47 protein-coding genes and 2 tRNA genes are annotated in these 50,062 nt (G+C 71.6%); 32 read left to right on the plus strand and 17 right to left on the minus strand.

Going from position 1 to position 50,062, the window contains the following annotated elements:
• On the plus strand, positions 1-747 hold a 747-nt coding region (gene cobA / locus EAD89_RS06145; RefSeq protein ID WP_121675067.1), incomplete at its 5' end, for a uroporphyrinogen-III C-methyltransferase.
• 183 nt (positions 748-930) lie between these two features.
• Here the strand turns inward: cobA and otsB are convergent.
• Positions 931-3,492 (minus strand): trehalose-phosphatase, encoded by a 2,562-nt coding sequence (gene otsB, locus EAD89_RS06150; RefSeq protein WP_121656099.1) that lies wholly within the window; start codon positions 3,490-3,492, stop codon positions 931-933.
• Positions 3,493-3,533: 41 nt separating this feature from the next.
• Complete coding sequence (locus EAD89_RS06155; RefSeq protein WP_074313851.1) at positions 3,534-4,934, minus strand: trehalose-6-phosphate synthase; 1,401 nt, start codon at positions 4,932-4,934, stop codon at positions 3,534-3,536.
• 318 nt (positions 4,935-5,252) lie between these two features.
• On the opposite strand from EAD89_RS06155, the gene ettA reads away from it, so the two are divergent.
• The 4 genes from ettA (at position 5,253) to EAD89_RS06175 (ending at position 8,838) form a co-directional block, all read left to right on the plus strand.
• The gene (gene ettA, locus EAD89_RS06160; RefSeq protein ID WP_121656100.1) at positions 5,253-6,929 is read left to right on the plus strand and encodes an energy-dependent translational throttle protein EttA; all 1,677 of its coding nucleotides are present in this window, start codon (positions 5,253-5,255) and stop codon (positions 6,927-6,929) included.
• Between the two features lie 12 nt (positions 6,930-6,941).
• Positions 6,942-7,388 (plus strand): thioesterase family protein, encoded by a 447-nt coding sequence (locus tag EAD89_RS06165; protein WP_121675044.1) that lies wholly within the window; start codon positions 6,942-6,944, stop codon positions 7,386-7,388.
• A complete protein-coding gene (locus EAD89_RS06170; RefSeq protein ID WP_121675045.1) occupies positions 7,385-8,122 on the plus strand; it encodes a hypothetical protein in 738 nt (245 codons plus the stop codon). The genes EAD89_RS06165 and EAD89_RS06170 overlap by 4 nt, the downstream gene beginning before the upstream one ends.
• A 131-nt stretch (positions 8,123-8,253) precedes the next feature.
• Complete coding sequence (locus EAD89_RS06175) at positions 8,254-8,838, plus strand: YbjN domain-containing protein (RefSeq protein WP_121652960.1); 585 nt, start codon at positions 8,254-8,256, stop codon at positions 8,836-8,838.
• 33 nt (positions 8,839-8,871) lie between these two features.
• Here the strand turns inward: EAD89_RS06175 and EAD89_RS06180 are convergent, their stop codons facing one another.
• The 6 genes from EAD89_RS06180 to EAD89_RS06205 all read right to left on the minus strand — a co-directional run bounded on the left by EAD89_RS06180 (position 8,872) and on the right by EAD89_RS06205 (position 15,810).
• On the minus strand, positions 8,872-9,300 hold the full coding sequence (locus EAD89_RS06180) for a globin (RefSeq protein ID WP_121652961.1): 429 nt from the start codon (positions 9,298-9,300) through the stop codon (positions 8,872-8,874).
• Positions 9,301-9,396: 96 nt separating this feature from the next.
• Positions 9,397-10,785: an MFS transporter gene (locus EAD89_RS06185; protein ID WP_121675046.1), complete on the minus strand. Its 1,389-nt coding sequence runs from the start codon at positions 10,783-10,785 to the stop codon at positions 9,397-9,399.
• A 234-nt stretch (positions 10,786-11,019) separates the two neighbouring features.
• Positions 11,020-12,030: a mechanosensitive ion channel family protein gene (locus tag EAD89_RS06190; protein ID WP_233578230.1), complete on the minus strand. Its 1,011-nt coding sequence runs from the start codon at positions 12,028-12,030 to the stop codon at positions 11,020-11,022.
• 86 nt (positions 12,031-12,116) lie between these two features.
• Positions 12,117-13,304, minus strand: a complete 1,188-nt coding sequence (locus EAD89_RS06195; RefSeq protein ID WP_121652964.1) for an MFS transporter — start codon at positions 13,302-13,304, stop codon at positions 12,117-12,119.
• The gene (locus EAD89_RS06200; protein ID WP_147458765.1) at positions 13,304-14,734 is read right to left on the minus strand and encodes a hypothetical protein; all 1,431 of its coding nucleotides are present in this window, start codon (positions 14,732-14,734) and stop codon (positions 13,304-13,306) included. Before EAD89_RS06200 ends, EAD89_RS06195 begins: the two co-directional genes overlap by 1 nt.
• Positions 14,731-15,810 (minus strand): ABC transporter substrate-binding protein, encoded by a 1,080-nt coding sequence (locus EAD89_RS06205; protein WP_158610718.1) that lies wholly within the window; start codon positions 15,808-15,810, stop codon positions 14,731-14,733. Before EAD89_RS06205 ends, EAD89_RS06200 begins: the two co-directional genes overlap by 4 nt.
• Positions 15,811-16,149: 339 nt before the next feature.
• Between EAD89_RS06205 and EAD89_RS06210 the strand changes: the two genes are divergently transcribed.
• On the plus strand, positions 16,150-16,686 hold the full coding sequence (locus EAD89_RS06210; RefSeq protein WP_074313833.1) for an HNH endonuclease: 537 nt from the start codon (positions 16,150-16,152) through the stop codon (positions 16,684-16,686).
• Positions 16,687-16,700: 14 nt separating this feature from the next.
• Here the strand turns inward: EAD89_RS06210 and EAD89_RS06215 are convergent, their stop codons facing one another.
• The 3 genes from EAD89_RS06215 to EAD89_RS06225 form a co-directional block, all read right to left on the minus strand.
• Positions 16,701-17,474, minus strand: coding sequence for a class F sortase (locus EAD89_RS06215; protein ID WP_233578232.1), 774 nt, complete (start codon positions 17,472-17,474; stop codon positions 16,701-16,703).
• A gap of 75 nt (positions 17,475-17,549) precedes the next feature.
• Positions 17,550-18,023, minus strand: a complete 474-nt coding sequence (locus tag EAD89_RS06220; RefSeq protein WP_121675068.1) for a hypothetical protein — start codon at positions 18,021-18,023, stop codon at positions 17,550-17,552.
• A gap of 150 nt (positions 18,024-18,173) precedes the next feature.
• Positions 18,174-18,638: an Lrp/AsnC family transcriptional regulator gene (locus tag EAD89_RS06225; protein ID WP_121652968.1), complete on the minus strand. Its 465-nt coding sequence runs from the start codon at positions 18,636-18,638 to the stop codon at positions 18,174-18,176.
• Between the two features lie 147 nt (positions 18,639-18,785).
• Here EAD89_RS06225 and EAD89_RS06230 point away from each other — a divergent pair, with 147 nt between their 5' ends.
• The 14 genes from EAD89_RS06230 (at position 18,786) to EAD89_RS06295 (ending at position 31,843) form a co-directional block, all read left to right on the plus strand.
• The gene (locus tag EAD89_RS06230) at positions 18,786-19,688 is read left to right on the plus strand and encodes a tryptophan 2,3-dioxygenase (RefSeq protein WP_121675050.1); all 903 of its coding nucleotides are present in this window, start codon (positions 18,786-18,788) and stop codon (positions 19,686-19,688) included.
• 104 nt (positions 19,689-19,792) lie between these two features.
• The gene (gene kynU / locus EAD89_RS06235) at positions 19,793-21,079 is read left to right on the plus strand and encodes a kynureninase (protein WP_121675069.1); all 1,287 of its coding nucleotides are present in this window, start codon (positions 19,793-19,795) and stop codon (positions 21,077-21,079) included.
• Positions 21,076-22,413, plus strand: coding sequence for an NAD(P)/FAD-dependent oxidoreductase (locus EAD89_RS06240; protein ID WP_121675051.1), 1,338 nt, complete (start codon positions 21,076-21,078; stop codon positions 22,411-22,413). Before kynU ends, EAD89_RS06240 begins: the two co-directional genes overlap by 4 nt.
• 23 nt (positions 22,414-22,436) lie before the next feature.
• A complete protein-coding gene (locus EAD89_RS06245) occupies positions 22,437-23,918 on the plus strand; it encodes a 2-hydroxymuconic semialdehyde dehydrogenase (RefSeq protein ID WP_121675070.1) in 1,482 nt (493 codons plus the stop codon).
• 22 nt (positions 23,919-23,940) lie between these two features.
• Positions 23,941-24,738, plus strand: coding sequence for a 2-keto-4-pentenoate hydratase (locus EAD89_RS06250; protein WP_121675052.1), 798 nt, complete (start codon positions 23,941-23,943; stop codon positions 24,736-24,738).
• A complete protein-coding gene (locus tag EAD89_RS06255; RefSeq protein ID WP_121675053.1) occupies positions 24,735-25,670 on the plus strand; it encodes an acetaldehyde dehydrogenase (acetylating) in 936 nt (311 codons plus the stop codon). The genes EAD89_RS06250 and EAD89_RS06255 overlap by 4 nt, the downstream gene beginning before the upstream one ends.
• Positions 25,667-26,728, plus strand: a complete 1,062-nt coding sequence (gene dmpG, locus EAD89_RS06260) for a 4-hydroxy-2-oxovalerate aldolase (RefSeq protein ID WP_121675054.1) — start codon at positions 25,667-25,669, stop codon at positions 26,726-26,728. Before EAD89_RS06255 ends, dmpG begins: the two co-directional genes overlap by 4 nt.
• The gene (locus tag EAD89_RS06265; protein WP_121675055.1) at positions 26,725-27,498 is read left to right on the plus strand and encodes a 2-keto-4-pentenoate hydratase; all 774 of its coding nucleotides are present in this window, start codon (positions 26,725-26,727) and stop codon (positions 27,496-27,498) included. The genes dmpG and EAD89_RS06265 overlap by 4 nt, the downstream gene beginning before the upstream one ends.
• Positions 27,495-27,917 carry a RidA family protein gene (locus tag EAD89_RS06270; RefSeq protein WP_121652975.1) on the plus strand — a complete coding sequence of 141 codons (423 nt, stop codon included), beginning with the start codon at positions 27,495-27,497 and terminating at the stop codon, positions 27,915-27,917. The genes EAD89_RS06265 and EAD89_RS06270 overlap by 4 nt, the downstream gene beginning before the upstream one ends.
• Positions 27,914-28,438, plus strand: a complete 525-nt coding sequence (locus EAD89_RS06275) for a 3-hydroxyanthranilate 3,4-dioxygenase (protein WP_121675056.1) — start codon at positions 27,914-27,916, stop codon at positions 28,436-28,438. Before EAD89_RS06270 ends, EAD89_RS06275 begins: the two co-directional genes overlap by 4 nt.
• The gene (locus tag EAD89_RS06280) at positions 28,438-29,439 is read left to right on the plus strand and encodes an amidohydrolase family protein (protein ID WP_121675057.1); all 1,002 of its coding nucleotides are present in this window, start codon (positions 28,438-28,440) and stop codon (positions 29,437-29,439) included. The genes EAD89_RS06275 and EAD89_RS06280 overlap by 1 nt, the downstream gene beginning before the upstream one ends.
• Before the next feature lie 171 nt (positions 29,440-29,610).
• A complete protein-coding gene (locus EAD89_RS06285; RefSeq protein WP_121675058.1) occupies positions 29,611-31,074 on the plus strand; it encodes an amidase in 1,464 nt (487 codons plus the stop codon).
• Between the two features lie 72 nt (positions 31,075-31,146).
• On the plus strand, positions 31,147-31,449 hold the full coding sequence (locus tag EAD89_RS06290; protein ID WP_121675059.1) for a hypothetical protein: 303 nt from the start codon (positions 31,147-31,149) through the stop codon (positions 31,447-31,449).
• Positions 31,436-31,843, plus strand: coding sequence for a DUF5130 family protein (locus tag EAD89_RS06295; protein ID WP_121652979.1), 408 nt, complete (start codon positions 31,436-31,438; stop codon positions 31,841-31,843). The genes EAD89_RS06290 and EAD89_RS06295 overlap by 14 nt, the downstream gene beginning before the upstream one ends.
• A 118-nt stretch (positions 31,844-31,961) precedes the next feature.
• On the opposite strand, the gene pepN is transcribed toward EAD89_RS06295, so the two are convergent.
• Positions 31,962-34,511, minus strand: a complete 2,550-nt coding sequence (gene pepN / locus EAD89_RS06300) for an aminopeptidase N (RefSeq protein WP_121675060.1) — start codon at positions 34,509-34,511, stop codon at positions 31,962-31,964.
• Positions 34,512-34,732: 221 nt separating this feature from the next.
• Here pepN and EAD89_RS06305 point away from each other — a divergent pair, with 221 nt between their 5' ends.
• The 4 genes from EAD89_RS06305 to EAD89_RS06320 all read left to right on the plus strand — a co-directional run bounded on the left by EAD89_RS06305 (position 34,733) and on the right by EAD89_RS06320 (position 37,992).
• Complete coding sequence (locus EAD89_RS06305; RefSeq protein WP_121675061.1) at positions 34,733-35,359, plus strand: DsbA family protein; 627 nt, start codon at positions 34,733-34,735, stop codon at positions 35,357-35,359.
• Between the two features lie 195 nt (positions 35,360-35,554).
• Positions 35,555-36,151 carry a hypothetical protein gene (locus EAD89_RS06310; RefSeq protein WP_121675062.1) on the plus strand — a complete coding sequence of 199 codons (597 nt, stop codon included), beginning with the start codon at positions 35,555-35,557 and terminating at the stop codon, positions 36,149-36,151.
• A gap of 85 nt (positions 36,152-36,236) precedes the next feature.
• Complete coding sequence (locus EAD89_RS06315; RefSeq protein ID WP_121657354.1) at positions 36,237-37,436, plus strand: DUF1015 family protein; 1,200 nt, start codon at positions 36,237-36,239, stop codon at positions 37,434-37,436.
• Between the two features lie 88 nt (positions 37,437-37,524).
• Entirely contained in the window at positions 37,525-37,992 is a 468-nt protein-coding gene (locus tag EAD89_RS06320) for a ribose-5-phosphate isomerase (protein WP_121657353.1), read from the plus strand.
• Between the two features lie 13 nt (positions 37,993-38,005).
• Here EAD89_RS06320 and EAD89_RS06325 read toward each other — a convergent pair whose 3' ends face one another.
• Positions 38,006-38,347, minus strand: coding sequence for a hypothetical protein (locus EAD89_RS06325; RefSeq protein WP_121657352.1), 342 nt, complete (start codon positions 38,345-38,347; stop codon positions 38,006-38,008).
• 138 nt (positions 38,348-38,485) lie between these two features.
• On the opposite strand from EAD89_RS06325, the gene EAD89_RS06330 reads away from it, so the two are divergent.
• The gene (locus tag EAD89_RS06330) at positions 38,486-39,031 is read left to right on the plus strand and encodes a hypothetical protein (RefSeq protein WP_121657351.1); all 546 of its coding nucleotides are present in this window, start codon (positions 38,486-38,488) and stop codon (positions 39,029-39,031) included.
• Between the two features lie 186 nt (positions 39,032-39,217).
• Here the strand turns inward: EAD89_RS06330 and EAD89_RS06335 are convergent, their stop codons facing one another.
• Together EAD89_RS06335 and EAD89_RS06340 are read right to left on the minus strand one after the other, a co-directional pair.
• On the minus strand, positions 39,218-39,484 hold the full coding sequence (locus EAD89_RS06335) for a hypothetical protein (RefSeq protein WP_121657350.1): 267 nt from the start codon (positions 39,482-39,484) through the stop codon (positions 39,218-39,220).
• A gap of 215 nt (positions 39,485-39,699) precedes the next feature.
• Positions 39,700-41,850, minus strand: a complete 2,151-nt coding sequence (locus tag EAD89_RS06340; RefSeq protein WP_121675063.1) for a M14 family zinc carboxypeptidase — start codon at positions 41,848-41,850, stop codon at positions 39,700-39,702.
• Between the two features lie 326 nt (positions 41,851-42,176).
• Here EAD89_RS06340 and EAD89_RS06345 point away from each other — a divergent pair, with 326 nt between their 5' ends.
• Positions 42,177-43,109 carry a hypothetical protein gene (locus tag EAD89_RS06345; RefSeq protein ID WP_147458766.1) on the plus strand — a complete coding sequence of 311 codons (933 nt, stop codon included), beginning with the start codon at positions 42,177-42,179 and terminating at the stop codon, positions 43,107-43,109.
• A gap of 126 nt (positions 43,110-43,235) precedes the next feature.
• On the opposite strand, the gene EAD89_RS06350 is transcribed toward EAD89_RS06345, so the two are convergent.
• Positions 43,236-43,309 (minus strand) — tRNA-Gly (locus EAD89_RS06350).
• Between the two features lie 373 nt (positions 43,310-43,682).
• Here EAD89_RS06350 and EAD89_RS06355 point away from each other — a divergent pair.
• From EAD89_RS06355 to EAD89_RS06380, 6 genes are all read left to right on the plus strand, one after another.
• Positions 43,683-43,756, plus strand: a tRNA-Pro gene (locus tag EAD89_RS06355).
• 145 nt (positions 43,757-43,901) lie between these two features.
• On the plus strand, positions 43,902-45,248 hold the full coding sequence (gene tig, locus EAD89_RS06360) for a trigger factor (RefSeq protein ID WP_121652299.1): 1,347 nt from the start codon (positions 43,902-43,904) through the stop codon (positions 45,246-45,248).
• 221 nt (positions 45,249-45,469) lie between these two features.
• Positions 45,470-46,111, plus strand: coding sequence for an ATP-dependent Clp protease proteolytic subunit (locus tag EAD89_RS06365; protein ID WP_007464111.1), 642 nt, complete (start codon positions 45,470-45,472; stop codon positions 46,109-46,111).
• 10 nt (positions 46,112-46,121) lie between these two features.
• A complete protein-coding gene (locus EAD89_RS06370; protein WP_121652300.1) occupies positions 46,122-46,784 on the plus strand; it encodes an ATP-dependent Clp protease proteolytic subunit in 663 nt (220 codons plus the stop codon).
• Between the two features lie 210 nt (positions 46,785-46,994).
• Positions 46,995-48,290, plus strand: a complete 1,296-nt coding sequence (gene clpX, locus EAD89_RS06375; protein WP_121652301.1) for an ATP-dependent Clp protease ATP-binding subunit ClpX — start codon at positions 46,995-46,997, stop codon at positions 48,288-48,290.
• Positions 48,291-48,443: 153 nt separating this feature from the next.
• A complete protein-coding gene (locus EAD89_RS06380; RefSeq protein ID WP_121675065.1) occupies positions 48,444-49,241 on the plus strand; it encodes a carbon-nitrogen hydrolase family protein in 798 nt (265 codons plus the stop codon).
• 4 nt (positions 49,242-49,245) lie between these two features.
• Here EAD89_RS06380 and EAD89_RS06385 read toward each other — a convergent pair whose 3' ends face one another.
• Positions 49,246-49,470, minus strand: a complete 225-nt coding sequence (locus EAD89_RS06385) for a hypothetical protein (protein ID WP_121675066.1) — start codon at positions 49,468-49,470, stop codon at positions 49,246-49,248.
• Positions 49,471-50,062: the final 592 nt, after the last annotated feature.

Consider the following 50,062-nt stretch of genomic DNA (forward strand, 5'->3'; position numbering starts at 1 on the left):
ACCCGGTCCCGCCCCCACCAGCGCGGGCGGGTGGCGCTGGTGGGGGCGGGACCGGGTGACCCGGAGCTGATCACGGTGAAGGGCTGGCGGCTGCTCACCGAGGCGGACGTGGTGGTCGCCGACCGGCTGGTGCCCGGGCTGCTCCTGGACGAGCTACGCCCCGACGTCGAGTTGGTGGACGCCTCGAAGATCCCCTACGGCCCGTCCCGTGCGCAGGAGGAGATCAACCGGATCCTGGTGGATCGGGCCCGGTCCGGCGCTCTGGTGGTTCGGCTCAAGGGCGGTGACCCGTACGTCTTCGGCCGGGGCGGCGAGGAGCTTTTGGCGTGCGCGGCGGCCGGTGTGCCGGTGACCGTCGTCCCCGGGGTGACCAGCTCGATCGCCGCGCCGGCCGCGGCCGGAATCCCGGTCACCCACCGCGCGGTGGCGCACGAGTTCACCGTGGTCTCCGGGCACGTCGCCCCCGACTCGCCGGTCTCGCTGGTGCGCTGGGACGCGCTCGCCGGCCTGCGCGGCACGCTGGTGATCCTGATGGGGCTGAAGAACCTCGCCGCGATCACGGCCACCCTGATCGCGCACGGGCGCTCGCCGCAGACACCGGCTGCCGTGGTGCAGGAGGGCACGACGGGCGCCCAGCGGACGCTGCGGTCCACCCTCGGCGCGGTGGCCGCCGACGTGCTCGCGGCCGACGTGCGCCCGCCCGCCGTCGTGGTGGTGGGCGACGTGGTGGGCGCCCTCGACGGCTGAGGAACTGGGCGCACTCCTGCCGATTCGCGGAGTTGAGAGTTGACCGACTCGAGTGATCGTTGGCAGTTCAGGAGGGCATTTGCCGCCGTGTCGAGTCGCTGACCTGCCAACGATCACTGAGAAACGCAAGATGGCGGGACCGGAGCGCACGCGCTCCGGCCCCTTCGACGTACCAGCGATCGACTACTGCTTGAGCATGTTGTCCAGCAGCAGGGCGCACCGGATCAGGCCGAGGTGGCTGTACGCCTGCGGGTGGTTGCCCAGCCCGCGCTCGGCGAGCGGGTCGTACTGCTCGGGGAGCAGCCCGGTCGGGCCGGCGGTGAGCACCATCTGCGCGAACAGCTCCTCGGCGTCGGTGCGGCGGCCGGTGCGCAGGTACGCCTCGATCAGCCACGCCGTGCAGATGTGGAAGCCGCCCTCGCGGCCGGGCAGGCCGTCGTCCCAGTGGTACCGGTAGACGACCGGGCCGCTGCGCAGGTCCGCCTCGATCCGCAGCACCGTGGACAGGAAGCGCGGGTCGTCGCCCGGAAGCAGGCCGGAGAGGCCGATCCAGAGCGACGAGGCGTCCATGTCCTCGTCGCCGTACGCGACGCTGTACGCCTCGACGTCCTCGTGCCAGCCGTGCTCCAGCACGTTGTCGGCGATCCGGTCGCGCAGCTCCTTCCAGTCGGCCCGGTCCTCGCCGCCGTGCTGGCGCATCACGTGCAGCGCCCGGTCGACGGTCATCCAGCACATCACCTTGGAGAAGACGTGGTGCCGGGGTGGGAGCCGGGCTTCCCAGATGCCGTGGTCGGGCTCGTGCCAGCGGCGGCGGACCGCCTCGACCATGTTGTCCAGGACCCGCCACTCGTCGTCGCGGACCGAGCCGCGAGCGTCGGCGACGGCCGCGATCAGGTCGGCGATCGGGCCGAAGACGTCCAGCTGGAGCTGGTGGTTGGCGAGGTTGCCGACCCGGACCGGACGGGAGCCGGCGTACCCGGGCAGGGTGTCGATGACCGCCTCGGCGCCGAGCTCGTAGCCGTCGATGGTGTAGAGCGGGTGCAGCCGCTCCGGGTGCCCGCCGGTGCGCTCGATACAGCCGTCCACCCAGCGCAGCAGCGCCTCGGCCTCCTCGATGGAACCGAGGTCGACCAGGGCGCGGGCGGTCAGCGCCGCGTCGCGGAGCCAGCAGTAGCGGTAGTCCCAGTTGCGGACGCCGCCCAGCTCCTCCGGGAGCGAGGTGGTCGCCGCGGCCAGGATCGAACCGGTGGCCTCGTGGCACAAGCCGCGCAGGGTGAGCGCGCTGCGGGCGACCAGGTCGCGGGCGGTGGACGGCAGCCGCAGCGAGGCGACCCAGTCCTTCCACGGCTGCTCGGCCGCGGCCTGCCGGTCGTGGATCGGCACCCGGTGGTGCTCCAGGCTGTGCGTGCCGAAGCGCAACTCCAGCACGACCTGCCCGCCGGCGGCGGAGAGGTCGACGACCGCCTTGGCGGTCTCGTAGCCCCCGTCGTTGCTGACCTGCCACTCCACCCCGGGGGAGTAGAGCGCGAACGGTTCGTTGGAGCCGAGCACCAGCAGGCCGTCGCCGAGCGGCTGCAACTGCACGGCGACCTGACCGAACTCGGGCCGCGGCGCGAACTCCAGCCGGACGCGGCCGCTGCCGGTGAGCACCCGGACGAGGGTCGAGTCGCCGGTCACCACCGCCGGGCCGTCCGGGGTGGTCTCCCGGGCCGGCTTGTCCAGCCAGTCGGTGACGGTGAGCCCGGACCACCGGGTCTCCACCGTCATGGTGCCGGAGCGGTAGCGCTGGCCCAGGGGGATGCCGCCGCGCTCCGGGACGATGCTGAAGTGGCCGGCCGGGCTGCCACCGACCAGGTCGGCGAAGATCGCCGCCGAGTCCGGCTTGGGGTGGCACAGCCAGCTGACCTTGGCGTCGGGCGTGAGCAGCGCGACGGTGCGGCCGTTGGCGAGCATGGAGTGCCGCTCGATCGGCACCGCCCGCTCGCCGAACAGCCAGTGGCGGCGGGTCTCCAGCAGCAGCCCGAGCGCGCGGGCCGCCTCCAACGGCTCGGCCACCCGGTAGCCGGCCTGGGTGTCCCCGGGACCGATCTTGATGCCGAGGTCCGGACCGTGCAGGTTGCCGAACGCGTTCTCGTCGGTCACGTCGTCGCCGATGAAGAGCACCGCGCTGGCCGCGAGCTGGGTGCGCAACTGGTCGACGGCGGTGCCCTTGTGGGTGGCCACCACGGAGAGCTCGATGACCTCCTTGCCCTGGGTGACCGTCACGTCGTCGAACCTGGCCGGACCGTTGCGGACCGCCTCGATGGCCGCCGCGGCGACCTGCGGGTCGACCCCCCGGGTGTGCACCGCGACGCTGGCCGGCTTGCGTTCCAGCCGGATGCCCGGGTGTTCGGCGGCGATCTCGCGCAGCGCGTCCCGGACCCGGTTACGGACCGCGACCAGCTCGGGGGAGAGCCGCTCGACGAAGCCGATGTCGAACTCGGAGCCGTGGCTGCCGACGAGGTGCACCTCGCTGGGCAGCCGGGAGAGCGCGGCCAGGTCGCGCAGCGCCCGGCCGGAGACCACCGCCACGGTGGTCTGCGGCAGCGCGGCGAGCGCGCGGATCGCGGCCACCGACTCGGGCAGCGGTACGGCCGTGCTCGGGTCCTCCACGATCGGCGCCAGTGTGCCGTCGTAGTCGCAGGCGATCAGAAGCTGGGGGACCCGGGCGATCCGGCCGATGGCGGCGCGCAGCTCGGGGTCCATCACCTCGGTGGAGATCACCGCTCCGTCGTTGACGGACGTGTTCACGCGGCCTCCGCCTCGGAGACTCCAAGCTCGGAGAGGAAAGACTTGGCCCAGTGCCCCACGTCGTGGGTACGCAGGTGGCGTTGCATTGTCCGCATTCGGCGGCGTGCCTCGGTTTTCTCCACGTGCACGGCCCGGAGGAGGGCGTCCTTGACCGCGTCCGGGTCGTGCGGGTTACACAAAAAGGCCTGGCGCAGCTCGGTGGCAGCGCCGGCGAATTCACTGAGCACGAGCGCGCCACCCTGGTCGGCGCGCGATGCGACGTACTCCTTGGCCACCAGATTCATTCCGTCTCGCAGCGGGGTCACCATCATCACGTCGGCAGCAACGTACATCGCGGCCAGTTCACTGCGACTGTACGACTGATGCAGATAGTGCACCGCCGGCACGCCGACCCTGCCGAATTCGCCATTGATCCGACCAACCTCGCGCTCCACCTTGACCCGAAGCGCCTGGTAGTGCTCGACGCGTTCCCGGCTCGGCGTGGCCACCTGCACCATGACCGCGTCCGGGACTGTCAACTTTCCGTCAGCCAGCAGCTCGCGGAAGGCCTTCAGGCGCAACTCGATGCCCTTGGTGTAATCCAGCCGGTCCACGCCCAGGATTATCGTCTTCGGGTCGCCCAGCTCGGCGCGAATCTGCTTGGCCCGGGCCTGCACCGCCGGGTCGGCGGCCATCCGTTCCATCTCCTGGGTGTCGATCGAGATGGGGAAGGCGCCCGCCTTCACCTGCCGACCGTCGACCTGGATCATCTGCCCCTCGTAGCGGAGCCCCAGCAGGTGCCGGGCCAGCCGGACGAAGTTCTGCGCCGCCAGCCGCTGCTGGAAGCCGACCAGGTCGGCGCCGAGCAGGCCGCGCAGGATCTCGGTGCGGAACGGCATCTGCATGAACAGCTCGATCGGCGGGAACGGGATGTGCAGGAAGAAGCCGATCCGCAGGTCCGGCCGCAGCTCGCGGAGCATCGCCGGGACGAGCTGGAGCTGGTAGTCCTGCACCCACACCGTCGCGCCCTCGGCCGCGACGTCCGCCGCGGCCTCCGCGAAGCGCGCGTTGACCAGGCGGTACGCCTCGCGCCAACGGCGCTTGTAGGCCGGCGTCTCCACCGCGTCGTGATAGAGCGGCCAGATCGTCGCGTTGGACTGGCCCTCGTAGTAGCGCTCCAACTCCTCGGCGCTCAACGGGACCGGGTGCAGCCTGATGCCCTCCAGGTCGAACGGCTCGGGGGCGGCGCCGGTGCCGCCGGCCCAGCCGACCCAGGTGCCCTGGTGCTCGGCGAGGACGGGATGCAGCGCGGTGACCAGCCCGCCCGGGCTGCGTCGCCACTGCCGTCCCTCGGGTGTGCTCACCTCGTCGACCGGCAGGCGGTTCGCCACTACGACAAAGGAGCTACGGACGGTCACGATCGGCCACCTCCGGGTGCTGACGGGTCCACCGCGATGAGCGTACTGAGCGTAGCTGCGGCCTCTGTTCCCCCGTGCCGGAGTTCCGTACCCACCCCGCAGGGGCTGAATCGGAACCGTGATCTTGTTGACAGGGTGGTGCGGTGAGCGGCACGACGTACTCCTGGGGCGGGGTGATGTGGGCGAAGCGGGCCGTACCTGTCAGGATTGACGATGGCGTGCGCGCGGCCGGCTCCCGGTCGGCGGCGGCGGGCGGAGGTCGCAGCCCGCGCCGCGCCGCCCATCATGCGACAGCAACCGACGGAGGTAGCCCGCACCGTGGCCCAGTACATCTACGTCCTGGAAAAGGCGCGCAAGGCGCACGGCGACAAGGTCGTGCTCGACAACGTGACGTTGAGCTTCCTGCCGGGGGCCAAGATCGGTGTGCTCGGCCCGAACGGCGCCGGTAAGTCCAGCCTCCTCAAGATCATGGCAGGCTTGGACAAGCCGAGCAACGGCGAGGCCCGGCTCATGCCCGGCTACACCGTCGGGATGCTCGCGCAGGAGCCCCCGCTCAACGACGCCAAGACCGTGCTCGGCAACGTCGAGGAGGCGGTCGCCGAGACCAAGGCCAAGCTGGAGCGGTTCAACAAGATCGCCGAGCAGATGGCGACCGACTACTCCGACGAGCTGATGGAGGAGATGGGCAAGCTCCAGGAGGAGCTGGACCACCTCGACGCCTGGGACGTCGACTCCAAGCTCGAACTGGCCATGGACGCCCTGCGCTGCCCGCCGCCGGACGCCGACGTGACCCAGCTCTCCGGTGGTGAGCGCCGCCGCGTCGCGCTCTGCAAGCTGCTGCTGGAGGCGCCCGACCTGCTGCTGCTCGACGAGCCCACGAACCACCTGGACGCGGAGAGCGTCTCCTGGCTGGAGCAGCACCTGGCCAAGTACGCCGGCACCGTCATGGCGATCACGCACGACCGGTACTTCCTCGACAACGTGGCCAACTGGATCCTGGAGCTGGACCGCGGTCGCACCTACCCGTACGAGGGCAACTACTCCACGTACCTGGAGAAGAAGGCCGCCCGGCTGGCCGTCGAGGGTCGCCGCGACGCCAAGATGAAGAAGCGCCTCACCGAGGAGCTGGAGTGGGTCCGCTCCAACGCCAAGGCCCGGCAGACCAAGTCCAAGGCACGCCTGGACCGGTACGACGAGATGGCCACCGAGGCGGAGAAGACCCGGAAACTCGACTTCGAGGAGATCCAGATCCCGCCGGGCCCGCGCCTGGGCAGCACGGTCATCGAGGCGCACAGTCTCAGCAAGGGCTTCGGCGACCGGCTGCTGATCGACAACCTGTCGTTCTCGCTGCCCCGCAACGGCATCGTCGGCATCATCGGCCCGAACGGTGTCGGCAAGACCACGCTCTTCAAGACCATCGTCGGGTTGGAGGAGCCGACCAGCGGCGACGTCCGGGTCGGTCCCACCGTCTCGCTGTCGTACGTCGACCAGAACCGGCAGGGCCTCGACGGCGACAAGACCGTCTGGGAGGTCGTCTCCGACGGGCTGGACTACCTGATGGTCGGCAAGGTCGAGATGCCGTCGCGGGCGTACATCGCCGCATTCGGTTTCAAGGGACCGGACCAGCAGAAGCCGACCAAGGTGCTCTCCGGTGGTGAGCGCAACCGGCTCAACCTGGCGCTGACGCTCAAGATCGGCGGCAACGTCATCCTGCTCGACGAGCCGACGAACGACCTGGACGTGGAGACGCTCTCCAGCCTGGAGAACGCGCTGCTGGAGTTCCCCGGCTGCGCCGTGGTCATCTCCCACGACCGGATGTTCCTGGACCGGGTCGCCACGCACATCCTGGCCTGGGAGGGCGACGACCAGAACCCGGCGAACTGGTTCTGGTTCGAGGGCAACTTCGAGGCGTACGAGAAGAACAAGATCGACCGCCTCGGCGCGGAGGCCGCCCGGCCGCACCGGGTGACCTACCGCAAGCTGACCCGCGACTGACCGGCCGCGACGGTGTCTGACCGGTTCGTCTATCACTGCACACTGCGCTGGTCCGACCTGGACGCGTACGGCCACGTCAACAACTCGCGCTTCCTCACCCTGTACGAGGAGGCGCGGGTGGCGTTGATGTTCGCCGGTGGCCGGGCCTGGGGGGTCGGCTCGTTCGCCGACGGGGTGGTGATCCGTCGGCACGAGGTCGACTACCTGCGCCCGGTCGACTACGCGCTGGGTCGGGCCACCGCGGAGGCCGCGCCCACCGTCCGGATCGAGCTGTGGGTGGAGGAAATCCGGGCCTCCCGGTTCACCGTCGCCTACGAGCTGTACGACGGTGAGGTGCTGGCCAGCCGGGCCCGCTCGGTGCTGGTGCCGTTCGACCTGACCCGCCAGGTGCCCCGCCGGATCACGGCCGAGGAGCGCGAGTTCCTGCTCACCTACGCCCCGCAGGTTGGCACGGCGTGACGCGGCCGGGCACGGCGGGACCGGAACACGAGGCGGCGCCCGGGCACGGCCTCACCGGGGTGGCCGACGCGGGCGCCTTCCTGGCCCGGCTGGTCCGGCTGGATCCGGTCGCGCCGGTCCGGCTGCGGCCGGCCGGCGCCGCCGGTCGGGTCGCCCTCTGGGCGCGGCTGCCGTGGCAGGTGCTGGTGGTCCGGACGGTGGACGGTGGTCCGGGCGACGGCGCGTCCACGGACGTCACGGTGGCGGCTCCGGAGCTGCTGGCCGAGCTGGAACGCGGGGGCTCGGCTCTGCCGGCACGCCGGGACGCGCAGTGGCGGTGGCCGCTGCCACCGGCGCGCAGCCGGCCGGTGGAGGCGCTGCCCGCCGCCGAGCTGCGGCGGATCGCGGGCGCGGCGGCCGGCACCCTGCGGTCCGCGAGCGAGCACGGCGTGGCCGGCCGCGCGGTCGGCCAGCGGGCGCTCCGCGACGCGCTGCTCGACCACGTGGCCGTGCTGGTCACGCCGGACGACCCGCCCGGCCCGCCGGTCGAGGTGCCGCAGCGACTGGTGCAGGGGCTGATCCGGATGGGCTTCCTGGGCCCCGCTGACGGCCCGGCGGGCGCTCCTGCGGAGGCCGCCGTCCAGGTGCGGGTGGCCGGCCGTTGGGTCGGCCTGGTGGGACCATACGGAGCGGCCTGGTTGCAGAAGGCCACGGATCTCGCCGTGACGCCCCTGGCGACTCGTCCGAACGGATGACCCCTGGTCATTCTTCTGGGCCCAGGCGGTCGTTGGGGGGGTGCTTCAACCCGGCTGTCCGGGTACCGTCCATCCTCGGATCCAACGCACCGTAGGCGGCTGGATCCGCTGGGGAGTGAGGTGCGCGAGCGATGCCGTGGTGGTCATGGCGCCCGGGTCCCGCCGAGGGCGGCGAGCCGGAAACCCGAAGCGGGGTCACAGTGGAGAGCGCGGTCCGTGTCGGACCGCCCAGCCCTCGCCAGCCGGGGGACGACTGCCCGGGCAACGAGCGGCCCGTGCTGACCGAGATGCCGGCCACCGTCGAGCCGGTGAGCCTGCGCCGGGTGTGTGACGCACTCGATCTGCTCGACGTGCGATACCTGGCCGACGGCGACGGCAACCTGCTGGCCATGTGGGAGCGGCACGCCGTGCTGGTCACCCTCGAGGGGCCGGAGGACGAGATCCTGGTGATGCGGGCCCGTCCGCACGCCACGGTGCCGCCGGACTGGGCCGACCGGGCCTACCGGGTGGTCAACGAGTGGAACCACACCCGTCGGTTCTGCAAGGCGTACATCGGTGACCCGACCGAGCGCGGGCAGCTGCCGATCTACGCCGAGCTTCAGGTGCCGCTCGCTGCCGGCACCCACGACGCGCTGCTGGTGGAGATGCTCGACTGCGGCGCCGCCGTGGCCACCAGCTTCGTGGACTGGCTGCACGACGAGGGCGCGCTGCTCTGAGGCCGCCGCCGGGCGGGTGCCGGTGCGGGCCCGTCAGGCGCCGTCGGCCGCGTCCTCCATGGCGTTGACCATGAAGTACGCGGCCCGCTCCAGGTAGTCCCAGAGAGCGCCGGCGACCTGCGGCTCCAGGTCGAGCCGGTCCACGGCGCGGCGCATGTGCCGCAGCCAGGCGTCCCGCTCGGCCAGACCGATGCGGAACGGGGCGTGCCGCATCCGCAGCCGTGGGTGCCCCCGCTGGGCGGAGTACGTGTTCGGGCCGCCCCAGTACTGCATCAGGAACAGGGTCAGCCGGTCCGCCGCCGGGCCCAGGTCCTCCTCCGGGTACATGGGCCGCAGCAGGGGATCGGTGGCGACGCCGGCGTAGAACTCGTCCACCAGCTTGCGGAAGGTGGGTTCACCGCCGACCGCCTCGAAGAGGGTTGTCGACGCACCGGGACGGTCGGATTCGCCTGCGGGGTTCACCGTTCCATCCTGCCAGGTGTGGCCGGGGCCAGCCCGACCCGGACGCCGTGCGTCGGGTCACGCCGGCCCGCTCCTGTCGGCGCGGCAGGGGCCGGCTCAGGTGACCGCGTGCCGGCGGCGGCCGTCACCGGTGCGCGGCTCGGGGCCCGCCGCCGTGCCGTCGGCGGTCGGGCCGTCCAGGCTCGGCTCGCTGCCCGGTGACTCGGCGTTGGCGGCGGTCGCCGCCGCGATCGCCCGGTCCACCGTCTGCTTCTCCGGCCAGCGCAGCGCGGCCACCGTCATCAGCAGCACCCCGGCCGCGCTCCACACGCCGACCACCAGCGGGATGTCGAACCGCTCGGCGAGCAACCCGGTGACCAGCACCGCCACACCCTGGATGACCTGCACACCGGTGGCCATCACGCCGAACGCGCGGGCCCGGAAGGCGGCGGGCAGCGCCTGGACGAACAGCCCGTTGGCCATCGGCATCATGCCGGCGACCGCGAAGCCACAGAGCGCCGCGAGCAGCGCCACCACCAGCGGCGGCGGGTCGAACAGCGCCGGCACGAGCACCAGTGGGGCGAACACGGCCAGCGGCCGCATCAGTGCCAGCCGACGGGCCGGGCCGAACAGTCGGCTCACCAGCAACCCGCCGAGGATGAAACCGACCGGATTGGCCACCATGATCACCGCCTGTGCCACGCCGGCGTCCAGGTCGCCGCCGGCATCCTTGTTGGCCCAGGCCGCCGCCAGCCCCTCCGGAACGATCGAGAAGAGCATCGCGCTGAACACCAGCACCGCGATGGCCCGCAGCACCGGTGTGCCGAAGACGATCTGGAATCCCTGAGCGGTCTCGCGGAGCAGGTGGCTACGGTGCGCGGTGGTCATCAGTGGGGCCCGGTCGCGAACGCCCAGGCGGACGATCAGCGCCGAGATGGCGAAGGTCAACGCGTTGATCAGCAGCGCGAGGGCCGGGTCGATCGCGGCGACCGCGGCGCCGATCAGGTAGCCGACGACCTGGGCGGCCTGTCCGACGCTGCTGTTCAGCGACAATCCGAGCACCAGCCGGTCGCCGGCGAGGATCTGCGGTACCAGTGCGGACTTCGCCGCCTGGCTCGGCGGGTTGGCCAGCGTGGCGGCGAAGATCAGCATCAGCACTGCCGGGACCGGCAGGTTCGGGATGGCGATGAGCAGCATCAGCGCCATCCGGATCACGTCACACGTCACCATCACCCGCCGGTACGGGTACCGCTCGGCGAGCGCGGCGAGCAGAGGGCCACCGAGCAGCCAGGGCAGGTAGCTGACCGCGAAGGCGGCGGCGGAGAGCGCGACGGACTCGGTCTGTTGATAGACGAGCAGGGTGACGGCGGCCTTCGCGACGTAGTCACCGACCCAGGAGAGGGCGCCGGCCGTGAAGACGGCCCGGAACTCGCGTTGGTCGAACACCTCGCGGAAAGTGGCTGGGCCTTCCACGGAAGGTCGCTCGTCGGGCACCGTCGCCTCCATCGGCCCCCGGGGTGACCGCTCGTGGCAGCCCGGCCGGGAACACTCGTCAGATCTACGGATCAGCGAGGATGTGATCACGCTCCGGCGGGAACGCGTGCTCCGGATTCTGCCCGATCGTCTGACAACTAGCTAGCGCGAACGGATCGTTCGTCGCATCCCCGACTGAACGAACGGACGATACCTGAGGGGCCGGGTGGCCCGCGACCCCTGGATTCGCGGACAGTGCCCGCCGGGTCAGGTCGCGCCGCCCTGACCAGTCTCGCCGTCGGCCAGCGGCCGGACCGGTAGACCGGGATAAATGCGCGAGGAGGCGATCTGTGCGGTGATCCCCGAGTTCTCCAGCGCCTCCGCCAGCCGTCGGCGCAGCTCCCGTCCGACCGCGAACTGCCCGTCGGCGGTCGTCTTCACCACGGTCCGGATCACCGCGCCGTCCACCGTCATCTGTTCGACGCCCAGCACCTCCGGCGCCTCCACGATCTCCGGCGACAGCTCCGGGTCCACCGCCACCGACGCGGCGGCGGTCCGCAGCACGGCGGTCGCCTCCTCGGTGCCGCTGAAGCCGATCGGAAGGTCCACCACGACCAGGGCCCACCCCTGGCTCTTGTTGCCCACCCGGATGATCTCGCCGTTGCGGATGTACCAGAGGACACCGCGGCCGTCGCGCACGGTGGTGACCCGCAGCCCGACCGACTCGACCACGCCGGTCGCCTCGCCCAGGTCGACGGTGTCACCCACGCCGTACTGGTCCTCGATCAGCATGAACAACCCGGCGATCAGGTCCTTGACGAGGCTCTGCGCGCCGAAGCCCAGCGCGACGCCGGCGATCCCGGCGCTGGCCAGCAGCGGAGCCAGGTCGAAGCTGAACTCGCGCAGGATCATCAGCAGCGCGATGCCGAAGACGAACGCGGTGGTCAGACTGCGCAGCACCGAACCGATCGCCTCGGCCCGCTGTCGACGCCGCTCCGGCACGAACTCGGTGGGATCGGCCGCGGCGGTGGGCACCCGTTCGCGCAGTGGCCGCAGCATCGTCGGCACCGCACCGTCGGTGGTGGTCCGGACCAGCCGGTCGATCGTCCGGTGCAACGCCCAGCGGGCGAACATCGCCAGCGCCACGATCAGCAGCACCCGCAGCGGCTTGAGCAGGATCCAGTAGCTGCCCTCGGCGAACCAGGCCGAGTGGGTCATCCGGTACAGGAATTCGCAGGAGGAACTGCCCTGGCAGTTCACCGACGGTGCGGTGGACAGGGCAAGGGGCGTCACGCTGGCGGCACTCACCCTGTCTTCGTACCGCAAGGGGTCGGCAGGCCCGCCGCCGACCCACCGGCTGCCGCTCAGCGGTCGGGTGACGGGCGGGCAACGAGCCGGATCCGGCGGATCCCCGGCACTGCCAGACTGATCAGCAGCACGCCCATGCCGGCCCAGATCCCGAACGCGAAGGACGTGGAGTGCCGCTCGGCCAGCATCCCGAGACCGGGGCGGGCCACGGCGATACCGACGCCACCGACACAGGCGATAACCCCGAATACCGTGGCGCGTACCGCTCGTGGGGTGACCTCGTTGGTGAAGACCTCCAGCACGGTCAGGCCGAGGGTGTATCCGAATCCCATCATCGGCAGGAAGAGGAACGGGCCGAGCCGGTCCACCTGGTTGGTCGCCACCAGCGCGGCAAGGATGAGGAGGAACGCGGCGCTCAGCGCCTTCGCGCGGTGCGGCGTGCGGACGTATCCGGCGACCAGCCCACCGAGCGCCGAGGCGGCCGCGAACACCCCGTACATCCAGCCGGTGACCTGCGCGGACAGGCCCAGATGCAGCGCGAGTGGCTGGAAGAGGATGCGGGCACTCCAGCCGAACAGCAGCAGCAGCGCCCCCAACTGAACGGCCTGGCGTACCCGGGGGTCGGCTGCCGCGCCCCGGATGTCCGCCAGCACCGAGGCGAGCGTGGCGACCACCCGTGAGCCGGCGATCTCCGGCAGCGTGTACGCGAGCAGCAACGCGACCGCGGCCAGTGCGGCGGTGACGGCGAACGGGAGCCGGTGGTCCACGTCGTACAGGTAGCCCGCGGCCAGCAACGAGACGAGCACGGAAATGTTGCCGGCCGCCCGTACCAGCCCGAACGCCCTGGCCGGGTTGATGTCGAGAGCGTCCTGGGCGCACAGCTCGTACAGGTAGGTGCTGGCGGCGCCGGACGACAGCGCCCACAGCACACCCCAGAGCACCCACGCTCCGAACAGCACCTGCACCGAGCGGATCTGCGTGATGACGGTGAAGGTCAGCACCGTCGTACCGGCCAACGTCAGATAGGTGAGCCGCCGCCCGATCCGGTCGGCGACCAGCCCCACCGGGAACTCGCAGATCACCGAGACGATCCGGAACGCTCCGTCGGCGAGCACCGCCGTTGTCAGCGGGAAGCCCAGGTCGAGCAGGTAGATCAGCCAGATGGGAAACCAGAACTGCACTTCGAGCAGGAACTGGGTGATCGCCAGCGTCCGGATCGGGCGACTGCGCAGGGCTGTTCGCATCAGGTCCGGTCGCGACGGAAGAACAAATACATGATCACCAGCAGCAGCGACACCATGCCGGACGTGATCAGAATGGCGTCCGCCGGCTGCCCGGCGATCCACCCCATGATGGACGAGCGTCCCAGGTCGTAGACCGCCATTCCGGGGTCGCTGGTCATCGAGCGCCCGAACTCGGTCACCGCGAGCGCCGTGCCCAGGATCGACGTCACACCGATACCCAGCAGGATGAGGTCGGTGAACATCGCCGAACGAGTCGTGCGCCGTGCGGCCAGTTCGGCCAGGCGTCGGTCGCAGACCTCGATCTTGAAACGGACCGGCTGCGCCAGGAGGCTCTCGTAGTCCCAGAACTCGAGGATGGCGTCCATCTCCGCCCGTACCGCGCGCTTGAGGTACTTCGACAGGTCCTGCCGCTCCATGATGATCAGCTCGGCGCGCTGGCTCAGCCCCAGCAGGTTCCCCTTGAGCTGCTCCAGTTCCCAGCGGGAACCCGCCGCCGCCGAATCCGCGAGGATCTTCGACAGTCGGCTGTCGATCCGGTCGAGCGCGCCGTAGAACACCTGCGCGTAGCGCAGGGCGTCCCACTGGTCGCGGAACGGGTCACCGGGCAGCATCCGGCCGCCCACCCCGGTGCGGTCCAGGAAGAGGTAGTTCAGCCAGCGGACCAGGTGTTCCAGGTCGCCGTCGAGCAGCCGGTCCGCCGGGCTACGGACGTCGTCGGCGATCACCACGTCTTTGATCCAGTGTCGCGTCACCGCATCGGCTCCCGGCTCGGCCGGGTCGAGTATGAGGCTGCGGGTGACCCAGAGCGGTTCGCCGAACTCCGCCGTCAACGGGTCGTCTTCAGGGGTGGCAGGGACCAGGATCCGGTCGTCCCGGTCGGCCGTGCGCAGCAGACGCAGCAGCGGGTCCAGGTACTGCGCGACGACCTCCCGCGCCACCCGCTCACCCATCGCCACCGCTCGGGCCTGGAGTTCGTCGAGCCGGTTCGCCAGGCCATCGGTGTGCTCGCCGGGCCGTGGATCAACGTCCGTCAGTATCTCCAGCAACATCAGGCCGTGGTCGTAGAGCCGAAAGCTGATCTCGATGACCCCGGCCTGCGGGTCGCTGGTGACGCCGCTGAACTCACCTGGCAGGTGCTCGGGGTACAGCGCGCCGGTGAGGACGTGCATCGTGCGCTCGATGGCATGATCATCGATGGTGCGGTAGAGGTTCAAGGAACGTGTGGCCCGCGTGTGCTCCAGCACGACGGACGGGGGACGCCAGGGTTGACCCGCCACCGGGCCCGGGGCCAGGGCCCTGAGCAGCTCGTCCACCGCCGGCTGCTGTTCGGCCCAGAACCGCGCGTACCCGTGCGGATCGCGTAGCGACGCACCCGGCACGGCGTAGTAGTCCACCGTCACCGGGGCCAGGATCCGTAACTGGATCATCATGCCCCCGGATCGAGCAGCAGGGCTCGGGCATCGACGTGCAGCACCCGGCCCTGCGCGGGACCGTTGGTGATCTTCACCTTGACGAGGACCTGGGCCGGCGGCGGGCCTGCGGTTTCGACGAACGCCTCGGGCCAGGCCAGCACCTGCGCCCTGGTGCCCTTCGGGGCGAGCAGAACCCGCTTGCCTCCCTGGTCGAGGAGTTCCACCAGGCCTGACGCGGCGACCGGCGTCAGGGTCACCTCGCGGGACGCGGACGGTTCGAGTTCGGCGACGATGTCCTCGTACTCCTGGCTCTGACGCATCTTCGTGAGCATCGCGTTGAGCTTCGCCATCACCGAGGCGGCCTCGTCGGTGTCCGCCATCATGAAGTGCAGGCCCTGCACCGAATGCACCAGCGGGCTGTCGCCCTGGAGGTGACCGAAGTCCCCGGCGTCACCGGCGAAGGACGGGTCGGCGAGCACCGCCTGCCCGGAGAGCAGCCCTTCGGCGAGCAGGTCGATCCGGCCGTCGGCGAGCGCCCGGAAGCCCTCCAGGGTCGATCCGAACTCCACGAATTCGGGAACGGCGGACTCCAGTTCGTCCCAGTAGTCGTACCCGGCTATCCCGCCCACCCGTAACGCACCGAGGTCGCCGGCGGACGAGATCTTCGGCTCGCCGCTGCGGCGGTTGTAGAACAGCACGTACTCGAAGTCGATGAGCGGGTCGGACAGGAGGAACTTGTTACGCCGTGGCTCGCTGCCCACCAGCGGGAACGCCCCGATGGAGGCACCGGAGGAGACCTTCTCCTCGGCCAGGGCCCAGGACGTGTACCTGACCTCGGGGGAGTATCCCGACCGGCTGAGCAACTCGACGACCAACTGCGTCACCGGCCCGCCGTCGGGCAGATCGGGACCCACGAACGGCGCCCACGCGCCGCTGGAGACCAGCACGGCCCGGGACGGTGCGGTGGGGGAGTTGCGGAGTCCGACGGCCACGATCCCCGTGGCCGCGACCACCGCCCCCAACAGGACCAGCGCCGGCGCCCAGCTCCGAAGCGGCTTCAGCCGGACGGACAGTCGGCGTGAGTTCGGGGTCACGACCGGCGATCCTATCGGGACCGATCAACTCGGCCGTCGACGAGCGTTATGCCTCAGAGGCATGTTTACGCCTCACAGGTATCGCGCTCACAACACCGACCGGCCCCCATATCGGTGGGGCTGGCGCCGCCCATCGCAGACCGAACGGGCCGCGATTCCACCGGTGGGGGTGATCCGCTTACCAGAAGCAAGATTAGTACGTGCAATCCGGGGTCCGATCAGGGACTATTGGCGCAACGGACGTCGGTGATCGGACCGGCGTCGACCGTGTGGGTCGTCGTGCCCCAACTCCGGTCGGCGGCGGCGCCCAGCAGCCGCTGAACCGGGAGGGTGAGCGCGATGCCTGACATACGACCCACGGTGGGCTCTGGCGCGTTGGTCCTCAACGCCACCTACGAGCCGCTGTGTGTCGTGTCGGTGCGTCGAGCCGCCATTCTCGTCCTCTCCGCCAAGGCGGTCTGCGTGGCCGACGGTGACGGCATTCTGCACAGCGCCCGGGACGCGCTCCCGGTGCCGTCGGTCGTCCGGTTGACCCGCTTCGTCCGGGTCCCCTACCGCACTCACGTCGGGCTGTCCCGCCGAGCGATCTTCGCCCGGGACGGGTGGCGGTGCGCCTACTGCCGAGGCCCGGCGGAGACCATCGACCACGTCTTTCCGCGCAGCCGGGGCGGCCGGCACGCATGGGAGAACGTGGTCGCCGCGTGCGCGCGGTGCAACCACACCAAAGGTGACAAGACCCCGGCGGAGCTGGGCTGGCGGCTGCACGCCCTGCCGGCCGCGCCGAAAGGCACCGCCTGGCGGGTGCTCGGGCACCGCGCTCCCGACCCGCGCTGGGCCGACTGGCTCGACCTGCGTGAGCCCGAAGCCGCCGCCTGACCGAGGCCCCGGCCTCAACCGGAACGAGCCTTGACCAGCGAAGCGAACACCACCACGTTGTCCGAGTAGCCGGTCTCGCCCCCGACCCAGCGACCGCCGCACGTGATCAGCCGCAGGCTCGGACGGCTGAAGTCGCCGTACACCTCGTCGACCGGCAGCCTCCCCTTGTCGAAGCGCTCCACCGAATCGACCTCGAAGACGGCCACGCTGCCGTCGGAGCGGGTGACCTCGACCTGATCGCCGGACCGCAACTCCCGGAGTTGGTGGAAGACCGCGGGTCCGGTGGTGGTGTCCACGTGCCCGACGATCACCGCGGGGCCGTACTGGCCGGGTGTGGGGCCCTGGTCGTACCAGCCGGCCTCCTGGGCGCGGGCCGTGTCCGGGACGGCGATGGTGCCGTCCGGGGCGATGCCCACGTTGTGCACGGGCGCCTGCAGATCGAGCGTGCGGATGGCGAGACCCGTCGGGCGGCTGGCCGGCAGTACCGGAAACTTCTTCGGCGGCGGCCGCAGGCCGGCGCTGAGCCGGTCGGGCAGCATGCTGATTCCGGTCACCTGCTCAACGCCGAGCATCGCCACGATCAGCACCATGAGCGCGGCGACGGCCAGCATCGGCACTCCCGGACCGGTGCCCAGCCGCCGCCGGGCCAGCGGCGACCCGGCCGGGCGGCGTGGTGGCAGCGGACGGGCGGCCGGATCGGTGGTGGCGACGCTGGCCGTTCCCGCGTGCCCCGCGACCCTGCGGAGCCGGCCGGAGGCGCGGGCCAACAGCCGGCCGGAGGCGCGCAGCGTCGCCCTCGCCCGGAAGCGGGCACCACGGTCCGGCCGCGCACGCGCGGTTCTGCGGCTCATGGCTGATCCGGCTCAGGAGCCGGCCCCGGTCCGGCGCCGACCCCCGGCCATGCCGAGTGCGACCGCGGTGGCCACCAGCGCGACCCCGCCGAGCACCAGCAGCGATCCGGTGCCGCGACCGCCGGCCGTGCCGCCGCCCCCGGTCGCCGGTCCCTTGCTGGGTGAGGCCATGTTCAGCACGGTCAGCATGGTCGAGGCCGTCTGGCCGTTCTGGCAGCGCAGGTCGACCGGGTAGTCGCCGGGCTGCTTGTTGCCCGGGACGGTGACCTCGCCGGTCAGGAAGCCCTTGTCCGGTCTGAGCATCACGTGCCCGAACGCGTCGGAGTGCACGTTGGCCTGCTCGTTGTTGTTGTTGTCGCAGCTCGCCCGGATATTGACCCGCTCGCCGGCCTGGACGCTGTTCGGTGTCACCTCGATGAAGGTGTTCTCACCAGCGCGTGCCGGCGTGACCGACATCAGGACGAATGCCCCGATCAGCCCGACCAGTGTCAGGGCTGCCGAGAACGCGCGGTTGATCGTGCGAAGACCCTGCATGATTTCCCCCTCCCGGCGACGACCGCCGGAACCCTCCCCTGGGCACCGCGCTGAATTCCCGCTGGCCCGGGGGCAAACCCGCAGGCGAGCAGGGCGCAGGGGTCAGCGGCGGCGGGAGGTGGTGCCGTCGGACGGGAGCGGGGTGATCGGCTGCCAGTCCAGGGGAGAGGACAGGACCATCGTGCTCGACGGCTGACCGTACGGGGCGAGTCGGTCGATGACCGCCTCGAACTCGCCGATCGAACCGGCCGCCACCTTGAGCATGCTGCACGCGTCCCCGGTGATCCGGTGGATCTCCAGGATCTCCGGCCAGCCGGCCACGGCCGGGTCGTGCAGGATGCATCGCGCGCCGTAGCAGGACATCCGGATGAGGGCGACCACGGTGCGGCCGGCCCGGGTCAGGTCGACGTGGGCGTGGTAGCCGGTGATCACCCCAGCCTCCTCCAGCCGGCGGACCCGCTCGGCGACCGCTGGTGGGGACAGGTGCACCCGCCGGGACAGCTCGCTGAAGGAGAGCCGGGCGTCGGCCTGCAACTCGCGCACCAGCGCCCAGTCCATGTCGTCCACGCTCAGACCTTACTTTCGTGAACCGAATTCGCCTAGCTGCCTTCGTTTCGGTAGCTGCGCAGGGCGAGAGCCGTTGATCCGGCATTCCATCCGCCGATCTGACCGCGGGATCATGACGTCGTCCAGTCCGGGGGAGGGAGACGAACGGTGGATCAGACGGAGCGGCGGGCGCCGAACCGTGTCGCCACGGTGCGACCGGTGACCCCGCGACAGCGGGCCGCCCGCGCCGCACGAAACGGCGGAGAGCCGACGTTGGAGTTCGCCGAGCTGGTGCCGTACGACGCGTACGTGCAGGCGAGCGCCCTGCACCAGTTGCAGCGCCCGCTCAGCGCCGACCCGGGCGAGATGTCCTTCCTGGTGGTCAGCCAGATCATGGAGCTGTACTTCGGCCTGACCTGCCACGAGCTGCGGGAGACCCAGCGACTGCTGCGCGCCGACCGGGTCTGGGACGCGTTGGCCCCGTTGCGCCGCGCCACGCTGCACCTGGAAGGGCTGAACGCCGCCTGGCAGGGCCTGCGTTGGATGACACCGGCCGACTTCAACCGGTTCCGCAACCTGCTGGGCGAGGGCTCCGGCTTCCAGTCGGCCATGTACCGGCAGCTGGAGTTCCTGCTCGGGCTGCGCGACCCGGCGCTGATCCGGCCGTTCCGCCGGCAGACCGAGGTGTACGCCGAGCTCAGCGCCGCCCTGGCCAGCCCGAGCCTCTGGGACGACGTGCTCGCGCTGCTCGCCCGGCGCGGCTTCGACCTCCCCGCCGAGCTGCTCGACCGGGACGTGGCGGTCGAGCACGAGCCGCAGCCGTCGGTCGAGGCGGCCTGGGTACGCATCTACTCCGACGCCGGCCCGGACAACCACCTGCGGCTGCTCGGCGAGGCGTTGAGCGGTGTCGCCGAGGAGTTCGGCGACTGGCGGTGGAACCACGTCAAGGCGGTGCAGCGGACAATGGGCGCCAAGGTCGGCAGCGGCGGATCCGCCGGACTGGCGTGGTTGCAGCGCAGCATGTCCCGGGTGGTCTTCCCGGAGCTGTGGTCGGCCCGTACCGCGATGTGACCGGAGAGCGAGACACCCCTGTGCACACCCCAGAAACCGAGCCACTGGCCTCCGCCGCCGGCGAAGCGGAGCCACTGGGCTCCGCCGCCGGCGAAGCGGAGCCACTGGGCTCCGCCGCCGGCGAAGCGGAGGCGCACCGCCTCGACGAGGCCGACCCGGGCCACCGCCACCTGTTCCACGTGCCGCCGGCGGACGGCGGCAGCCACCCCGAGTCGGCGTACCTCGCCGGTAACTCGCTCGGCCTGCAACCCCGGGCCACCCGCGACGAACTCCTCGCCGACCTGGACGCCTGGCAGCGGCTCGGCGTCGAGGGGCACCTGGAGGCGGAGCGGGCCTGGCTGCCGTACCACGAGCTGTTGACGGCGCCGGCGGCCCGACTGGTCGGCGCCCGACCCGCGGAGGCCGTGGTGATGAACTCGCTCACCGTCAACCTGCACCTGTTGATGGTCAGCTTCTACCGCCCGGCCGGCGCCCGCACCCGCATCGTCATCGAGGACGCCGCGTTTCCCTCGGACAGCTACGCGGTGCGCAGCCAGGCCCGGTTCCACGGCCTGGACCCGGACGACACCGTGGTCCGGCTGCGCCCGCGCCCCGGCGAGGACGCCCTGCGCACCGAGGACGTGACCGGATACCTGGCCGCCGAGGGCGACCGGGTGGCGCTGGTGCTGCTCGGCGGGGTCAACTACCTGACCGGCGAGCTGTTGGACATCCCGGCGATCACGGCCGCCGGCCGGGCGGCCGGCGCGGTGGTCGGGTGGGACCTGGCGCACGCGGTCGGCAACGTGCCGCTGGCCCTGCACGACTGGGACGTCGACTTCGCGGCCTGGTGCTCCTACAAGTACCTGAACTCGGGGCCGGGTGCGCTGGCCGGCGTCTTCGTGCACGAGCGGCACCTCGGCGACCCCGACCTGCCCCGCTTCGAGGGTTGGTGGAGCACCGCGGCGGCCACCCGGTTCGAGATGACCCCGGTGTCCCGGCCACCAGCCACTGTGGAGGCCTGGCAGATCTCCAACCCGCCCATCTTCGCGATGGGCCCGGTACGCACCTCGCTGGAGCTGTTCGACGCCGTCGGCATGCCGGCGTTGCGCGCGCGCAGCCTGCGGCTCACCGGCTGGCTGGAGCGCCTGCTCGACGAGGTCACCGCCGACCGGCCGCTGCGCGTCATCACCCCGCGCGACCCGGCCCGGCGGGGTGCCCAGCTCTCGGTGCGGATCGGCTCCGGCAGCGCCGCCGAGCTGACCAAGCGCCTGCGGCACGAACACGGCGTGATCGCGGACGCCCGGGAGCCGGACGTCGTCCGGTTCGCCCCGGTGCCGCTCTACTCCACGTACCACGACTGTTGGCGGGCCGCCGCCGCGCTCGCCGCGACGGTCGGCCAGGTGTCCTCATGACCTCCCGGCGCGACGAGATCGCGATCATCGGCGCCGGGCTGGCCGGTTGCCTGGCCGCCTGCTTCCTGGCCCGGCGCGGCTACCCGGTGGCGCTCTACGAGCGCCGGCCGGACCCGCGTGCGGGCACGGCGGAGCGGGGTCGCTCCATCAACCTGGCGCTCTCCGAGCGCGGGCTGGACGCGCTGCGCCGGATCGGCCTCGCCGAGCAGGTGATGACCGACGCGCTGCCGATGCGCGGCCGGATGATCCACCCGGTCGAGGGGGAGCCGCAGTTCCAGTCGTACAGCGCGGCCGGTGACCGGGCGATCAACTCGATCAGCCGGGGCGCGCTGAACAACGCCCTGCTGGACGCTGCGGCCGCGCTGCCCGGCGTGCGGATCGTCTTCGACCACCGGCTGGTCGGGCTCGACCCGACCGACGGTGGCCTGACCTTCGACACCCCGCAGGGCCCGGTCACCGCCAAGGCGTCGGTGGTGCTGGGCGCCGACGGCGCGGGCTCCGCGGTACGCGGGCAACTGCTGGCACACGGGCTGCTGAGCGAGAGCGTGGATTTCCTCGACTACGGCTACAAGGAGCTGACCCTGCCGCCGCTGGGCGGGGATTTCGCGTTGGACCCGGACGCGCTGCACATCTGGCCGCGCGGCACCTCGATGATGATCGCGCTGCCCAACCCGGACCGCTCGTTCACCTGCACGCTGTTCTGGCCCAACGAGGGCGCCGGCAGCTTCGCCTCGCTGGACAGCCCGGCGGCCGTCGAACGGCACTTCGCCCAGCACTACCCGGACGTGATTCCGCTGGCGCCGCACCTGGTGGACGACTACCAGCACAACCCGGTGGGCGTGCTCGGCACGGTCCGCTGCACACCCTGGCAGGTGAACGGCACCGTCGGCCTGCTCGGCGACGCGGCGCACGCCATCGTGCCGTTCTACGGCCAGGGCGCCAACTGCGCCTTCGAGGACGTGGTGGAGCTGGACCGCTGTCTCGACGAGTGCGCCGACGAGTGGGCCACGGCGCTGCCACTGTTCCAGCGACGGCGGCAGGAGAACGCCGAGGCCATCGCGAAGATGGCGTTGACCAACTTCGTGGAGATGCGGGACAAGGTCGCCTCCCCGGTCTTCCAGCTCGGCCGCCGGGTGGAGCACGCACTGGAACGGGCGCTGCCCGGCCGGTACGTTTCCCAGTACGAACTGGTGTCCTTCTCCACCACCCCGTACGCCGAGGTCCGCCGCCGGGTCCGCCGGCAGCACCGGGCGCTCGGCGTGCTCGCCGGTGGCGCCGCGCTGCTGCTGGTCGGCGCGATCGGCGCAGCGCTCAGCCGAGGGAGGCGCGCATGACCGGCAACTGGGATCTGCGGCTGATGGCCGGCCGGGCGCCGGCCGGGCCGCCACGGCTGCGCAACTTCGTCGCCGGCGAGTTCGTCGACGGTGGGCCGACGTTCACCAAGGTCAGCCCGGTCACCGGTGAGCCGGTGTTCGAGGTGGCCGAGGCGTCGAGGTCCACGGTGGACGACGCGGTCGCCGCCGCCCGGGCGGCGCTGCGCGGGCCGTGGGGCCGGATGGGCGAGCGGGAACGCGCCGAGGTGCTGCGCCGGGTCGCCGACGAGCTGGAACGCCGCTTCGACGACCTGGTCACCGCCGAGGTCGCCGACACCGGCAAGTCCATCGCGCAGGCCCGCACGCTGGACATCCCCCGGGGCGCGGCCAACTTCCGGGCGTTCGCGGAGATCGTGGCGACCGCGCCGACCGAGTCGTTCACCACGGTCACCCCGACCGGCGGCCGGGCGCTCAACTACGCGGTCCGCAAGCCGGTCGGCGTGGTCGCGGTGATCGTGCCGTGGAACCTGCCGCTGCTGCTGCTCACCTGGAAGGTGGCCCCCGCGCTGGCCTGCGGCAACGCCGTGATCGTGAAGCCCAGCGAGGAGACGCCGGCCTCGGCGACGGTGCTCGCCGAGGTGATGGCCGCCGCCGGCGTGCCGGACGGCGTGTTCAACCTGGTGCACGGGTTCGGGCCCGACTCGGCCGGCGAGTTCCTCACCCGGCACCCCGGGGTGGACGCGATCACCTTCACCGGCGAGTCGGCGACCGGTGGCGCGATCATGCGGGCCGCCGCCGACGGGGTGAAGGCGGTGAGCTTCGAGCTGGGCGGCAAGAACGCCGGGCTGGTCTTCGCCGACGCCGACCTGGACGCCGCGGTGGCCGGCTCGGTGCGTTCCAGCTTCACCAACGGCGGGCAGGTCTGCCTCTGCACCGAGCGCATCTACGTCCAGCGTCCGATCTTCGAGGAGTTCACCGCCCGGCTGGCGAAGCGGGCCGGCGAGCTGGCGTACGGCTGGCCGACCGACGAGGCCACCGCCACCATGCCGCTGATCTCCCACCAGCACCGGGCCAAGGTGCTCGGCCACTACGAGCTGGCCCGCGCCGAGGGCGCCGAGGTGCTCACCGGCGGCGGCACGCCCACCTTCGGCGACGCCCGTGACGGCGGGTCGTACGTGCAGCCGACGGTGCTCACCGGGCTCGGCGCGGACGCCCGCACCAACCGTGAGGAGATCTTCGGCCCGGTGGTGCACGTCGCGCCGTTCGACACCGAGGACGAGGCGTACGCCCTCGCCAACGGCACCGAGTACGGCCTGGCGGCGACGGTGTGGACCCGGGACGTGGGCCGGGCGCACCAGGCGGGTCTCCGGCTGGACGCGGGCATCGTCTGGGTCAACACCTGGTTCCTGCGCGACCTGCGCACCCCGTTCGGCGGGGTGAAGGCGTCCGGCATCGGCCGCGAGGGTGGCGTGCACTCGTTGAACTTCTACTCCGAACTCACCAACGTCTGCGTGGACCTGTCGTGAGCCGTCGCAGCGAGGAGCGGGCATGAAAGCTGACATCGAGGCCGCGAACCGGGAGCTGGCCGAGGCCCGCACCACCGGCAAGCCGTGCCCACCGCTGCGCGGCCGGCTGCTGGCCGAGGGCGACGTCGAGTCGGCGTACCGCGTGCAGCAGCTCCAGTCGCGGGCCTGGCAGGGCCAGGGTGAGCGCCGGGTCGGCGCGAAGATCGGGCTGACCTCCCGGGCGGTGCAGGAGAGCTTCGGGGTCTTCCAGCCGGACTTCGGCATGCTGACCGACGCGATGGCCGTCGCCGACGGTGCCGAGGTGGCCATCGACCGGCTGCTCCAGCCGCGGGTCGAGGCGGAGATCGCGTTCGTGCTCGGCAAGGACCTGCCCGACCCGCGGATCACCACGGCCGACCTGGTCCGCGCCGTCGACCACGTGCTGCCGGCGATCGAGATCGTCGACTCGCGGATCGCCGCCTGGGACATCTCCATCGTGGACACCGTCGCCGACAACGCCTCCAGCGGACTCTTCGTGCTCGGCACCAGCCCGCGCCGGATCGCCGACGTCGACCTGCGGCTCTGCGGAATGGTGCTGGAGCACGCCGGCGAGCCGGTCTCGGTCGGCGCCGGCGCGGCCTGCCTGGGCAACCCGCTGCACGCCCTGCACTGGCTGGCCGGCACCCTCGCGCACGCCGGTGACCCGTTGCGGGCCGGGGACGTGGTGCTCTCCGGGGCGCTCGGCCCGATGGTGCCGGTCACCCCGGGCGCCGCGTACGAGGCACGGATCTCCGGGCTGGGCTCGGTGCGGACCATCTTCAGCGACAGGGGCGGCGAGTGACCACTGACGTGGCGGTGCTGGGATCAGGGAACATCGGCACCGACCTGATGATCAAGGTGTTGCGGCTCAGCACCGAGCTGCGGATGGTGGCGATGGCCGGCATCGACCCGGCCTCCGACGGCCTGGCCCGGGCCCGCCGGCTCGGCGTGGCCACCACCGCCGACGGCGTGGACGGGCTGGTCGCGATGCCGGAGTTCGCCGACGTCGAGCTGGTCTTCGACGCCACGTCGGCCGGCGCGCACCGGCGCCACGACGAGGTGCTGCGCGCGCACGGCCGCACCGTGGTCGACCTGACCCCGGCCGCGCTCGGCCCGTACGTGGTGCCACCGGTCAACCTGGACGAGCACCTGCACGAGCCGAACGTGAACATGGTGACCTGCGGCGGGCAGGCGACCGTGCCGATCGTCGCGGCGGTACGCCGGGTCACCCCGGTGGCGTACGGCGAGATCGTCGCGTCGATCGCGTCGAGGTCGGCGGGGCCGGGCACCCGAGCCAACATCGACGAGTTCACCGAGACCACGGCCCGGGCCATCGAGGTGGTCGGCGGCGCCGAACGGGGCAAGGCGATCATCGTGCTGAACCCGGCGGACCCGCCGCTGCTGATGCGCGACACCGTCTACTGCCTCTGCCCGGACGTCCACGCCGACACCGCCGCCATCGCCGCCTCCGTGGCGGACATGGTGGCGACCGTGCAGGAGTACGTGCCCGGGTACCGCCTCAAGCAGGACGTGCAGTTCGACCGGGTCGAGGCGTACGTGCCGACGCTCGGACGTCAGCTCACCGCCCTGCAGGTGTCGGTCTTCCTGGAGGTCTCCGGGGCCGGGCACTACCTGCCGGCGTACGCCGGAAACCTGGACATCATGACCTCCGCCGCGCTGCGCACCGCGGAGCGGCTGGTCGCGCTGCGCTCGTCGGAGGTGACCGCACGATGACGGACCTGTACATCCAGGACGTGACGCTGCGCGACGGCATGCACGCCATCGCCCACCGGTACACGGTCGAGCAGGTGCGCGCCATCGCCGCCGCGCTGGACGCCGCCGGGGTGGCCGCGATCGAGGTGGCGCACGGCGACGGGCTCGCCGGCTCCAGCGTCAACTACGGCCACGGCGCGGCCAGCGACGCAGAGTGGATCTCGGCGGCCGCCGAGGTGCTGACCACGGCGAAGCTGACGACCCTGCTGCTGCCGGGCATCGGCACCATCGCCGACCTGAAGGCGGCGAAGGCGCTCGGGGTGACGAGCGTCCGCATCGCCACCCACTGCACCGAGGCCGACATCTCCGCCCAGCACATCTCCTGGGCGCGGGAGAACGGTATGGACGTGGCCGGGTTCCTGATGATGTCGCACATGAACGACCCGGCCGGGTTGGCCGGGCAGGCCAAGCTGATGGAGTCGTACGGGGCGCACTGCGTCTACGTCACCGACTCCGGGGGCCGGCTGCTGATGTCCGACGTGGCGCAGCGCGTCGACGCGTACCGGCAGGTGCTGGAGCCGGAGACGCAGATCGGCATCCACGCCCACCACAACCTGTCCCTCGGGGTGGCCAACAGCGTGCTCGCCGTCGAACACGGCCGGGTCACCGGGTCCGCCCCGGCCGATGCCGACGCGGCACACGGCCGGACGGTGCGGGTGGACGCCTCCCTGGCCGGGATGGGCGCCGGCGCCGGCAACGCGCCGATGGAGGTCTTCGTCGCGGTCGCCGAGCTGCACGGCTGGAAGCACGGCTGCGACGTGTTCGCGCTGATGGACGCCGCCGACGACCTGGTCCGCCCGTTGCAGGACCGGCCGGTCCAGGTGGACCGGGAGACGCTCTCCCTGGGGTACGCCGGGGTCTACTCCAGCTTCCTGCGGCACGCCGAACGGGCGTCGGCGAAGTACGGCGTCGACGTCCGGTCGATCCTGGTCGAGCTGGGTCGGCGCCGGATGGTCGGCGGCCAGGAGGACATGATCGTGGACGTGGCGCTGGACCTCGCCGGCAAGGAGCAGTCATGATCGGACCGGACATCGCGGGGATCGCCGAGAAGTTGGGCGCCGCCGCGGACACCGCCACCGCGATTCCGCAGCTCGCCGCCGAGGTGGGGCTGGACGTGCCGACCGCGTACGGGGTGCAGGCCGCGCTGGTGCAGCGCCGGTTGGACCGGGGCGAACGGCTGGTCGGGTTGAAGATGGGCCTGACCAGCCGGGCGAAGATGGCCCAGGTCGGCGTGGACGAGGTGATCTGGGGGCGGCTCACCGACACGATGCGGGTGCCCGACGGCGGCGCCGTCGACCCGACCGCGTACATCCACCCCCGGGTCGAGCCGGAGGTGGCGTTCCTGCTGGACCGGCTGCCCGAGCCGGGCGAGCCGGTCGGCGACTTCGCCTCGGCGGTCCGCGCGGTCGCCCCGGCCATCGAGCTGATCGACTCCCGGTACGCCGACTTCCGCTTCTCCCTCCCGGACGTGATCGCCGACAACACCTCGGCCGCCGCGTTCGTCATCGGGCCGTGGGCGCCGGTGCCGGCCGGGCTGGACAACCTCGGCGTGCTGCTGGAGGTCGACGGCCGGGTCGTCCAGGTCGGCTCGACGGCAGCGATCCTCGGCGATCCGCGCCGGGCGCTCGACGAGGGCATCCGGCTGGCCGGCCGGCACGGCGTACGGCTGGAGTCCGGGTGGGTCTTCCTGGCCGGCGCCGCCACGGCGGCTGTCCCGCTTCGTCCCGGCGCCCACGTCCGTGCGGTCGTGGAGAAGCTCGGCACGGCGTCGCTGCGGGCCTCCGCGTGACCGCGCGGGTCGTGGCCGGCAAGGCCACACCGCGGGGGGCGTTTCCGCACGTCAAGGTCGCGGGCGGCTTCGTCTTCGTCTCCGGTACGTCGTCGCGGCGCCCGGACAACTCGTTCGCCGGTGTCGAGGTGGACGAGTTCGGGACCACGAACCTCGACATCCGGGTGCAGACGCGGGCGGTCATCGAGAACGTCCGGGATCTGCTGCGTTCGGTCGGCGCCGACCTGGCCGACCTCGTCCAGGTGACGTCGTACCTGGTCAACATGAACGACTTCGGTGGTTACAACGAGGTGTGGGCCGAGTTCTTCGACGCGTCGGGGCCGACCCGCACGACGGTGGCGGTGCACCAGTTGCCGCACCCGCACCTGCTCATCGAGATTCAGGCCGTGGCCCTTCTTCCCTCGGGAGGTCAGTCGTGAGTGAGATCGCCGAGCCGTTCAGTTTTCCGGGTTGGATCGCGGAGAACCAGCACCTGTTGAAGCCGCCGGTCGGCAACAAGGAGATGTTCCCCGGCGGGGACGACTTCATCGTGATGGTGGTGGGCGGGCCCAACCAGCGCACCGACTTCCACGTGGACCCGTACGAGGAGTTCTTCTACCAGGTCAAGGGCAACATGCACATCAACCTGATGACCCCGGAGGGACCGCGTACGGTGCACGTGCGCGAGGGTCAGATGTGGATGCTGCCGCGGAACACCCCGCACTCGCCGCAGCGGCCGGAGGCCGGCTCGATCGGTGTCGTGGTCGAGCGGGTCCGCGAGGAGGGCACGCTGGAGACGTTCCAGTGGTACTGCCCGGAGTGCGGGCACAAGGTGCACGAGGTGGAGTTGCAGGTCCGGGACATCGCCGCCGACCTGCCGCCGGTGTTCCAGGCGTTCTACGCCGACGAGGCCGCGCGCACCTGCGCCAACTGCGACACCCTGCACCCGGGCAAGGGCTGATGCCCGCACGCGTGGTCGATGTGCACACGCACGTCGTACCGAAGGGATGGCCGGACCTCGGCGCCGCGTGCGGTGGGTCCGGCTGGCCGTGGCTGCGGGTCGACTCCGAGCGGGCCGCGATGATCATGGTGGGGGATTCGGAGTTCCGGTCGGTCGGCGCCGAGTGTTGGGACGCGGCGAGCCGACTGGCCGACATGGACGCGGACGGCGTGCACGTGCAGGTCGTGTCGCCGACCCCGGTCTTCTTCAGCTACGACCGCCCCGCCGACCAGGCGGTGAAGGTGGCCCGGATCTTCAACGACCTGACCCTGGAGGTCACCGCGGGCGGCGGCGACCGGCTGGTGCCGTTCTGCCAGGTGCCGTTGCAGGACGCGGACGCCGCCTGCGCCGAACTGGACCGCTGCCTGGCCGCCGGGCACGTCGGCGTGGAGATCGGCAACCACGTCGGTGACCGGGACCTCGACGACGCCGGCGTGGTCACCTTCCTCCAGCACTGCGCCGAGGTGGGCGCGCCGGTCTTCGTCCATCCGTGGGACATGCCGGGCGGCCCCCGGCTGGACCGGTGGATGGCCCGCTGGCTCACCGGGATGCCCGCCGAGACGCACCTGTCGGTGCTGGCCATGATCCTGGGCGGCGTCTTCGACCGGGTGCCGGAGACGTTACGGATCTGCTTCGCGCACGGCGGCGGCAGCTTCCCGTTCTGGCTGGGCCGCGCCGACAACGCCTGGCACCGCCGCGGCGACCTGGTCCGTGGCGCGTCGGCGGCTCCGCCCAGCAGCTACGTCGACCGGTTCAGCGTCGACTCGGTGGTCTTCGCGCCGCCCGCGCTGCGCCTGCTGGTCGACACCATGGGGGAGGACCGGGTGCTGGTCGGCAGCGACTACCCGTACCCCCTGGGTGAGCGGCCGGCCGGCGCGGTGGTCCGCGCGGCCGACTTCCTCACCGACGACCAGCGCGACAAGCTCCTCTCCACCAACGCCCTGCGCTTCCTGCACGGCTGACGCGGTCGGTGCAGGAGCAGATCGTGGACACTTCCCGTCCTCCGCGAACGGAAAGTGTCCAAGATCTACGTGTCGGCGGGCCGCGCGCCGGGGTGGGAGTCTGATTGGCCCGTCTCCGGTCGTCGGCGCGTGTCGAGTGCACCGAGGGCTGACGGGCGGCAGGATGACGGGATGGCCGAGCCGCACGACCTGACCGCGTTGGAGCAGGCCGCCGCCCTGGCGCGCGGCGAGCTGTCCAGCGGGGACCTGGTCGAGCACTACCTGCGCCGGGTGGCGGCGATCGGCGACACCGTGGGCGCGTTCGTCACGCTCACTCCGGAACTGGCCCGGGAGGCCGCCCACGCGGCCGACGCCGTGCCCGCCGAGGGACGTGGCCCACTGCACGGCGTACCGACCGCGATCAAGGACTTGACTCTCACCGCAGGGGTCCGCACCACCTTCGGGTCGGCCGCCTTCGTCGACTTCGTACCGCCGGTCGACGCCGACGTGGTCCGGTTCATCAAGGCCGCCGGTCTGGTGAGCCTGGGTAAGACGACGTGCTCCGAGCTGGGCTGTTCGCTCTACTCGGAGGGCCGGGTCGCGCCACCGGCGCGCAATCCGTGGCAGCTCGCGTACACCGCCGGCGGGTCCAGCGGCGGCGCGGCGGCGGCGGTGGCGGCCGGGCTGGTCCCGGTCGCCCAGGGCTCCGACGGCGGCGGCTCGCTGCGCATCCCGGCGTCGCTCTGCGGCCTGGTCGGCTACAAGCCCAGCCGTGGCCTGGTCTCCGGCGGGCCGCTCGGCTCCGGCGCGTTCGGCCTGCCCACCAGCGGGCCGCTCGGCCGCACCGTCACGGACGTCGCCGCGCTGCTCGACGTCATGGCCGTGCCGGTGCCCGGTGAGCCCTACCTGCCGCCGGCCGCGCCGTCCGGGGGCTACCTGGCCGCCGCCCGCCGGGCCGAGCCCGGCCGACTGCGGATCGGCCGGTTCACCACCCCGATGCTCGCCGACGAACCGGTGCACCCCGACTGCGTGGCCGCCGTGGACCGGGCGACCGCGCTGCTCACCGCCGCCGGCCACGAGGTGGTCGAGGTGCCCGCGCCGCTCGGGCCGGAGGCGTGGCCGCTGTTCGAAATCATCTGGTACGTGCTGGCGCTGGCCCCGGTGCCGCCGCAGCGGGAGTCGGAGCTGCTGCCGCTGACCCGGCTGCTGCGGGCCCGGGGCGCCGAGGTCTCCGCCGGCACCCTGGCCGCCACCCTCGGCGAGTTGCAGGCCCAGGTCCGCCTGGGCGCCCGCCGCACCGCCAACTGTGACCTGCTGCTCTGCCCCACCCTGGCCGCGCCGCAGGCACCCGTCGGCTGGTTCACAGCGGACGGTGACCCGGCGGCCGATTTCGACCGGCAACGCCGCTTCTCGCCCTACTGCGCCATCTTCAACGTCACCGGCGATCCCTCGGTGTCCCTGCCGCTGGGCACGACCACCGACGGTCTGCCCGTCGGGGTGCTGCTCACCGGCCGGTACGGCGACGACGCGCGGCTCATCGCGGCCGCTGCGCAACTGGAAAACTTGAGTGACGGATGGGATCGGCACCCCGCAATCTGGCGGGCCGTCGACTCCGCTAACGTGAATGGCGACGGAGTCGACCGGTCGTCATCATGATCGTTCACCCGACCCGGTTGTTCGAGGTCCTTCTTCCGCCTGGGGGCGTTGGGATTGTCTGTTACCGAGACATTGCTGGTCTTCGTCGGCATCCCGGCGGCGGCGGTGCTGGTGATCGCCGGCCTGGCGTACGCCGGCAGTCGCGGCGCTGGTAGCGCCGGCGGTGGTGGTGGTGGCTCCAAGCGCTACCGGCCGGGCCGGCCCTTCGACTTCACTCCGGTCTGGTTCCTGGGCCGCCCGGAGCAGCTGGCCGACTCGGCCGGCACCGCGCTGGCGGCGGGCGCGCAGGCGCCGGCGCTGACCAGCCACAAGCTTGAGCAGGCCAGCGTCGAGGCGCCGGCCGGTGGAACCGGAGGCGCAAGTGACCGTTGGTGAGGAGCAGACCGGGACGGCGAATCCGCCCGAGGTGCTGGACGGGCCGTTCACGACCCGCCAGTTGCTGCGCATCGACGAGGCGCTGCGCCTGGCCGACCAGGGCACCGGCCTGGTCTTCTCGGTCTTCGTCGGCGGTCTCGACGAGCCGGTCCGGGAGCACGCCCAGCGGCTGCACCGCCAGCTCGCCAACCCCGACCGGTCGGTGCTGATCGCGGTGTCGCCCAACCAGCGGCAGTTGGAGGTCGTCACCGGGCGGCACGCCCGCAAGCGCATCCCCGACACGTACGCCAAGCTGGCCGCGCTCTCCATGGTCGGGGCGTTCAGCGGGGGCGACCTGGCCGGCGGCATCATCAACGGCCTCGACCAGCTCGCCAGCCACGCCGGCAAGGGCTGAGCGCAACTCGTACGACGAAGCCCGGCCCGCTGACCAGCGGGCCGGGCTTCGGTCTGTGCGGGGGCTGGCGAGGGTCGGCGCGGGCTTCCACCCACGCCGACCCCTCTGTCGTACGTGATCAGGCGATCTGGGCGTCCTTCGCGCGGGCCTTGAGCGCCCGCATGACGCCGTCGCGGCCCTCGGCGACGAGCCGGCGCAGCGGGCCGGGGTGCCCGTCGCCGGCCAGCCACGCGTCGGTGGCCGCCACCGTGTCGTCCTCCACCAGGTAGGTCGGGTACGCCAGCTGGGCGAACTCCTGCGCCGGCTCGCTGTCCCGGGTGGCCCACACCTGGCCGACCGCCGCGAAGTACCGCTCCCGGTACGGGGCGACCAGCTCCACCTGCGCCGGGTGGGCGAAACCCTGCAACAGCGCCCGGTGCCGCCAGTTGGGCAGCGCGTCGGGGCCGGTCAGCAGCGCCCACACGGCGGCCTTGTTCTCCGCGGTCGGCACCAGCGCGTGCGCGTACGCGGCCTCCCGCTCGCCGCTGGCGGTGCGGTCACCGGCCAGCTCCGCCTCGATCTCGGCCGCGCCGGCCGCACCGTTGGCCACCAGCGCGCCGAGCACCGTCCACCGCAGCTCGGTGTCGACGGTCAGCCCGGCCGGCACGCCGGAGCCGTCCAGCCAACCGCGCAGGGTCGCCAGGTCCTCCTCGGAGCGGGCCGCCGAGGCGTACGCCCGGGCCCAGGCCAGCTGGAAGCCGCTGCCCGACTCGGCCGCCGCGAGCGCGTCCCGCGCCGTGCGGGCCAGCTCGGCCCAGCCGGTCGGCGCCCACGCGGGGTCGGCGTACAGGGTGAGCGTGGTGGTCGCCTGCCGCAGGGTGGCGGTGACCAGGTTGATGTCGGTCTCGGCGGGCAGCCCGCTGACCACCAGCGCCACGTAGTCGCGGGCCGCCAGCTCGGCGTCCCGGGTCATGTCCCACGCCGCGGTCCAGCACAGGGCCCGGGCCAGCGACGACTCGAAGCCGCCGATGTGCTGCACCACCGCGGCCATCGACCGGTCGTCGAGGCGCAGCTTGGTGTAGCTCAGGTCGTCGTCGTTGAGCAGCAGCACGTCGGCCGCGCGGACGCCGCGCAGCTCGGCGAGGTCGGTCCGCTCGCCGGTCACGTCCACCTCGTGCCGCTCGCGGCGGACCAGCCGCCCGTCGGTCAGGTCGTACAGGCCCACGCCGATGCGGTGCGTCCGCAGCGTCGGGTACGCGGCCGGCGCCTCCTGCCGGATGACGACCTGCTGGTACGTGCCGTCCGCGCCGATGGTCACCTCCGGCCGCAGCGTGTTGACCTGCGCGGTCTCCAGCCACTGCGCGGCGAACTTGCGCAGCTCCCGGCCGGAGGCCGCCTCCAGCTCGGTGAGCAGGTCGTCGAAGGTGGCGTTGCCCCAGGCGTGCTTGCCGAAGTATGCCCGCAGCCCGGCCACGAACGGCTCCTCACCCACGTACGCGACGAGCTGCTTGAGCACGCTCGCGCCCTTGGCGTAGGTGATGCCGTCGAAGTTGACCTCCACGGCTTCCATGTCCGGCATCTCGGTGTAGACCGGGTGGGTGGAGGAGAGCTGGTCCTGCCGGTAGCCCCAGTTCTTCCGGATGGACAGGAACGTCGTCCACGCCTCGGTGAACCGGGTGGCGTTGGTGTTGCACCAGTGGCTGGCCCACTCGGCGAACGACTCGTTCAGCCACAGGTCGTTCCACCAGCGCATGGTGACCAGGTCGCCGAACCACATGTGGGCCATCTCGTGCAGGATCGTGTTGGCGCGCTGCTCGTACTCGAAATCGGTGACCTGGGAGCGGAACAGGTAGTGCGACTCGGCGTGCGTCACGCAGCCGAAGTTCTCCATCGCGCCGGCGTTGAAGTCGGGCACCCAGAGCTGGTCGTACTTCGGCAGCGGGTAGCGCACCCCGAACTTCTCGTGGAAGAAGTCGAAGCCCTGCTTGGTGATCAGGAACAGGTCGTCCGAGTCGAGGTACGGCGCCATCGACGCCCGGCAGAACGCGCCCAGGTCGATGCCGTCGTGGGTGTCGCGCACCTCGTGGTACGGCCCGGCGCAGAGCGCCGTGATGTACGTGCTCATCCGGGGCGACTCGGTGAAGTGGAGGGTCTTGAGCCCCTCACCCGCCGGCTCCTCACTCTGCACCGGCATGTTGGACACCACCCGCCAGTGCGCCGGCACGGTGGCGTGCCAGGTGTACACGCTCTTCAGGTCCGGCTGGTCGAAGCAGGCGAAGACCCGCTGCGCGTCGGCCGTCTCGAACTGGCTGTAGAGGTACGTCTCGCCGTCCACCGGGTCGACCGTGCGGTGCAGACCCTGACCGCTGTTGGAGTAGCCGAAGTCGGCCTCGACCACCAGGGTGTTCTCGCTGTCCAGCCCGGACAGGGTCAGGCCCTTCTCGGCCGACCAGTCGGACAGGTCGACCGGAGCGCCGTTCAACGTGGCGGAACGCACCGCATCGGCGGCCACCTCGATGAAGGTGCTCGCGCCCGGCTCGGCGCAACGGAATCGGACCTCGGTCGTCGACCGGAACGTGCGGCCGTCGGCCGCCAGCACGGCGGTCGACAGGTCCAGGCTGATGTCGTACCCCGTCACGTCGAGCAGGCGGGCCCGCTCGGTCGCCTCCACCTGCGTCAGGTTGCGCACTCCCGGCACTGTTCGTCTCCATCCCACATCTCGCCGTACGCCCGGCGGCGCCCGTCTGCCGACCGCCCGTGGCGGCCGGTCCGGAACCGAGTCTTCCACGTACCGGTAGCCGGCGGTGGCCGAGGTCACGCTCTGATTCGGGTGCCGGCCGGCGCGGGCCGGGGTGAAGATTCGTGGAGACGCCGGATCGCCGGCGCCACCTGTCGCGAAGGGACCTCACCGTGACCGAACGTGTCGCTGTGGACATGTGGTTCGACCCGGCCTGCCCGTGGGCGTGGATCACCTCGCGCTGGCTGCTCGAGGTCGAGAAGGTCCGTGACGTGGACATCCGCTTCCACGTGATGAGCCTGGCCGTGCTCAACGAGGGCCGGGACGAGCTGCCCGAGGAGTACAAGTCGTTCCTGAGCACCGCCTGGGGCCCGGTGCGGCTCTGCATCGCCGCCGAGCAGCGGTACGGCGGTGACGTCCTCCGCAAGCTCTACACCGCACTCGGCACCCGGATCCACCTCGGCAAGGAGGAGCGGGGTCGGGAGCTCTACGTCGCCGCGCTGGCCGACGCCGACCTGGACCCGGCGCTGGTCGAGGCCGCGGACAGCACCGAGTACGACGAGGCGCTGCGGGCCAGCCACGAGGCCGGTATGCGGCCGGTCGGGCAGGACGTGGGCACCCCGGTGATCCACGCGCCCGGCCCGGACGGCGGTCAGGTGGCGTTCTTCGGCCCGGTGATCACGCCGGCGCCGAAGGGGGAGGCTGCCGGCCGGCTCTGGGACGGCGTACTGCTGGTCGCCGGCACGCCGGGCTTCTACGAGCTCAAGCGCACCCGTGAGCAGGGCCCGATCTTCGACTGATCCACGACCACCACGCGCCCCCGTTCGGACACCGTCGGCTGCCCGGGCGGGGGCGTGTCGCGTCGGACGCCGGGTGCGCTCCCCGGGGGCCGGGAACGGTCACGGCGTCACCGGTGGGCGGGCGGCCTCGTTTCCCTCGGTGTCCGCCGCAGCGACCCGCAGGGCCGCACCCCGCAGCTCGTGGAGGCAATCCCGATGGCCAAGCACCGTGCGTCCGGTGACGATCAGCTGACCCGGCAGGGGGTGATCGAGACTCCCGGCGCGGCCTACTGGTCGGTCGACGACTCCCGCTGGCCGGTGGTCCGTCCCGACCTTCCCGCCCACCTGGTGGACCTGCTCGCCCCGCCCATCGTGGTCGGCGTGGCACGGGTCCCGGTCACCTCCCGCCTGACCCCGCCCGCCGACATCGCGGCGGCCGATCTTCCGGCGCCGCTCGCGGTACCCGCGCCGGCCGTCCAGCCGGCTCCCGTACCGCCCGCGCCGGCCGTCCCGTCGTTGGTCGCGCCGGCCGTGCAGCCGCCGATCGCGCCGGTCGAGCCGGTCGCGCCGGTCGCGCCGGTCGAGCCCGCGCCGCCTCCGCCGGCGCCCGCCGCCCCGCGTCCGGTACCGACGCCGCCGCTGAACCCGCGACCCGTCCCGGCGCCGCCGCACGAGCCGCGTCCCGTGCCGGGGCCGCCCGCGGCGCCCCGCCGCAACGCGACCACCGGGCCCGCCGCGACCGGCCGTCGGGGCAACGGCGGGTCGGCCGTCGCCGGCCGGCACCGCCGGGGCACGTCCGGCCGCGCCGGCTGACCGCGCCCGGCCCGGTGCTTTCATCTGGTGGACGCCGTGCGGGTCCCCGCTGTCCGCGGCGCCGTCGCCGGTAGCGTCAGCGGACATGACGGTCGTACATCCGATCGCCCGGGCCTGGATCACCACCGGCGGCACCGGCGCGCAGAACTACGACGAGTTCGCCGACGACGCGGAGATCACCGCGATCATCGAGGCGAACCCGCACAGTGCCCTCGGCATCGAGATGCCGCACCGGGCGCCGGAGAGCCGGGGGAAGTCGTTCCTCGACGCGCTGCCGGACGCGGTGGCCCGGCTCGCCGAGGCGAAGGCCGACGGCAGCTACACCCCCGCCGAGCAGGTGGTGGTGCTCTACCGGATCAGCGCGCCGGACGACGAGCCGGCGTACGGCCTGTTCGCGATGGTGGACACCGACCAGATCTCCACCCGGGCCGACGAGCCCGGCCTGGTCATCCGCAACGAGGACGTCTTCATCGCCAAGGTGCGTGAGCGGGTGGCGTTGGCCGACGCGCTCGGTCACCTGCTCTCGCCCGTACTCCTGCTCCAGACGGGGCGCGGCGACGAACTGCACGCCGCGCTCGCGGCGGCGACCGAGACGGCCGGCGCGCCCGCCGCCGCGGACACCGACCAGGCGGGGCGCACGCACGCCATCTGGCTGCTCGGCCCCGGCCCGGAGCAGGACGAGCTGACCGGCCTCGCCGGTGGCGGGGACCTGGTCGTCGCCGACGGCAACCACCGGAGCCTGGCCGCCCAGACCGGCGGGCTGCCGCGCTTCCTGGCCGTGGTCACCACGCCCGCCTCGGTGGCCATCCAGCCGTACAACCGGCTGGTCAGCGAGCTGACCACCACGCCGGACGAGCTGCTGGACCGGCTGCGCGCGGCGGGCGCCGAGATCGAGCCGCTCGACGGCCCGGTCGAGGTCCCGGAGGCCGGCGGCACCGTCCACCTCCGGCTGCCCGGCCAGGGGTACGCGGTGCGCCTGCCCGGCAACGCCGACGGTCGCCTGGAGAACCTGGACCACGCCCTTGTCGAGCGGCTGCTGCTGCGCGACGCGCTGGGCCTGGACCCGGGCGACAAGCGGATCACCTACGTCGGTGGTGACTACCCGGCGCGCTGGCTCACCGGGGAGGTCGACGCCGGGCGGGCCGAGCTGGCGATCCTGATCGCGCCGGTGACCGTCGCGGACTTCGTGGCGGTGAACCTGGCCCGCGAGAAGATGCCACGAAAGAGCACCTGGTTCACCCCGAAGGCACGTGGCGGTCTGGTGGTCGCCGAACTGCCCCGCTGAGCTGCCGGTCGCACGGCCGTGTGACGAACCCGGCTCGGGGACGCCGCCCCTGCGGCGTCCCCGACGACGGCCTGACAGACTGCCCCGTATGCGCGTCTACCTGGGATCCGATCACGCCGGTTTCGAGTTGAAGGTGCACCTGGCCAACCATCTGGCCAAGCAGGGGTACGACGTGGTCGACGTCGGCCCGCACAGCTACGACCCGGACGACGACTACCCGACGTTCTGCCTGCACACGGGGGACCGGGTGGTGGCCGACGAGACCAGCCTCGGCGTGGTCATCGGCGGGTCCGGCAACGGTGAGCAGATCGCCGCGAACAAGGTCGCCGGGGTGCGCGCCGCACTGGCCTGGAACGTCGAGACCGCGCAGCTGTCCCGCCAGCACAACGACGCGAACGTCGTCGCGGTCGGCGCCCGCCAGCACACCCTGGACGAGGCCACCGCCATCGTCGAGGCGTTCCTGAACACCCCGTTCTCCGGTAACGAGCGGCACGCCCGCCGGATCGCCCAGGTGGCCGCGTACGAGCAGACCCGGCAACTGCCCGACCTGCCCTGATCCGGCTGGGCGGTCAGCGCGGCGAGCGGGGCAGCTCCTCGCGGGGCACCCAGTTGCGCCGGACGACCACCACCCGGGCCTCCGCCTCGGCCAGGTCGTCGTCGGTGGGCCGGGCCCCGTCCCGCGCGCGCAGCGCGGCGCTGAGCCCCACCTGCGACGAGCCGGAGCCGACCAGCCCGCGCAGACCGCGCTCACCGTCGCGCTCGTCGTTGGCCGGGCCGCGACGGCGGGGCGGTGGGTCGGTGCCGTCGTGCACGCCCGCGGTGCTGGCCGTCGGCCCGTCGGCCCCCTGCCCGGCCGGCTCGGAGTCGGGGTGGTGGCGCAGCCGCCGTCGTCGTCGGTCCGGGTCGCCCATCAGCCGACCGTACCTCGTCCGGTGTGGGATTCGGCACCGTCGTCCCGGGCCGCGTCGGACGGGCTCAGCGACCGATTTGCCGGGTGGCTACCCTCGGATTCAGGCGGCGGTGGTGTCGCCGGTCAGGGGGAGGACGAGATGGCAGACCAGACGCAGCCGTGGGCGGAGCGGACCGTGGAGGTGCCACCGCAGGCCGGCGTCGGGGTGCCGCCGCAGCGGGACGGTTTCCGCCGGGGCGTGGCGCCGGTGGGTGAGCCGCGTACCCCACGGACCGAGCCGTTCCCGACCGTCGAGCACGCCCCGACCGGCACCGGCTGGCCGGGCGGAACGGAGCCGCGCCGCCCGCTGAGCTGGCGTCTGGCGCAGCTGCGTCGCGGCGGCGAGTGGAGCGCCGCGGCCGGGCTCTTCGCCTTCGTGTGCTGGGGGATCTGGGCGCTCTCCGGTCAGGGCGACCTGACCGGCCCGCTGCTGGTGCTGGTGCTCAGCCTGCTGGTGGCGATCGGTCTGTTCGCGCTGGCCCGGCTGGTCGGCAGGGTGGTGCTGGAGCGCCAGCTCGGGCGGGTTCGGCGCAGCGCGCGGGGGGCGCACCTGGCGACCGCGGTGTTCCTCGCCGGCCTTGGCGTGGCGTGGCTCCAGCAGACCGAGTGGGTCGTCTCGGCCTGGAACTGGATCACTTCGAACTGATCCGGGCACGCCCGGGCGGGCCGGCGCGAACGCCGCCCGCCCGCGCGTCCGGTCGCGGCACCCCGCGACGCCGGTCGTCTCCCCACCAGGCAGGGCCGCTGCTTACCCGGCCGGCCACGGTTCATCCGTGGCCGGCCGATCCGACTGACGTGACGGCGGGACCCGCTCGACCCGACCGTGCGGCGGTCAGTGGGTGCCGCCGTGCCCCTCGGCGTCGGCACGCGGCGAGGCGACCCGGGCGGCCGGATCCTCGACGCCGGGCTCGCCGCCGTCCGGGGCGACCATCCCGTCGTAGTTGTAGACCGGTCGGCCGTCGTCGTGCTGCTTGGTGGTCTTGATGTAGCGGTGCATCATGCCGTCGATCTCCACCTCGACGAGGGCGTCGCCGCCGGTGTCGTGGGTGCTGCCGTCGCGGGGGCCGCCGGTCAGGTGTGCGGTGCTGTTCGTGTCCATGTACAAGCCCCTACCCGGTGGCCACCGACCGGAAACGGGCGAAATGTCTCCGTCGCCCACGGGTGAGAGGCCTCGGGCGGTCGCCCGTCCGGTGCCGGCCGGGCCGGAAGCGTTGTCCCCGGCTGGCGGTCGGCCCGGCTGGCGGTCGGCCCGGCTGGCGGTCGGCCCGGCTGGCGGTGCCGCGCCCGTGACCCGGGCGCGGCACCGCCGGACGGTCATCCGGCGTCGGACTGGGCGGCCGCGTAGTCCCGCGCCACCCGGACCATCTCGACCAGGCCACCGGCGTACTCCTGGGACTCGCCGTGTGCCTCGTCGAACGGCGGCTGGAAGCCGACGCCCTCCCACTCGCCGGTGGTCGCGTTCCACCGGTCGTTGCCGACCTCGAAGTCCCAGGCGAAGATGCCCAGCTCGTAGTAGAGCTGGTCGGCGGAGTTGCCGGCGGCCGAGTAAAGCACGTCGGCGACGGGACCGGTCTGCGACGGCCAGGTGACCGTGCCCCGCTCCTGCGCGATGGCGCCGACGATGCGCCGCGCGCTGTCCAGGAACATCTTCGACTCGTCGATCGACGGCCGGGGCAGGGTGATCCGCCCGTCGGCCTTGTACGCCCCCGGCGGCCACATGAAGTACCCGCCGTAGGAGTGCACGTTCATCGCGAACTTGATGTTCGGGTGGGCCTCGGCGAGCGCGATGACGTTGCGGCTCTCCGCCTCGGACAGCTCCGCGGTGCCCGCGTAGTTGCCCGACAGGCAGTTGGCGCTGGCGCCCACGTACCCGTCGAAGTAGGACCCGACGGTGTAGTTCCGGTTCAGGTCGACGCCCCAAGAGGTGCGGTTGCGCGGGTCCCGGGCCGGCCCGGTGCAGTGGTTGACCAGGTTCTTGCGCTGGAAGTTGTAGTCGTTGAACGAGTAGTTCGCGCCATCCGGGTTCACCGTCGGAATGACGAACACGTCGACCTGCTCCAGCAGCTCGCGGGTGGCCGGATCGGTGCGGGCGTTGGCCAACATCCGCTCGGCGAACTCCAGCGTGACCAGCGGCGTCGCCCACTCGCGGGCGTGCTCCTGGGAGTACGCCAGCACCCCGATCCGGGAGCCGTCCCGGTGCACGCCGAGGCGCAGCGCCTGGACCGTCCACGGCTTCGCCGGCACCTCGGTGCCCTGGAGCCCGTCGTCGAGCCGGGCCGGGCCGGCGACGGGCATCGGCAGGCCGGCCGAGCCGTCCTCGACGGTGGCCCGGAACCGGTTCGGTTGGCGGGCGTTGATCGCCGCCGCGACATCGTCGGTGGTGCTCACCGTCTTGCCGGCGGTGTCGGTGGCGAGCGAGATCGTGAGGACGCGGTCGCGGTAGGCGACGGTCAGCGGCCGGTTCCGCCGGCCCGGGTCGACCGTCCGCACCTGCACACCGTTCATGCCCTGGTCACCGAAGCGGACCGACTCGACCACCACGGCGGCCACCGCCGGGTCGCCCAGGTACGCGACCGCGTTGCGCCGGTACCCCTGGGTGCGGTTCGGCAGGTCGATGACGTCGACCAGGTCCCGGTACTGCCGGGCCAGCCGCTTGATCCGCGCCTGGATGTCCACCGGCGTCAGGTACGCGTCGATGAAGTCCTTCTGGTATCCGGCCGGCAGCGGCGGCGGGGTGGCGTTCGGCCAGAGGGCCGGCGTGACCGCCCGGCTGACGCCGCCGAGGCTGGAGGTGGCGGTCAGCTGGACCGGTCGGTTCGGCACCGGCTGGGGAAGCGCGTAGTGGTACTGGTACTCGCCGGAGTCCTCGAACCGGGACAGCGGGAAGGACCCGGTGGCACCGTCGGCCGTCCGCCAGCTGACGGTGATCTCCACGTCCGGGTCGTCGGTGGCGGTGGTGGCCACCTGGGCCTGCAGGAACGTCTGCCCGCTCGTGGTCCACCAGTACGCCTGCTGCACCTGGAGGGTGTCCACGGCCGCGGCGGCGGCCGTGGACCGTTTCCCTGCGGCGGGAGCGCGCAGCCCGGCGGCGGTGCGGGCCTGAGCCGCGCGGACGCTCTCGACGTAGTGCCGCTCGCCGTCCCCGGCCCGCTGCACGATCTGCACGGCGGTCGCGCCCTGCGCGGTCAGGTCGGCGAGTTGGGTGCCGGTCAGCACCAGGTCGGCGAGGATCCGCCCGTCCCGGGCCCGGGGTCGGTTGGCCAGATCGGCGCCGGTCGCGACCAGACGGTCGAGCTGAGCCTGATCGCGTAGCTGCATCCGGACCAGGGCGGTCTCGGAGGCGCTCAGGGTGATCGGTGCGGCCGGAGCGGCGGGTGCCGCTGTGCCCGGACCGGGATGGGACAGCACCGCGCTGACCAGGATCGCTGTGGTGGCGGCAGCTGTCCACCGTCGTCGGACGATCATGTGCCCTCCTGACGGACGTCAATGGGTCTGGTGCTTACACCAGTCCATAGATCGACAGCTGTCAAGAGATGATCGGTAAGTGCCGGATACGGGTGCCGCTCCGGACCGCTGAGGACGAGGATGTCGCCTGTCGCCTGTTGCCTCGTTGATCTACCAGCACGCCACCAGCGAACGGGACCGCGGAATCGCCTCGGCTATGGATCGGCGGACCGCCCGGCAGGCCGCCGCAAGGACGGCCGGCGCAGCTGTCAGCGGCAACCAGTAGTCTGCTCGCCCATCGACCGCGGCTGCGGCTTCGGCTTCGGCTTCGAAGAATGGTGATAGGCGTGACTCCACTACCGGTAGATCTCCAGCTGAACGTGGACGGATCGGCTGGCGACCTGAGTGAGGTGGCGTACGAGTGGCTGGAGGGGTTGTCGGCGCGGTTGCTGCCCGACGAGCGGCACGAGCTTGCACCCCTCCCCGCCCGTGTTACGAAGGGACCGGGGGAGCCGGGTTCCCTCTTCGGCGTGCTGGCGATATCGCGCGGGGGGATCACCGCACCTGCGAAGACGGCCGAGCGTAACTGCTCCGCTTCTGGGCTCGCCTGGCTGAGAAAGGAACTAGGCGACCTTCCGGAGATGGCGATCCTTGAAATCGGCGTCTTCGACGAGATGGGGCACCGGGGCAAGCGGCTTCTGTCGCTCGTTGTTCGCCGCCATCCGGTCTCGCCTCAATGGCTTCGGCTGTCGGTGCTGGAAAGTGACGAGCGGCTCGACGGATCGGCCGAGAGCCTTAGGTTGCAGCAGGAGTGGCTAAAGACGCTTCGCGCTTACGCGGAGAAGTGGGATCCGGGGTTCGGCCACATCTCCTATGGCCACGGACCCGGCGCGACAACGCTGGAGGACCGCCTGCCGGCCCGGAACTACCCTCCGGAGCAGCGTGAGCCCAGGCACACGGTTAACGAGTGCCGGCGGTACCTGCGGGGATACTCGTGGTTGACGATCGCCCCGAAGGAGTTGGCGGCGCAGCTCGGCGGCCAGATGGCGATGACGGAGACAGGTGCATTCCGCCGGGTGGACGTCGTGGCCGGTGGCGCACTGTGGCTTCAGGCCACGGAGCGGTTCGAGGAGTTTCACGACGATGCCGTGACGCGCGTCTTCGACGCCCTCGCCCCGGTGCTGCGGCCGGGCCTGCCCGTCGAGATCCCCCGGTATCCGGGCAAGCCCCCTCATCTGCTGGTCTTCGAGGACGCGGCCGAACGTGTCGGGAAGCGGTAGGGCGCTCGTAGTGGTGAGCGCCGGAGCGAGGCGTAGTGGCCCACGGATGGCCCGCAAGATCAGAGCGGGCGAATGGCCGACGGGCCCAGGGTTGGGACGCAGCCTCTGACGTGGGACCGAGACCGTTGGAGCGGGCGACGGGAATCGAACCCGCACCGTCAGTTTGGAAGACTGAAGCTCTACCATTGAGCTACGCCCGCGCGCACCCCGCCACAGCGGGACGCAGCCGACAGCGTACCCAATCTCCGTGTCGCCCGCGCAGCCGCCACCACCGGACGCCGCCGCGCGTGGCGCCGCCCGTGCGCCGCGTCACCGCCGCGCCGCCCGCGCCAAGATCCGCGCGGGCCGCGCCAAGATCCGCGCAACTTCAGGGATGTAGTGGCCTCAGCGCGCCGGGAGGCAACACTTTCCCCGAAGTTGCGCGGATCTTGCGTCCGGCGCGGCCCTCCCGGGCCACGCCGGCCGCGGGCCGGGCCGTAGCGGGGGAGCGGAGGGGGGTTTTGGGGAATGTGTCCGTGAGAGGTGGCCCCGACACGTCCGGAGTGCGCCGACGGCATAGACTGCACGTCGCCACGGGGTGTGGCGCAGCTTGGTAGCGCACTCGCTTTGGGAGCGAGGGGCCGTGGGTTCAAATCCCGCCACCCCGACTGTCGTCCGCGGCCGGGCCGCCCCGGGTGCCGCCGAGTTTTCCGCGCGGTCCCCGGGCGCTGCCGGAGCGTCAGGCCGGCTCACCTACACTCGATGGGCTGAATCACGCCCAGACTCAACTGAGATCCGTCAAGGAGTACGCCTGTGAAGAGCACCGTCGAGACTCTGAGCCCGACGCGCGTGCGGCTCGCCATCGAGGTGCCGTTCGTCGAGCTCGAGCCGAGCCTCAAGAAGGCGTACCGGGAGATCGGTTCGCAGGTCCAGGTTCCCGGCTTCCGCCGGGGCAAGGTGCCGACCGCGGTGATCGACCAGCGGGTGGGCAGGGGCACCGTCCTCAACGAGGCGGTCCAGGACGCCATCCCGGACAACATCCTCGCCGCGGTACGCGAGCACGACCTGAAGACGCTGGGGCGTCCCGAGGTCGAGATCACCGAGTTCAACGACGGTGACTCGCTGAACTTCACCGCCGAGATGGACGTCCGTCCCGAGATCACCCTGCCCGACGCGTCGACCATCGAGGTGACCGTCGACGAGCTGCAGATCGACGAGAGCGAGATCGACGAGCAGGTGAAGAACCTGCGCGAGCGGTTCGCCACCCTCAAGACCGTCGAGCGGGCCGCCGCCGAGGGCGACTACGTCCAGATCGACCTGAACGCGACCGTCGACGGCGAGGACGTGCCGGGCGGCCAGGCGAGCAACATCTCCCACGAGGTGGGCAGCAAGCAGCTCCTGCCGGGTCTCGACGAGGCCGTGGTCGGTCTCGCCGCCGGCGAGAGCACCACCTTCACCACCCAGCTGGTCGGCGGAGACTTCGCCGGCCGGGACGCCGAGGTGGCGGTGACCGTGCGCACGGTCAAGGAGAAGGAGCTGCCGGAGCTGAACGACGAGTTCGCCCAGATGGCGAGCGAGTTCGACACGATTGAGGAGCTCCGCGGCGACCTGCGGGGGCGGGTCACCCAGGGCAAGCAGGTCGAGCAGATCTACGCGGCTCGGGACAAGGCCCTGGCGCAGCTGGTCGAGGCCGCCGAGGTGCCGGCGCCGGAGGGCGTCGTCCGCGAGGAGGTGGCCAGCCGCAAGCAGGCGATGGTCGACCAGCTGGAGCGGATCGGCGCCTCCATGGAGGAGTACCTCGCCGCCGAGGAGAAGACCGAGGAGCAGATCGACGCCGAGCTGACCGAGGCGGCGACCGAGGGTGTCAAGGTGCAGCTGCTGCTGGACACCCTGGCCGACGCCGAGGACGTGCAGGTCTCCGACGACGAGTTCGGCCACGAGATCGTGCACCGCGCGCAGCGGGCCGGGATGGCCCCGCAGCAGTACTACGACCAGCTGGTGCGCTCCGGCGCGGCCGGCGCGGTCTTCGGTGACGTGCGGCGGGGCAAGGCGCTCGCGGCCGTCATGGAGCGGATCACGATCAAGGACTCGGCCGGCAACGAGGTCACCCTCGACGCCCTGCGCGCCGCCAACGAGGCGGAGCACAACCACGACCACTGATCGTCGGGTGCGGCCGCCGTCCGCCGCTGTGCGGTGGACGGCGGCCACATCCTTTTCCGGGGTACGCACGGCGACCAAGGTCGTCAGGTACGCCCGGAAGCCCGCGCCGCGGGTACGCCCGACGCAGCTGCGCTGAGAGCGAACAGTGCCCCGACCGGGACTCTGCCGCGCCGGACAGCGGTTAGTGTCGGGAAAGACGGTACGGAGAGCGAAGGGCTGCCATGACCGACATGCACATCCCCAAGAAGTCGCTCCGGGCGATTGACGCGCGCGGTGGCGACTCCATTGGCAACCTCGACGACTCGGTCTACAACCGGTTGCTCAAGGAGCGCATCATCTTCCTGGGCAGTGAGGTGACCGACCAGGTCGCCAACCGCATCTGCGCGCAGCTGCTGCTGCTCGCCGCGGAGGACCCGGACCGCGACATCAACCTGTGGATCAACTCGCCGGGTGGCTCGGTCTACTCCGGCATGGCGATCTACGACACCATGCAGTTCATCGACAACGACGTGTCGACCGTGGCGATGGGCATGGCTGCCTCGATGGGTCAGCTGCTGCTCTGCGCGGGCACCAAGGGCAAGCGTTACGCCCTCCCGCACGCCCGGATCATGATGCACCAGCCGTCCGGTGGTCTGGGCGGTACGGCGTCCGACATCGCCATCCAGGCGGAGCAGATGCTCTACACGAAGCGGATGTTCCAGGAGCGGGTCGCGCACCACACCGGCCAGAGCCAGTCGCAGATCGAGGCGGACTCGGACCGGGACCGTTGGTTCACCGCCCAGGAGGCCATGGACTACGGCTTCATCGACAAGGTGATCATCGGAGCCGCTCAGGTTCCGGATGGCGCCGGGACCCTGAGCTGAGGAGCTGACGATGACCGATCTGAGCCTGCCGCCCCAGTTCGCGGCCGTGCACAACCGTTACGTGCTGCCGTCGTTCGTCGAGCGCACGTCGTACGGGGTCAAGGAGTCGAACCCGTACAACAAGCTCTTCGAGGACCGGATCATCTTCCTCGGCGTCCAGGTGGACGACGCGTCGGCCAACGACGTGATGGCCCAGCTGCTGACGCTCGAGGGCACCGATCCGGACCGCGACATCATCATGTACATCAACTCGCCGGGTGGCTCGTTCACCGCGATGACGGCGATCTACGACACCATGCAGTACGTCCGTCCGGACATCTCGACGGTTTGCCTCGGGCAGGCGGCGAGCGCGGCGGCGGTGCTGCTCTCGGCGGGCACTCCGGGTAAGCGGATGGCGCTGCCGAACTCGCGGATCATCATCCACCAGCCGGCCACCGAGGGCGGCTACGGGCAGGGCTCGGACATCGAGATCCAGGCCCGGGAGATCCTGCGGATGCGGACGCAGCTGGAGGACATGCTGTCCCGCCACTGCAACCGGCCGATCGAGCAGGTTCGCAAGGACATCGACCGTGACAAGATCATGACGGCCGAGGAGTCCAAGGAGTACGGGCTGGTCGACACGATCCTGACCAGCCGCAAGAAGGGTCTGCTGGCGGCCAACGCCGCCAGCTGAGCACTACCGGGTCAGAGGTTGGCCGGGCGTCCGTTCCCGGCCGACCTCTGACACACCCGTTTTGGGGGTCGGAGAATGCCCCGCCAGCGGGTAACGTCGGGTCCGTACCGCTTCGCCGGTTGGGCCGGCGGGGTGAACGGAGCCGGACGGCGCGCAGCGTCCGCAGGGTCAGGGCCGGGTCTCCGGCCGATGAGTGCAGGGAGAACGTAGGTGGCACGGATCGGTGACGGCGGCGACCTACTGAAATGCTCCTTCTGCGGCAAGTCGCAGAAGCAGGTCAAGAAGCTCATCGCGGGCCCCGGGGTCTACATCTGCGACGAGTGCATCGATCTCTGCAACGAGATCATCGAAGAGGAGCTGGCCGAGTCCGGCGAGGTGAAGTGGGAAGAGCTTCCCAAGCCGATGGAGATCTGCCAGTTCCTCGACAACTACGTGGTCGGGCAGGATCAGGCCAAGAAGGCGCTCGCCGTAGCGGTCTACAACCACTACAAGCGGATCCAGGCCGAGGCGGCCGGCGCGCCGGGCTCCGGCACTGACGCCGTCGAGCTGGCCAAGTCCAACATCCTGCTGCTCGGTCCGACCGGGTGCGGCAAGACCCACCTGGCGCAGACCCTCGCCCGGATGTTGAACGTCCCGTTCGCGATCGCCGACGCCACCGCGCTGACCGAGGCGGGTTACGTCGGCGAGGACGTGGAGAACATCCTCCTCAAGCTGATCCAGGCCGCCGACTACGACATCAAGCGCGCCGAGACCGGCATCATCTACATCGACGAGGTCGACAAGATCGCCCGCAAGTCGGAGAATCCGTCGATCACGCGGGACGTCTCCGGCGAGGGCGTGCAGCAGGCCCTGCTCAAGATGCTCGAGGGCACGGTGGCCAACGTGCCGCCGCAGGGCGGGCGCAAGCACCCGCACCAGGAGTTCATCCAGATCGACACCACCAACGTGCTGTTCATCTGCGGTGGCGCCTTCGCCGGTCTCGACCAGATCATCGAGTCCCGCACCGGGCAGGGTGGCACCGGCTTCGGTGCCCGCCTCCGGTCGGTGTCCGACCGGTCGACCGATGACATCTTCAGCCAGGTCATGCCGGAAGACATGCTCAAGTTCGGGCTGATCCCCGAGTTCGTGGGCCGGCTGCCGGTGATCACCAACGTGCGCAGCCTGGACCGGAGCGCCCTGGTACGGATCCTCACCGAGCCGCGCAACGCGCTGGTCCGGCAGTACCAGCGCCTCTTCGAGCTGGACGGGGTCGAGCTGGAGTTCGACGAGCCGGCGCTGGAGGCGATCGCCGACCAGGCCATGCTTCGGGGCACCGGCGCCCGTGGCCTGCGTGCCATCATCGAGGAGGTCCTGCTCTCCGCGATGTACGAGGTGCCCAGCAACCCCGACGCCGCCCGGGTGCTGATCACCCGCGAGGTGGTCCTGGAGAACGTCAACCCCACCATCGTGCCGCGCGAGTTCACCGGCCGTCGGGCCCGGCGGGACCGCGAGGAGAAGTCGGCCTGATCGTCCTCGTCGCGCCGGCCGCTCAGTTCTGACGCGGCCGGCGCGGTCGCGTTCGCCGGTCCCGCGGGGGCGCTCGGCAGGTGGCCGGGTGGCCGCCGAACGGCGAGCATCTGAGGCTGCCCGTGCGGTCCTTTCGGCCGTACCCTTGGGCTCATGCGCGTCGCCGTCTGCCAGCTGAACGCCCGGGACGACCGTAAGGCCAACCTGGCGGCCGCGGAGGTCCTGCTGGAACGCGCCGCCGTCGGCGGCGCGGATCTCGCCGTCCTGCCGGAGTACGTCGACTACCTCGGTCCCGCCGCCGGGTTGCCCGAGCCGGAGCCGGTGGACGGCGAGGTGGGCAGCTTCTTCGCCGGGATCGCCCGGCGACTCGGCATCTGGCTGGTGGCCGGGTCGTTCCATGAGGCCGGCCCCGACCCGGAGCACACCTGGAACACGTCGCTGGTCTTCGACCGGTCCGGCAGCCTGGCCGCGAGCTACCGCAAGATTCACCTGTACGACGTGGAGATCCCCGGTCGGGTCTCCTACCTGGAGTCGGCGAGCGTCGCGGCTGGCGTCCAGCCGGTGGTGGTCGACGTCGAGGGGCTCCGGGTGGGCCTGTCGATCTGTTACGACCTGCGCTTCCCGGAGCTGTACCGGCGCCTGGCCACCGAGGGGGGCGCCCAGCTGCTCGTGGTCCCGGCGGCGTTCATGCTGCACACCGGCCGGGACCATTGGGAGGTTCTGCTGCGGGCGCGGGCGATCGAGAACCAGTGCTTCGTCGCGGCCGCCGGTCAGACCGGCGACCACGAGCCCGGCCGCACCTGTTTCGGACGCAGCATGGTGGTCGACCCGTGGGGGACGATCCTGACCCAGGTGCCGGACGGGCCGGGGGTGTCCGTCGTCGACCTGGACCTCGACCGGCTCGCCCAGATCCGGGCGGAGCTGCCCAGCCTGGCCAACCGCCGGCTCTGAGCCCTCACCCCTGAAGCAGCACGCCGAGCACCGTGAAGCCGGCGATGACCGCGGCGGTCACCAGCAGGGCGGTGGTCATCCGGGATCGGCCCCGCCGGGCCAGCCGTCCCACCGAGAGCACCAGGACGACCAGCACGACGGCGCCGATCACCAACTGCCAGAACGGCAGGAGGAGGCCGAGCAGCGCCTCCTCGGCGTGCACCGTGACGCCGAGCCTGGGCTCATCCATGCCTGACACTCTGGCACGCCGGCGCGTCTCGCGTCGCGGGCTACGCGGGCCCGCTGCCATCCCGTTCGACCGAACCAGTGATGAACCCTGATTTGCCTTCTCGGGGCCGTCCGCGTAACTTTCTCTCTGCACGGGGGAGGCCGGACAAACCGGCCGAGAACGGGCGCCAGGCTCGTGGCGGGAACGCCGAGCGAGACTGAGGATCGGGCGGTGCGGACCACCCCGGACACGGGGTTGCGGAAGCGAAGCCGACCGGGTAGAGTTCTGAAGCCGGCAGGAGCCGGGCGGAGAGCCGCGAAGCGGTGATCGGCCGGTCTGCGGCTTCCCACGACAGTAACGACCGCCGGGTACGGCGTGCGTCATCGTGGATCAGGACGAACCAAGTTGATCACCTCGGACACGAGGTTGACAACGAAAGTTCGACCAAGTAGGTTTGAGCGGTTGCCCCGAAACGGGGCCCCACTGGGTGGGGCTTTTGATCGGTGTGTGGTTGTTCTTTGAGAACTCAACAGGGTGCTTGATAAGCCAGTGCCAATTATGATTTATACCCCGGACTGGTCGGGCTTTATGTCTGGCTGGTTGGGATTCCTTT

This window comes from Micromonospora sp. BL4 (assembly GCF_003667505.1).
Taxonomy (GTDB): Bacteria; Actinomycetota; Actinomycetes; order Mycobacteriales; family Micromonosporaceae; genus Micromonospora.

Bases quoted from the DNA above. Each gene is read 5' to 3' on its own strand.
- EAD89_RS06200 (WP_147458765.1), bottom strand. From the start codon at position 14,734: ATGATGATCCAGTTACGGATCCTGGCCCCGGTGACGGTGGACTACTAC.
- EAD89_RS06335 (WP_121657350.1), bottom strand. From the start codon at position 39,484: ATGGACACGAACAGCACCGCACACCTGACCGGCGGCCCCCGCGACGGC.
- EAD89_RS06240 (WP_121675051.1), top strand. From the start codon at position 21,076: ATGACCTCCCGGCGCGACGAGATCGCGATCATCGGCGCCGGGCTGGCC.
- EAD89_RS06325 (WP_121657352.1), bottom strand. From the start codon at position 38,347: ATGGGCGACCCGGACCGACGACGACGGCGGCTGCGCCACCACCCCGAC.
- EAD89_RS06330 (WP_121657351.1), top strand. From the start codon at position 38,486: ATGGCAGACCAGACGCAGCCGTGGGCGGAGCGGACCGTGGAGGTGCCA.
- EAD89_RS06265 (WP_121675055.1), top strand. From the start codon at position 26,725: ATGATCGGACCGGACATCGCGGGGATCGCCGAGAAGTTGGGCGCCGCC.
- EAD89_RS06245 (WP_121675070.1), top strand. From the start codon at position 22,437: ATGGCCGGCCGGGCGCCGGCCGGGCCGCCACGGCTGCGCAACTTCGTC.
- EAD89_RS06385 (WP_121675066.1), bottom strand. From the start codon at position 49,470: ATGGATGAGCCCAGGCTCGGCGTCACGGTGCACGCCGAGGAGGCGCTG.
- EAD89_RS06285 (WP_121675058.1), top strand. From the start codon at position 29,611: ATGGCCGAGCCGCACGACCTGACCGCGTTGGAGCAGGCCGCCGCCCTG.
- EAD89_RS06365 (WP_007464111.1), top strand. From the start codon at position 45,470: ATGACCGACATGCACATCCCCAAGAAGTCGCTCCGGGCGATTGACGCG.
- EAD89_RS06340 (WP_121675063.1), bottom strand. From the start codon at position 41,850: ATGATCGTCCGACGACGGTGGACAGCTGCCGCCACCACAGCGATCCTG.
- EAD89_RS06280 (WP_121675057.1), top strand. From the start codon at position 28,438: ATGCCCGCACGCGTGGTCGATGTGCACACGCACGTCGTACCGAAGGGA.
- dmpG (WP_121675054.1), top strand. From the start codon at position 25,667: ATGACGGACCTGTACATCCAGGACGTGACGCTGCGCGACGGCATGCAC.
- EAD89_RS06320 (WP_121657353.1), top strand. From the start codon at position 37,525: ATGCGCGTCTACCTGGGATCCGATCACGCCGGTTTCGAGTTGAAGGTG.
- otsB (WP_121656099.1), bottom strand. From the start codon at position 3,492: ATGGACCCCGAGCTGCGCGCCGCCATCGGCCGGATCGCCCGGGTCCCC.
- EAD89_RS06250 (WP_121675052.1), top strand. From the start codon at position 23,941: ATGAAAGCTGACATCGAGGCCGCGAACCGGGAGCTGGCCGAGGCCCGC.
- EAD89_RS06195 (WP_121652964.1), bottom strand. From the start codon at position 13,304: ATGCGAACAGCCCTGCGCAGTCGCCCGATCCGGACGCTGGCGATCACC.
- EAD89_RS06310 (WP_121675062.1), top strand. From the start codon at position 35,555: ATGGCCAAGCACCGTGCGTCCGGTGACGATCAGCTGACCCGGCAGGGG.
- EAD89_RS06315 (WP_121657354.1), top strand. From the start codon at position 36,237: ATGACGGTCGTACATCCGATCGCCCGGGCCTGGATCACCACCGGCGGC.
- EAD89_RS06185 (WP_121675046.1), bottom strand. From the start codon at position 10,785: ATGGAGGCGACGGTGCCCGACGAGCGACCTTCCGTGGAAGGCCCAGCC.
- EAD89_RS06210 (WP_074313833.1), top strand. From the start codon at position 16,150: ATGCCTGACATACGACCCACGGTGGGCTCTGGCGCGTTGGTCCTCAAC.
- EAD89_RS06380 (WP_121675065.1), top strand. From the start codon at position 48,444: ATGCGCGTCGCCGTCTGCCAGCTGAACGCCCGGGACGACCGTAAGGCC.
- EAD89_RS06370 (WP_121652300.1), top strand. From the start codon at position 46,122: ATGACCGATCTGAGCCTGCCGCCCCAGTTCGCGGCCGTGCACAACCGT.
- EAD89_RS06175 (WP_121652960.1), top strand. From the start codon at position 8,254: ATGCCGTGGTGGTCATGGCGCCCGGGTCCCGCCGAGGGCGGCGAGCCG.